A 57671-nucleotide genomic window follows, 5' to 3' on the forward strand; every position below is an offset into this window, starting at 1 on the left:
GGGACCATCCCCGCGGGTGCGGGGAGCAGGGCTTCGGCCAGCGGACGGCAATTGGTAGATCGGGACCATCCCCGCGGGTGCGGGGAGCAGGCCGCGAAAATCTTCGGCGAGGACCTGGACGGGGGACCATCCCCGCGGGTGCGGGGAGCAGGGTGAGCGGCCGTGCGAGCCGTGCCGGCTGGCGGGACCATCCCCGCGGGTGCGGGGAGCAGACTTGATGACCTGGGGCTTTACTGGGGCAGGGCTGGGCTTTTGATGACTTTCGCGGATTCCGACAAAAGGCATGGAGGGGAGATAGGGGGCATCAGCTTCTCCCGAAGCGTCGGCGTTTGGAGGCTCTGCTCCAGCCGGTTGGTGGTGCGCTCTGAGGGGTTGCGGCCGGTGTGGGGGCGTTCGGGTCGGGGCGGCGGATGAGGGTTACGCCGTCGTGGTCGGTCGGGTGCCAGGCGTGGTCGTAAGTGCGGAAGGTGAAGCCCTGCTCGTTGTTGGTGGTGTGGGCGAGCAGGGCGCGGCCTTGGCCTGCGTACTGCTGGACTTCCTCCCAGAGCAGGTCGCGTATCCGGGCTGACGGGTTGCCCACGAATACGCCGGCGGAGATCTCCAGCAGCCAGCGGGTGAGAAAGCCTCGGAGCCCTGCCGGGCAGTTGGTGAGGACGATGACGGTCACCAGAGGATGTCCTCGTAGTTGACGCCGGAGGCGACCTGGTGGTCACCGTCGCTCTGAAGTGTGACCACATCCCGGTCGGCGTCGGGGTCGGCGGCGTCGGCTGCGCCTGGGAGCAGCAGGCGTTTGATGTCGTCGACGCAGCGGTTCAGCAGGGACGTTTCGTTGATGCGGTCCCGCAGCCTGCGGCGGGTCCGGGCGCCGACGTCCTCCTCGCCCTCCGCGGCCACGTCGAAGGCGAGCGGGATGCCGATCTCCGTCTTGTACAGGTCGGCGATGTCCAGGACGAAGGAGAGTTCGTGGCCGGAGTGGACGAAGCCGAGAGCCGGGCTGCATCCCAGGGAGGTGACGACGGCATGGGCGATGCCGTACATGCACTGGGCGGCAGCGGTGATCGCCTGGTTGACGGCGTCACCGCTGGTGAAATCGCCGGGTGTGTAGCGGCGTCCTCGCCAGGGGACGCCGGTGCGGGCGGCTTCGGCGCGGTAGCAGTCCTTGACGCGGCGCCCCTCGCGGCCGAGGAGTTCTTGCCGGGTGAGGCCGGCGGGGTCCTCGGCCGGGAAGCGCAGCCGGTACATCTCCCGTGCCACGGCGATGCGGCTGCGCGCGTTGGCCCACTGCCGGGCCTGCGCCTCCGTCAGAGCCGAGGAGCGGTTCAGGGCGCGGCCGGACGCGTAGTAGCGCACGCCGTGCTCCCCGACCCAGCAGACGGCCGCGCCCGTCTCGCCCAGCACGCTCATGGCCTGGTGGGTGACGCGGGTTCCGGGGCCCAGGAGAAGGGTGCCGATGGTCGCCGACGGGATGTGGGTGGTGCCTTCCGCGTCCTGCGCCGTGATGGCGTTGGCATCGCGATGCACGGTGCAGCGTTCCAGGTAGACGAAGGAGAGGCGTTCCGCGGTGCGGGTGAGCTGCCTGGGGCTGAGTGCCGGCCGCCGGGAGACGGTGCTCATGACGCCGCCGGCCTCCGGCCGGCCCGCACGATGGGCGCCAGGGTGAGGAGGCCGCAGCCGTAGGCCCTGGCGCGGCCGATGCCCTGGGTCAGGGTCCGGCGCATGGCGTCCGGGTCGGTGATCTCCAGCCGGCCGTCGAAGGTGACCGTGACGACAGTGACCGGTTTCGCCGGGCGGCTGCCACCGTCGCGCCGGGACTTGTCGAAGGACAGCGAGCGGGCGTCGGCCACCGACAGTTCGTACCGGTCGCCGTGGTGGGGGTGGCCCCGCTGGGTGGTGCCATGGGGCAGGAGCCGTCGCTCCTGGGGCTTCTCCAGGATGCGGAAGCCGCCCCGCTTCTGGCGTTCCGGATCGAGCAGCCAGCTCATCTGGTGGACCGGTGTGACGTGCGCGGTGACCTTGCGGGGTTCACCGTCTTTGCGACGGATGGTGTGCACGGGATTTGCGGTGAGCCGGAAGGACCAGTGCTCTCCCGCGGCCAGGCGTTCCAGGAACGGCGCATAGGGCTGGGTCTGCCAGCCGGGGTTCTCGGGGTCGGCTGCTGCCGCGGCCGGCCATCCGGCCTGTTCGACGAGGTGGGTGAGGTCTGGCCGGTCGGGGCTGACGATGTACAGCATCACCTCGGCGCGTGCCCGCTGGTCCAGACGCCACAGCACTCGCGGAGCGTCCGGGGCAGGGCCGTCGGCGGGCAGCAGGCGCGGGAAGGAGGACATCACGGCCGCGTGCATGGCCTGCGGCGAGGACAGCAGGCGCCGGGCGCCGGGCCTCGCGGTGTTCAGGCGGAAGCGGGAAAGGAACATCAGGCGCTCTCCTCCTCCAGGGCACCGGTCAGCGCCTCGAACGGATCGTGCGGCGGGGTGGTTTCGCCCGCCGGGGCGGTCGGCAGCGGCACATGGGTGGTGACGACGGTGCGCAGGGCGTGGCGGCGGTGGGAGGCGGCGAAGCTGAGGGGCTGGTCCCGCAGCGTGTCTGCGGTCCCCGGTTCGCCGGCCGCCTTCTCGCGCAGGACGGTCAGCCTGTCCGGGGGACGGTGGTGATGGCGTCTGCGGTACCAGCCGGACGCCTGCCAGGGGATGGTCTCCAGAACCTCCTCCAGCCGGGCATCCTCGTACAGGCCGAGTTCGACCGGCCCGGTGGGCGGGCAGGAACGCCGGCCGAGGAACGGCGGGTAGGCCGGCTCCCGCAGGGCGGCGTACAGCCTGCAGAGCAGCGGGGTTTCGCCCTCGACGGCGGCGACGAAGACCGCGTCGGCGAGGTAGAACCGCTCGGACAGCGGCATGGATTTGCCGGTGTCGGCGTGGTGGGCGGTGTGGAAATCCCGGATGCGGGTGCCCGGCTGATCGACGCGGACGCCGAATCGCAGCGCGGCCAGGGAAGCAAGGCGGGTGTCGTCACCGCGTTCGATGCCGGCCGCGGCGGCGAGCAGGCCGATGACGCCGCTCTTGGTGGGCTGGGATTCGGTGGTGCGGCGGGTGAAACGGGAGGAGGCCCCCCAGGACTGCAGGGGGCCTGCCAGGCGGAGGGCAAGGACGCCGGTGCGGTGGTTCACGCGGGCTTCTCCAGGCGTTCCGCCACTGCCCGGCCGACGGCGGTGACGAGTTCCCGCAGGTTGGAGGCCTCGGTGCCGAGGTCCGCGAGGCCCTGGGTGCCGGTGCCGACGCGCAGTACCCAGGTGAGGGTGGTCCCGCTGTCGCCGTAGGCGCGTTCGATGTCCGGGACGTACGCGGCGAGCCGGTCGCATGCCGCCCGCAGGTGGCCGCCGCCGTCGTTGCGCACCGGGTCTTCGAAGGCGGCGACGAAGCTGGCCGGCCGGGTGGTGCGGAGCTTGACGATGACGGCATCCGGGTGGGTGTGATGGCCGAACGTGTTGATCTTGCCGGTGGGAAGCGAGGCCACAAAGCCGTGCACGAACGCCTCGACCGCTCGGCGTACGGGCTCGGTGCGCGGTTCGTCCTCGCGCAGCCCTTCACCGAGGTTGGCGGCGAGCTGGTGCACGCCGAGGGCCGCGTAGCGGTAGAGGGTGGCGGAGTTGAAGTCGACGGTGCCGATCATCCCGGCGCCCGTCTCCTCCTCGGTGTTCTCGTCATCGACGGCGGTGTAGTAGTCGGACTCGTTGTCCACCCGGTGGACGCTGAGGGCGTGGGCAACCTGCACCGCCGCGTCGACATTGATATCGGCGGCGTCGGCGACCATACGCCCGAACAGGGCGATGTCCACGGAGTGGCGGGTGTCCGCGATCTCCCGCGCGCGGTCCCTGTTCTTCTTGTCCTTCAGAAAACGGGTGATGTCGGCGGCGCCTTCGAGAGCGAGACGGGCCAGGCCGTCCAGCTGGCGCGCGCTGAGAAAGACCAGGTACTTGGTTTCCGGAACCGGAGCGGGCGCGCCGTCCTTGGTCTGGTCGGCCTTCCGCTTGGGCACCTCGGTCTTGAGACCGGCGGCCTTGACCGCCTCGTCCGCGAGGCGGAGAGCGTCCTCCCGCGTCTGTGAGGTGTCGATCCCCGTGATCCGGTCGGCGAGCAGTTCGACGACCTTCTTGGTGCGCACGCCGAGTTCACCGGGCTCCAGCAGATGCTCGTCACGGAAGCAGGTGCGGATGGCCCGCTTCCACGCCTGGCTGGAGACACGGGCCCGGGGCACTCCTCCGTACACGGCCGTCTTCGGCGCGCCCGTGTCATCCCGGTTGAGGTTGCTGGGCGGGACGGTCTGCAGAGCGTGCACGTCCAGGAAGATGCGGTTCACGAGGCGTCCTTGTCGTCCTTGTCGGTGTCCGTGGTGGGGAGCGGGGCCGCGGTGTCGCCGTCTGCGGGGCCGGGGTGCTGCCAGGTGTGGAAGGAACGGCCCCATTCCCGGCGGACGGCGGCGGGCCCGTCGGGCCATTGCCAGGCGTAGAGCTGACCGGCGAGCAGGCCGTAGTCCAGGGGGATGTCCGCCCGGCGGAGCAGGGCGACGAGATCACGCAGGCGCTGTGTCGCGGTGACCAGGTCGGGCGCGGTGCCTGCGCGCACCAGGCGCTTGCGCACGGGCTCGTCGATCCCGTTCGGGGGCATCAGGCGGCGGACGGCTGCCCCCAGTCCGGCCGGCCGCTCGCGCCCGTGCGGGCGGTGCATCGGCGCACCGCGGGACTGCTGGTGGAACGCCCAGAGGGTGACAGCCGCGTACAGGGCGTTCTCCGCCCGGACCAGCTCCTGCTCGCTCAGCGGCCGGAGTCCTTCGGCGTCGGAGTGCAGGGGGCCGGTGTCGACAAGGCCCCACAGGTCGGGCAGTTCGGCGGCGTCCCGGCCTGCGCCGCGGCGCAGGCGGGCGAGGGCGGCCACGGCGTGGGGCCGGTCGCCGAGGTAGCCGACCTGCCATGGCGTGATCCGCTCGGCGACGAGCTGGGCGACCCGGGAACGGACCGTGGACGGGGCCTGGACGGCGGTGGTCATCAGGGAATCTCCGGGTCGGTCATGACAGCAGCTTCGGACGGGACGAGCGCCGGGCGGCCGGGTTCCGGCCCGCCGGCCTGTCCGGGCAGGTGTGGGCCGCCGCCGAGGCGTCCGCCGGTGCCGGAGTCCCGGTTGCCGCCCGGATCGCCGGGGGCTCCGGCGTTCCCGGCGTCCTCGGCGTCCTCGGGCCCCTCGGGGGCACCGAGCACCCTGGTCAGCCGGGCACGGAACCATGTCTCGGCAAGACCGGAGTTCAGCCAGCGGGTGCCTTGCCTGTCGGTGACGGTTCTGCCCTGCCACGCGGCCTCGCCGGCGGTCTCGGTCAAGCGGCTGCCGAGCCGGCCGAGCAGGTGGCGCACGGACCGCTTCCAGGCACGTCGCTGCTCGAACGGGTCGCCGGCTTCGGCGAGAACGGACAGCCAGCTCCGGTAGTGCTCTCCCAGCACGTCGAATCCGGCAGCCAGGGCCGCGTTTCTGGGCCCCTCCGGATCGCCGCCGGCCGCGCGGGCCAGGTCGGCGGCGAGGTCCCCCAGGGCCCGCACCGCCTCGTCGGCGTCCTGTGCGGCATCCATGGCCTGCCGGGCACAGGTGCGGTCCTGATGGTGGAGCAGCACCAACGGCATGGTCAGGTGATCGTCGGTGATGTCGTCGATCACCGACTGCTGCGTCCCGTAGGCGGCGCCGATCACCCGGGCCCGGATGAGGAAGTCCCGCGGCAGGTGCCCTTCGGTGACCAGCCCGGCGATCCATTCCAGGACCCCAGGACGCAGGTTGCCGGCCGCATCCGCTCTCTGGGCGGCTTCCGTCCGGTCGGCCACGAGGGAGGCGATGCCACGCCAGGCCGAGCGCGCCGGGTTGTGCTCGCGGGGCAGGTAGACCGGTGACTGCCGCAGCTTCTTCTCCTGCGCGGCGCTTCGCCGCCACGCCGTCATCGGCTCCCGGCGGTGCATGTTCCGGGCGGCCAGCGGGTCCCCGTAGCCGAGGACGACTGCGTGCACGCCGTCCGCGTCGTGGTGCAGCCGCAGCCGGCGCGACTGCCAGGTGTAGAGGTCGCGCGGGCCGGTCGCGGAGCGCTCGGCGCCGCCCGGGCCGCATGGATCACGCCGCCAGGCCGGCCGGTCGTCCGCGGAGATCTCCAGCTCCGCGGTATCGGCAGCCACCAGATTGAGCAGCAGGGTCTCGCGCAGCGTGTCGCCCTCCGCGAAGACACCCCCCAGCCCGCCGGCCCACCCGGTGCCCAGCGGATAGACCTTGCCGCCCTTGACGCGGTCGTCTCCGTCGGCGCCGGTCTTGATCCCGGAGGTGTCGTAGGCGTGCGCATGAACGACCCAGCGGGCCGCCTCGGCGAAGGTCAGCCGCTCCACGGAGGGCATCCGGGCAGTGAAAAAGGGCTCGCCGTTGGGCACATCGGCCACGATCCGGTTCAGGGGGAAAACCTCGCCCTTCGCCGTGCGCAGCCCGGCGGTCTGGAAGAACGGCACCTCGGGATGGAGCAGATCGAAACGCTTCTGGTGGGCGTCCAGATAGTCCTGGACGGGCGCGAAACACGCGGGATCGCTCCACAGGTCCGCCCAGTCCTCGATGTCGCGGAGGCCCTCAAGGGCGTCGTGTGCGATGGCGAGCAGGAGGCGCAGCAGGGCGAACTCCTGGGTGGCCAGATCCCCGATGATCCGCCGCAGGCCGTCCGCCTCGGCGAACACCTGCCGCAGGGACAGCTCGTCCGGAGAGCCGTCCTTCCTGAGTACCCCGATCCAGGGACTGCCGGTGAGATCGAACGACGGGACCGGGCTCCGGTCCGTCCCGGGCGGTTCAGTCACGGTCGCGGGTCACCTCCAGGCCGTCCAACGGGCTGTAACGGAGCAGAAAGCCTGCCAGACGGGTCCGACAGTCCTCGTCGAGCGTGAGAATCAGCTGGTCGGAGAGCCACGGGCTGTCCTTGCCCTGCCAGGCGGGCAGATACGTCCGCTCCAGTTCCTCGATGGCCCGGTCCATGGTCTCGGGGTAGGAGAACTGCAGCGGAAGCCGCAGACCGCAGCTCGCCGCCGTGCGGGCCGCGAAGGGAGTCGGTGTCTGATCCCGCGGCAGGTCCAGCCCCGCGCGCCGCCTGCCCTTCCGGTCCGGGGGCAGCCACGGCAGGGTGACGAGACTCCCGTCGTCGCGCCTCTGCACGACGACGACCTCCAGACTTTCCCGGCCGTCCCGGACCTGGGCCCGGCCCGTCCGGCTGTCGTCGGCGTCGCCCACGCCCGCCGCCACCCAGCCGAACAGCGGCCTTCCCGGCCGGCCCACATCGCCGAGGCGGAACACGGCGGCACGCTCGGCCTGGTCCGCACCATGCTTCTCGAAGCGCACCCGGGCGTCCCGCAGCGCACCGGCCCACGACGCAGGCCCGGCAGGCCCGGCACCGTAAGCCCCCTGCACAAGCCCGCCGATGTCGGACGGCAGCCGCACCGGACGCTCCGCTCCCCCCTCCAGGTGAGGCAGCAGCACCGCGGCCGACCGCAGCAGCAGGTACTTCCCGTACACGGCAACCGATCCCCGCACCGGCTCGGGCACATCGTCCGACGCGCGGCCGGCCCAGTCCGCGCCGGTGAGCAGGCAGCGGGCCGTCCGAAGCCGCGCGGGCCGCTCGCTCCGGCCCGCTGCGCCGCGCTGGTGACGGTGCAGGCGGCCCATCCGCTGCAGCAGCAGGTCCACCGGGCACAGATCGCTCACCAGCAGGTCGAAGTCCACATCCAGGGACTGCTCCGCCACCTGGCTGGCCACCACGACATGCCGCCCCCGCGGCCTCCGGGTGGCCTTCTCCGGTGGGCCGAAGCGCTCCAGGAGATCGCTGTCCTTCGCCGCCCGGTCGATGTCGACGAAACACGAGTGGGCGACGGTGACGTCCTCGTCGCCGAACCTGTCGCGCAGCGCGCGGGCGGTCTCCAGCACCCGCCCGACCGTGTTGCGTACCACCAGGACACATCCGCCCCCGGCGAGTTCACTTTCCAGCCGGTCACCGAGCACGGCCGGATCGTCGTCGAGCCGCTCCACGACAATGTCCGTCGTCCGGCCCGACGCCTGCGGTGTGTACTCCCGCGCGGCGCCTCCGGGAACAACCGTGCTGATGAGCGGATACGCACTCGGCCGGGCATCGTTGCGGACGCGGACGTGGTCGGCGACCGGTGCGACGGCCCCGTCTCCGTCTCCGCCTCCCTCCGCATAGGCGCGGAGAAGCTCCTGCCGACGCGCGGCGGGCAGAGTCGCCGACAGCACGACCACCGGTACCCGGTAGGCCCCCAGCCAGGACAGCACCCGGTCCAGATACACGCTCATGTAGGTGTCGTAGGCATGCGCCTCGTCGATGACGACAACCTTCCCGGCGAGGGCGAGATGACGGAGCGCCAGGTGCCTGCTCTTGAGGCCCATGAACAGCAACTGGTCGATGGTGCCCGCCACGAACGACGCCAGCATGGCCTTCTTGCGGCCACGCAGCCAGGCATGTGCCACGAGTTCGCCACCCGCACGACGCCGTTCGTCCCGCGGTGACCGGGACGGGTCCACCGGCGCGTCCACGTCGACAGCAGCGACCCGCCCCCCACGCGCCATGAGCCCGGCGAAGTCCTCGTTGAGCGCTGCCTTGGAATGCGCCAGATGGACCGAGCGTCGCACGCCGGCCACCCCTGGCAGCCGCCCCAGCCAGTCGAGCAGACGGGGAAACATGGCGTTGCCGGTGGCCATGGTGGGCAGCGCGAAGAACACCCCGCCCGCGCCGGAACGGGCGGCGAAGATCTCGGCCACGGCAAGTGCCGCCTCGGTCTTGCCCTCCCCCATCGGCGCCTCGATGATCATCAGGCCCGGGGCTTCCATCTCCCGCGCCAGCCGTACGGCGTGCTCCTGCACCGGACGCACCTCGGCCCCGCCCGGCAACCGGAACCGGGAGACGAACACCTCCTGCGCGCTTCCCGGCGGCTCCTCGGCCTGCCAGGGCCCCGGCAGTTCCAGCGCCCGCCAGGCCGCGGCAAGACGCTCCTCGCCGCTGCGGGACGCCCCGTCCGGGAAATACGGGAAAAGGTCCGGGCTGCTGGCGATCCAGTCCGAGACGATGACGAGAGCGGTGAGCAGCACCTGCACCGGCTGCGGCAGCCTCACCGTCCGCCACGCCGCAAGCCTTTCCCCGACACCGAACCGAGCGGCGCACGCGTCGAGCAACTCGCCCTGCACCTGCCGCCAGACGCGGCTGCTCGGACCGGGAGTGCGCAGCAACTCGTCGTGTTCGTAGACAGCCTTGATCTGCCCGTGCTCGGGCGGCACCCCGTGGTGCCCGCCGACAGCAACCGTGAACTGCCCGGTCCGCGCGGGCGTCCACCCGTGCCGCTCCTCCAGCCACTCCCCCAGAAGCACCTGCCCGGCCAAGCCGTGCGGCGCGATACGGCGCTCCGCGCCCATCGCCCGGGACGAACGCATCTCCAGACCCTGCGCCCGCATCACGTCGGCGAGTTGGTCCACCTGGCAGGCGAACGCCGGAGTCGCCTTCCCGATGTCATGCACGCCGGCGAGCCAGATGACCAACGGGCGCGCGTCCGACTCTCCCCATGGGAGAACCTCGGCTACCGTCCTCCGCAGTCCTGCCGGTAGCCACTCGTCCCACAGCAAGCCGGCCACTGCGGCGCTGTCCTCCATGTGCCGCCACAACGGCAGCCAGCCCCCGCCGTCCCGGTCATGCTTGGCCCACACCGACCGAGCCGGCGCCCCCAACCGCCCCAGCAGACCACTACGTATACCTCCCCCACGGCTCATGCACAGACAGATACAGGACGAAAAACGCCCTGCGTGCTGATTCCCGAGAAAAACAAGGAAACCGGCCCCCCTTCGCACAGAGGCAGCCCTGCCTCCCCTCCGACCGCGTATACTGTCCGGCCCCCTGACGCACGGCACAGGCGCCACCACGCGACAGAAACTACCGTATGAACCAATTGCCGAATTCCGCGAAAGTCCCCAAAACCACGCTCCCCAGCGGGTAAACCCCCAGCTCACCCAGCCTGCTCCCCGCGCCCGCGGGGATGGTCCCACGAGCTGAAGCGCCTCGCCACGGTGCCGCTGCTGCTCCCCGCGCCCGCGGGGATGGTCCCCGCTCGGCCGCGACCAGCTCGGCCGGCATGAGCTGCTCCCCGCGCCCGCGGGGATGGTCCCGTCATCGGAGGCTCCTTCTCCGGTGGCGGCCGCTGCTCCCCGCGCCCGCGGGGATGGTCCCACGAGCTGAAGCGCCTCGCCACGGTGCCGCTGCTGCTCCCCGCGCCCGCGGGGATGGTCCCCGCTCGGCCGCGACCAGCTCGGCCGGCATGAGCTGCTCCCCGCGCCCGCGGGGATGGTCCCGTCATCGGAGGCTCCTTCTCCGGTGGCGGCCGCTGCTCCCCGCGCCCGCGGGGATGGTCCCACTCGGCTGTCGCTGGGGCTCACCAGCGTGCACTGCTCCCCGCGCCCGCGGGGATGGTCCAGTCTGCTGGCTGTATCCGGCGGTTCGGAGAATCTGCTCCCCGCGCCCGCGGGGATGGTCCCTCCATCTGTTCCATGGACAGGGTCGGCATGGCCTGCTCCCCGCGCCCGCGGGGATGGTCCCCTGGGGTCCACCGGCTTCCTCCGCGTGACCTCCTGCTCCCCGCGCCCGCGGGGATGGTCCCGCGCTCCCCGAGGCCGGCGAGACCTCGGCCGGCTGCTCCCCGCGCCCGCGGGGATGGTCCGCCGCCGGTGAACGCCGCGTTACGCCGCCCGCACTGCTCCCCGCGCCCGCGGGCCTGGGCGCTCGTCGCCCAGTTGGCCGCGGCCTGGACAAAGTCCGGCACCTTCCAGTCCGCCGGTGACTACCTCGAAGGGCTGGCCGTCACCGACCGCGCCCTCAGCGCCTGGGTCGGCCGGCGGCGGTGACAGCATCGAAGGCATCGTCGCGGCCGGCTCCCTGCACCTGCGCGGCGTCACCCTGGCTGCCCGCGCCCGGGACGCGGCCACCACCGAGCACCATCTTCAGCATGCGAAGCGGCTGGCCGGGCAGCTCCCGCCGGACGAGGGCGACCAGTACCGGCACAGCCTCACCTTCGGCCCCGGCAACGTCGCGCTGCACGAGATGGCCGCGCAGATCGAGCTGGAGAAGCCCCGGCGCGCGGTGGGCATGGCCGAGGTTCTGTCCGGGGAGCTGCCGACGGGCCTTGGCCCGACGCGCATCGGGCACCTGCATATCGACGCCGCCCGCGCGTACCTGGCCACCGGGGACCGGGACGAGGCGTTGCGGTCGCTGCTCCGGGCCCGGGTGCTGATGTCGCTGCGTCGGCGGTCGAAGCCGGAGCCGGCATGGTTGGCGAAGTGGGCCGGGCTGCATGAAGGGTGAGGGAGAGGCGGCCGTGCCGCACGCTGCCAACGGTGTGGCCGGCGACCGGCCCGGCCCTCTTACTTTCGCTCTTGCGTGTGAGACCACCGCTCCCGAAGGACGCCACACGCCCGGCGACAGCTTCGCGGCCTGGCTGCTGTTCCCCTCCCGAGCCGGCCGACCCCACACGCCAACAACCCCCTCCAGGCTCAGCACGACGGCTGTGCCGGCGATCCTGGGTGGGGTCGGGGCTGGAGATGCCCGGGTTCCCGGGTTGCCCGGGCATCTCCGAACGTGCTTGTCAGCCGGCGAGGTGAGGCGTCTGCCCGGGCTCGTCGGTGACGCCGCGGCTCAGCACGGCGGAGGTGGCGGTGATCTGTCCGGCCTTGGCCCAGGAGGTGTCCTCGACCATGACGCTGCGTTCGCCGAGGAACTCCAGGCTGTCCTCGTCGAAGATCCACTCGGTGCGCTGGCCGTCATGGGTGCGGGCGACGGCGATGCCCTGGCGGCCGGCCGCGTCCACCGCGTCCTCCACGACGGTGACCCCGGGAATCTTGGCTGCGGCCTGGTACAGGGCGGCGCTGACCTGCGGCGGGGCGAGCTGTTCGCGCAGCAGGTCGCCGATCGTCACAAACGCCTGCTGGTCCGGGCCGGCCCCGGCGCCCTCGGTCTCGTCGTAGATCTTCTGCAGCAGCGCATCGGGATCGGTGGTCAGGGACTCCAGGTAGCGGTACGTCGGGCTGTTCAGCGAGGGGCCCGCGTCAGCCGGGAGGTCCGACTCATCGGTGAGTTCCATCTCCTCACCGTTCTCACGCAGCAGGCCCGGGCGGCTCCCGTCGACCGACAGCCAGATCTCCCGCGGGTGGGGGTCGGCCAGGCGCCAGACCGGGTCTTCGTTGCTGCTGCTGGAGAAGGCGACCGTGCTGGCGATGTAGATGTACTGATCGTCGCGGACGGCGGGCGCTTCCTTGGCCGCGGCGGCGGTGGCGATGCGGTCCAGCAGCACCGCGGCGGATGTGGCCCCGGCCGGCGTCGCGGAGGAGCCGGAGCCCCCGGGCTCGCTGGAGGAGGGGCCCTGGTCGAGCAGCCCACCGGTGGCCAGGGCAACGGCCAGGGCACCGGCGGCCAGGGGGACGGCGGCAATCGCCCACCGGCGACGGGAGCGGGAGCGGGACGTGTCCGTGTCCGTGTCGGTGTCGGCAGTCGTGTGGTGCTGGATTTCGTGCATCAGGTGATCCTTCAGCCGCTGGTGACGGCGTCCGGGAAGGTCCCGCTCGGCGGGCACCGGCAACAGCCGGGCAAACTCCTCGCGCTCGGCCGGGGTGGGCCGGGACGGCTTGGGGCTCATCGGGTTTCCTCCTGGGTGCGCCGGACCGCAGGGATGCGGTCACCTTCTGCCTGTCCGCGGCCCGGGTGCGAGTTCCCGTTCTCTGCCGGGAGCCCGGTACCGGCGTATTTGTGAAGCTTCTTGCGGGCGCGTGAGAGGCGAGAGCGGACAGTGCCGACGGGGATGCCCAGCGCCTGCGCCGCGGTGGCGTAGTCGAGGCCGGACCAGACGCACAGCGCGACCACTTCCCGCTCCGGGCGGCGAAGCAACGACAGCGCGGCCCGCAACGCCGCGACCTGGGCGGCGTCGTCGATCCGGCTCACCAGGCCCTCGGCAAAGTCCGGCAGTGCCTCCGCGCGCGGCAGCCGGCTCACGGCCGCCTCGTGGCGCCGGGCGGCCCGGCGGGTGTTTCTGGCGGTGTTGGTGGCGATGCCCAGCAGCCACGGCCGCAGCGAACCGCCGTCCGGATCCACGGTCTCCCGCAGCCGCCAGGCCTCCAGAAAGGTCAGGGACAGCACGTCCTCGGCCGTCGACCAGTCCCCGGTCAGCCGGAAGGCATGGTTGTACACCGCCCGGGCGTAGTCATCGAAGAGAGATCCGAATGTATCGGGATCTCCCGCGCGTATCCGAGCACGCACACTCATCTCCATACACCGGGCTGTCCGGCCGGCACGGATCGGTTCCCGTGGCGTGACTCACGCCACATCGGCGGAGTCCGACCGCCACCGGGGGCGGCGTCCGGGCGGCACCCTGACCGCCGGGGAGCGCACGCACCGACGCCCGGTCCCCATGGAGTCCATCCGCCCGGCGGGGGCGGGCCGGGTTGGGCCGTGCCCGGGCGGGAAGCCGCTCGGGCGGCCCGGGCCGCCGTCTTCACCTCCGACACCGACGACATGGGCCGGCTTCTCGCGGGTCGCTCCGTGCGGATCGAGAAGGTCTGAGCGCAACGCCCGCCGGTCAGGCGGGCAGGGCGTGGCTGCAGGGCTTCGCGGTGGCGGCCGGAGACCGGATCTGCTCGCCGGTCATGGTCGTGCTCATGGTGTCCCGTTATTGTCCGATGCGTTCGGCCAGCGAGACGATGATTCCTTCGGGGCCTCGGACGTAGGCCATCCGCCACATGCCCTCGTATTCGCCGATGCCTCCGACCAGGCCGTAGCCGGCGGCTGCGGCCCGGTCGACCGCGGCGTGCAGGTCGTGCACCTCGAAGGCCACGTTGCGCAGGCCCAGCTCGTTGGCCGGTGCGGCGGGCGAGCCCGGGAGGTGGTCCGGCCGGGTGAAGCTGGAGAGCTCCAGGGTCGTGCCTCCGCCGGGCGGTCGCAGCATGACGATCTCGGTGCGCGCGTCGGTCATGCCGATCACCGTGTCGAGGAACTCGCCTTCGACGGCCATCTTCCGGTCGGCCTCCAGGCCGAGGCCGACGAAGAACGCCGTCACGGCGTCGAGGTCGGCGACGGTGATGCCGACGTGGTCGAAGCGCTTTACGAATGTCATCGGATGCCCCTTCGAGCTTCGAGGTTTCTTCAAGAGCTACGAGTACCACCTCACCGCCAAGGGCGCCGAACTCGTCGGGACACTCATGGTGACGGCCCGGTGGGGTGACCGCCGGCTCGCCGGCGAGGCCGGGCCTCCCGTCCTGGACCGGCACCATGCCTGCGGGCACATCGACCACGACAGGTGGGTGCGCGTTCCGCGGTGAAACCGGGGCCTGTCAGGATGGCCCGGGTGAAGGGCTGTCCGGGCCGGGGACGGGGTGAGGGTTGTGGTGGCGCGGAGGGTGGCCGTGGTCGGCGGGGGGATCGGCGGTCTGGCGGCGGCCGTGGCGCTGCACCGGCGCGGGTGGCGGGTCGAAGTACTGGAGCGGGCACCGGAATTCACCGAGGTCGGGGCGGGCATCTCGCTGTGGCCGAACGCGCTGCACGCGCTGGAGGCGCTCGGTCTGGCCGGGGCGGTGCGGGAGCTGGGTGCCGTGGAGCCGGCGGGCGGGCTGCGGGACCGGCGGGGGCGCTGGCTGTCGCGCACGGAGAGCGCCGAGCTGACGCGCCGCTTCGGCCGGCCACTGGTGGTCCTGGCTCGGGCGGATCTGCTGCGGGTGCTGGCCGGGGCGCTGCCCGCCGGCAGTCTGCGGCCCGGGAGTGAGGTCCGGGCCGTCCGGGAGGACGGCCACGGCGGGGTGGTGGTGCGGCACGGCAGCGGAGAGTCCCGGGCCGATGCGGTGGTCGGGGCGGACGGGCTGCGCAGCGTGGTCCGCCGGGCGCTGTGGCCGGGCGCGGACGGTCCCCGGTACGCCGGGTACACCGCCTGGCGCATGGTGACCGGGCCGGTCGGGCCGGACCTGGCAGCCGAGGGCGCGGTGTACTGGGGGCGCGGGGAGACGTTCGGGCACACGGTGATGCCGGGCGGGCGGGTGTACTGCTTCGCCACCGCCTCGCTGCCCGAGGGGACGGACTTCGGCCCGTCCGAGCATGCCGAGCTGCTGCGCCGCTTCGGCGCCTGGCCGGAGCCGGTTCCCTCGCTGCTGGCCGCCGTCCCCGCGGACGCGGTGCTCCGGCACGATCTGTACGACCTGCCGCCGCTGCCCTCCTTCGTCCGGGGCCGGGTCGCGCTGCTGGGCGACGCGGCGCATGCCATGACCCCCAATCTGGGGCAGGGCGCGTGCCAGGCGCTGGAGGACGCGGTCACCCTCGCCGACTGTCTGGACCGCACGGCGGATGTGGCCGCCGCGCTGCGCCGCTACGACCTGCTGCGCCGGCCACGGGCCCAGGCCATTGCGCGCCGCTCCGCCCGGCTCGGCGCCGTCGGGCAGCTGTCCTGGCCGCCCGCGGCGCTGCTGCGGGACACGGCCGCCCGGCTGATGCCGGCCCGGGCGGCGCTGCGGGCCATGGCACCGGTGCTGCGCCGGCCCGCGGGCGGGAGCGGGGGCCGCCGCTGACGCCGGACCGGTACCGGCCGGCCGGTGCGGCGCGCGGCGGCCCCGTCAGGTGATCACCGCGGCGGCCGGGCCGGCTTCTCTGGGGGGTGCGTCCCCGGGGGCGGGGGGCCGGGAGCGGGCGTCCCGGCGGTCCAGCCGGTTGAGCATCGGCACGGTCATCACCGTGGTCACCAGCGCCACCAGCACCAGCGCGGTGAACAGTTCCCGGCCGACGATGCCCGCCTCCAGGCCGATGTTGAGGGCGATGAGCTGCATCAGGCCGCGGGCGTTCATCAGCGCCCCGATCCGCAGCGCCACCCCTGCCGGCTCGCCGCGCAGCCGGGCCGCCGCCCAGCAGCCGCCGAACTTGCCCAGCACGGCCAGCACCACGGCCGCCGCGCCGAACGCCAGCGTCCCCGGGTCCGCGAACACGCCGAAGTCGGTGTTGAGTCCGGAGTAGACGAAGAACATCGGGACGAAAACCGTCTGGGTCATCGGCTGGGTCGCCCGCACCATCCGTTCGGACGCCGGGGCGCGCGGCATGGCCAGGCCCGTGCAGAAGGCGCCGAAGACCGCGTAGAGCTCGATGACATCGGTGAACCAGGCGGCGCTGAACAGCACTCCGACCGTGACCAGCAGCCGGGTCTCGTCGCCGAGGCCCGGCCGGGTGGCGGCCCAGGCCAGCAGGCGGCGGCCGAGCGTGAACAGGAGGAGCAGGAACAGCGCCGAGCCGCCCACCGCGGTCAGCACCGGCCGGGCCTGTCCGGAGGCCAGGCTCACCACGCCCGCCAGCAGAATCCAGGCGACCGCGTCGTCGGTGGCGCCCGAGGCCATGGCCAGCGACCCGTGCCGGGAGCCGGCCAGTCCCCGCTCGGTGATGATGCGGGCCAGCATCGGGAACGCGGTGACCGCCAGGGCGACGCCGACAAAGGCGGCAATCACCCACACCGACACATCGTCGGCGCCGGTGAAGATGCCGGATCTGCCGTGCACCGCCAGCACCAGGGCCGCGCCCAGCAGCAGCGGGGCCAGCACCCCGGCCGCGGACACGGCCGCGGTGGTGCCGGCCAGGCCGCGGCCGGCCTGCGCCGCGTGCGTCCGGAAGGCGTACCCGGCCTGGAACATCAGCGCCACCAGGCCGATCTGTCCGGCCACATAGAGCACGGGTTTGAGGTCGGGCGGGAAGACGTGCGCCGAGACGCCGGGGGCCAGCAGCCCGAACAGGGACGGGCCGAGGAGTACGCCGGTGATCATCTCGCCGACCACCGGCGGCTGTCCGAAGCGGCCCACGGCCAGCGCGACCAGCCGGCAGGCCACCAGGATCACCACGGCGGCGAGGAAGAAGGCGGGTGCCAGTTCGGCGGGGGTCATCGTTGCCCTCCCCTGTCAGTGCCGTCAGTGCCGTCAGTACGGTCAGTGCCGTACGCACCGCCCGCGCCGCCGGTGTCGTCCGCCGGGGAGGCGGCGAAGTAGTTGCGGCACAGGCCCTGGCGGCGGGCGTCCCACACCATGTAGGAGCCCAGCACGAGCTGGGTGAGACTGCGGGGCACGGCCGCCCAGCGGTCGGCGAGCCGCATGGCGGCCAGCCGGGCCCGCTGCCGGGCCGGGCCGGGCGCGGGGCCCTGGCGCGGCAGCAGCAGGCAGGGGCCGCGGCTGGGCAGCGAGCGGCTGTGCTCGGCGGAGGACGCCAGCCGGTAGCGGGCCAGCACCTCCCGGGCGGCCACCCGCATGGTCAGGACCGCGAAGCCGCGCGCCGGACAGGGGCGGTTGGCGGTGACCCCGAACGGGATGTACGCGGCCGGGCGGGTGGCCGGGGAGAGCCAGCGGTCGGGGTCGAAGGAGGTACCGGCACCGGGGCCCGGAGAGCTGCCGGGGGCGGGGCCGGAGCGGTGGTATTCGGGGTAGTTGAAGAGCAGCACGGAGCCCGCCGGGACGGGCGGGCGGTCCGGGCGGGGGATGTCACCGGTGGTGATCCGGTGCGCGACGCCGAACAGCGGGAACGACCACAGGGTCTCGTCGATGACGCGGTCCAGCAGGCCGGGGTCCGCGTCCTCGGACAGCAGCCGCTCCTGCACCGGCCGGTGGCTGGCCAGGGCCAGCAGCAGATGGGCCATGGCCTCGGACATCTGCACCACGGCGGTGTTGAAGAAGGTGCCCTGGAGGTACAGGGCCTGTTCCCGCCGGGTGAGGGTGGCGGGCAGCGGCACCGGGGGCGGGCTGTCGGCCAGCCGGGCCCGCAGCCAGGCGGTGAGCCGGTCGCGCCGGTGCATGTGGCGCAGGCCGGTGCATTTCAGGGCGTTGACCACGTCGTCGGCGTTGCCGGTGATCAGCCGGCGGACGGGGCGGGGGCACGGCTCGCGGAACACCGCCTCGTAGTACACCTCGGCCCAGACCGGCATCATCACGTCGCGCAGCCGTACCGTGCGCGCCCGGGCGCCCCCGGCCGCGTCGAGTTCGTCCAGGACCCGGCGGGTGCAGCGGCCGGTGAGTTCGGCCCACTCCTCGCGGGTGGGCCCGGCCAGGATGCGGCGGGTGGTGCGGGCCACGTCGTCGTAGCGCGGGCCGGGCTCCAGATGCTCCTGGTGCACCTCGGGGCCGGGTGAGAGCCAGTACCAGAACAGGTCCGACAGGGCCGCGCCCCGGCTGCGGCCATTGGCCGCCGGATGCCCGTACACCGCGCGGAACTCCTCGGCCGGCACCTCGCGGCCGGGGGCGGGTATCCCCTCCGCGCCGCCCACCCGGGCGAACACCCGCACCCGCAGCGCCACCACGGCCGGGGGCAGCCAGTACGGCAGGGAGGCGGCGAGCGCCACCAGCGTCATCGCGGCGAGGCCGGCCGTGAGCGGGTTCATGACCGCTCCCGGGGGCGGAACAACACGGCGGGGGTGAGGTCGTCCGGGCCGGTGACGCCGCACAGGGCGAGGGCGTCGTCGATCTCCTCGCGCAGCAGCTCCAGCATCCGCCGCACGCCCTGCTCGCCGCCCTCGGCCAGCGCCCACAGCACCGGGCGGCCGATGCCCACCGCGCTCGCGCCCAGCGCCAGGGCCTTGACCACATCGGTGCCGCGCCGCACGCCGCCGTCCAGCAGGACGGGAATCCGGCCGGCCACCGCGTCCGCGATGCCGGGCAGCAGGTCGATGGTGGCGGGCACGGTGTCGAGCTGCCGGCCGCCGTGGTTGGACAGCAGCAGCCCGTCGACGCCGCGGCGCACCGCCTCCCGGGCGTCGTCCGGATGCAGTACCCCCTTGAGCAGCACCGGCAGTGAGGTGGCCTCCCGCAGCCGGTCGATGTGCTCCCAGGTCAGCTCGGGCGACATGACGATCTGCCGGAGGCGGCCGTGCTCGCCGGCGCGCAGATCCACCATGTTCTCGCAGCGCAGTCCCGGCGGCAGATCGTGGAAGCCGTTGCGCCGGTTGCGCTCGCCGGCGCCGCGCACCGGCGAGTCCACGGTGACCACCAGGGCGCTGCATCCGGCGGCGGTGGCCCGCGCCACCAGCGCCTCGGTGATGCCCGGCTCGGGCTGCGGATAGAGCTGGAACCAGCGGGGCGCGCCGGGCGCGGCGGCGGCGATGTCGCCGACGGACACCGTGGCCGCCATGGAGACGATCATGATGACGCCGGCCGCGGCGGCGGCCCGCGCCGTGGCCCGTTCGCCCTCGGGGTCGGCCAGCTTGTGGAAGGCGGTGGGCGACAGCAGCACCGGCATGCCGCCGCGGTGCCCGAACAGGGTGCGGGCGGGCGGGCGGCGCGTGGTGTCGCGCAGCACCCGGGGCAGCAGCCGCAGCCGGGCGAAGGCCGCCTCGTTCTCCCGCAGGGTGATCTCGTCGCGGGCTCCGCCGGCGATGAAGTCGGCGTGCACCGGGTCGAGTTTCTCCCGGGCCGCCGTTTCGTAGTCGCGGAGGTTCAGCAGCACGGGGTCACACCTCCGCGCCGGTGGGCAGCAGGCCCGGCTGCCCGGCGAAGAACCTGGCCAGCGGGGCGTGGTGGGCCTCGGGGTGGTCCCACTCGTTCTCCAGGTTCTCGGCCATGTGGTGGGTGCCGAGCAGTTCGCCGCCCCGCCAGTGGCGGATCACCGGGTGGAGGTAGGAGGCGTCGAAGGCGTCCTCGGCGGAGTTCTGCGCGGTGCGGCGGACGGTGATGTCGAAGGGGTCGACCTTGTCGTGGTCCGGGCCGTACTCCAGGGTGACGGTGAGGTGGTCGCGGCCCCGGGTGACGGGGCTGAGCGGGGCGTATGCGACCGGCATCTCCTCGTGGTGGCGGAACTCGCCGCCGGGCGCCGGCACCAGCAGATCGCCGAGGACCCCGAACTGCTGCCACAGCGCGGAGGAGCGGTTGACGCGCGCCACCACGGCGTCCGCCAGCGCCCGGGGGGTGGCCGCCAGCGGACGGCCGGGCCAGGGGCGGGCGTGGTGGCGTTCGTCGAGGATGCGGGTCAGGGCGCGCACGGCGTAGCGGAAGCCGTGGATGAAGCCGCCGGTGGATTTCTTGAAGTCGCGCTGCTGCATCAGGGTGCCCGCGAAGTACAGGCCGGGGACGTTGACCGACTCATAGGCGGGGGTGAGCGCGGCGAACCGGTCGTCGATGACCAGTTCGGGGCGGCAGCCGGGGTCGAAGGGGGAGGCGTCGAAGCGGAAGCCGGTGCAGACGATCACCCGGTCGTAGCGCAGTTCCTTCACCGCCTCGTCGGCCCGGGAGAAGCTGAACCGCACCCGGTAGGTGCCGCCCTCGTCGCGCGCTATGGACCGCACATGCCCGTCCAGCAGGGCGTTCTGCGACTTGAGCTGGTAGGTGTCGAGGAAGTTGTTGTTGACCGCGCGCAGATGGCCGACGTAGTGGGTGTTCCAGGCCAGGCGGATGGCGTGCGGCCCGGCCACATGGATCACGGCGGCGGTCTCGACGAGGTTGTCGGCGGTCTCCAGTGCCGAGTTGCCCTTGCCGAGGATGAGCACGCGCTGGTCGGTGAAGTCCTCCGGGTCCACCGGGACGGTGGCGTAACTCTCGGCGGTCTCGATGCCGGGGATGTCCGGGATGTGGGGCCGCGACAGTCCGGTGGCCATGATCAGCCGCCGGGCGCGGTGTTCCGTGCCGCGCTGGTCGGTGACGGTGAAGCCGGCGTCCGGGGCGTCGCCGTCCCGGCGCAGCCGTACCGCGCGGGTGTCCAGGGCGAGGTCCAGCTTGAACGTTTCGGCGAAGTCGGCGAGATAGCGCACCAGGTCGTCGGCGTGCGGGAAGTAGCGCCTGCTGTACCGCGGGAAGCGGAGGTCCGGGTCCGGGGACAGCAGTGAGTTCCAGTCCATCCGGAGGTTGAGTTCCGGGTCGTCGGTGCCGGTGTGGACCTTGTTGATGGAGATGAGGGTGCGGTGCCGGGGGTAGGTGCGGAAAAAGGTGCCCGGGGTGGGGCCGCTTTCCAGGATGCGGTAGCGGTGGCCCGCGGTCTGTAACAGGTGGCCGAGCTGGAGACCCGCGGGGCCGCCGCCGACCACCAGGTAGTCGAGCGGTTCGTCGTGCACGGTGCCTTCCTTCCGGGGGGGGGGACGGGGTGCCCGGAGAGGCCGGGGAATCGGTGGCGAGCCTCAAGGGGCAATTGAAAGCTCAACAACCGGGATCATAGGTCGGTGGCATTTCCTCGATAACGCCCACATCCCGCCGGTGCGAAGGCGTTCCGCGCCGGCCGTGCCGCCCTCTGCGGCGCGGCCCCGTCCCACCTGCGCGGCGACCGCCGGGGGCGGCGCGCGCCGCGGCGGAATTCCCTCCCCCGCGGATCTTCGGGGGCCGCCTTGGGCACCGCCCGCATCCCGCTATGTCCCGCGAAGGCACCCACGGGCGGCCGGCGCCGCTCCGGCGGAAAACCGATGCCCTGCCCGCGCGGGCCCGGGGGCGGGGGCCGGGGCGGGGGCGGGCGGCTGCGGCGCGCCGGACAGCTCCAGTTCCGCCCAGACGGTCTTGCCGCCGGCCGGGGCGCGGTGGACGCCCCAGTGGCTGCTCAGCGCTTCGACCAGCAGCAGGCCGCGGCCGTGTTCGCCGTCCATGGTCGGCCCCTGGGGCCGCGGCGCCCGGTCGCTGTGGTCCCGGACCTCGATGAACAGGCTGCGTCCGGACACCCGCAGACGCACCGCGATGCCCGGCCGGCCGGCTGCGTTCTCCGTGCCGTCCATGCCGTCCGTTCCGTCCGTGGCCTGCGCGGCGTTCGCCGCCAGTTCGCTGACCACCAGGGTCGCGGTGTCGGTGTGCGCGCCGAGCCGCCAGTGCTCCAGCGAGCGGCGCACGAACCGGCGGGCGAGACCGGCGGCGGCGGGCTCGGCGGACAGCCGGATGCCGGCGCACAGGGGCGCGGGGCCGGGAACGGGAGCGGGAGCGGGAGCGGGGACGGTTTCTCGGTGGTTCATGATGTCCACTCCTCGGCGGGCCGGCGTCGTGCGAGGCGCCCGGTCCGGGAGTAGTCGGAAGGGGGGAGATGCGGGCCCCCGCGGGAGGGGGAGGCCACGAGGGCCCGCGCCTTGGGGGAGCTACTGCTCCAGGGCACGCTCCGCGGTGCGCAGCGCGGTGAGGAAGGTGTCGCGTTCGGCGGCGTCCAGGACGCTGTAGGCGGGGGCGACCAGGCGGTCGGTGAGTTCCTCGGCCGCCCGGCGCCGGGAGGCGAATCCGCTCAGCGGCGGGTAGGGCTCGGGATAGCGCAGTTCGCGGGCGCGTTCCGGGCCGTCCTTGCCGAGGATCGCCTGGAGCGGGGAGAGTTCATGGCCGACCACGGCGTGGATATGCAGATCGCCGCGGAGTTCGCGCAGCACCTGGAGCACCAGGGCGGCGTCGGCCCCCGGCCGGCCGGGGGCGGGCATGGCCCGCCAGCCGGTGAACAGCGGCAGCCCCATCGGGCGCACCGCGTCGGCGATCTTCCGCCCCGCCCGGGCCAGTTCCGCCATGCCGGGCAGATCGCCGAACAGGCGCTCGCCCCAGGCGGCCAGACCGGCCGCATAGACCCGGGCGAACTCCCGCGGCGGCAGCACGGCGGTCCCGTCGGTGTACTTGGAGATCACCAGGTGCGGCGGGAAGAAGGCGAAGGCCGAGGCGACGACCTCCGGCGGGCAGTCGCCCAGCACTCCGCCGCGCCCGGCGGCATAGAGGGCGAACTTGTCGGTGATGCCGGCCTTGGCGCCCTCCCGGGCCACGTCCTCGCTGAAGAACCAGGCCCCGCCGATGCGGTGGACCAGGGGGCAGGCGGCGCGGACGAATTCCAGGGTGGCGGCGTCGGTGCCGGCCGGGGAAGCGGTGGTGGTCATCGGGCACCTCCGGTGGTGTGCGCGGCGGGCTTGCCGGTGAGGTGGGCGAGGAACCAGTCCACGGCCTCGCCGACGGCCTCCTCGAAGGTCTCGTCGTACGGGGTGAAGTGGTCGCCGGGCAGCAGCACCAGCTTCTTGGGCTCCCGGGCCCGCTCATAGGCGTCCAGTTGCAGGTCGGTGAAGGCCACGTCGTCGTGTTCGGTGACGATCAGCAGCAGCGGCACCGGGCTGATCCGGGCCACGTGGCCGCCGGGCTCATAGCCGCGGGTGCGGGCCAGGGACTGCAGCGTGACATGGTTGACGAAGGTGTCCGGGCGGCTGGCCGGCCGGTCCATGAACTCCTTGGCCGCGGGGCCCGCATAGACCGGCGGCAGGCCGGAGCCGTCCTCCACCAGCGGCCTGGTCCCCGGCTTGCCGCCGGCGTAGATCGCCTCCCGGTCCTCGGTCTGGGCCCGGGCCACGGCGGCGGCCAGATGCGGCGGCACCCGGCGGCGGGCGGCCTCGGAACCGCTGATGGTGGGGACCTGGGAGACCACGCAGCGGACCCGGGGGTCGATGGCGCCCAGCACCAGGACATGGCCGCCGCTGAAGCTGGTGCCCCAGACGCCGAGCCGGTCGCCGTCCACGTCCGGGCGGGACCGGGCGTAGCTGAGGGCGTGCTGGAAGTCGCGGATCTGCACCCAGGGGTCGATGTCCTGGCGGGGCTCGCCGTCGCTGGCGCCGAAGTTGCGGTGGTCGTAGACCAGGGTGCGCAGCCCGGCGGCGGCGAAACGCTCGGCGTAGCGGTCCAGGTACTGCTCCTTGACCGCGGCGAAGCCGTGCGACATCACCACGGTGGGGGCGGGTCCGGGGTTGTTCGGCGGGTGGAACACCCATCCGCGCAGCTCGACGTCGCCGGCGGGGAAGGTGATGTCTTCTCGTGGCATGGCCGTTTCCTCGATGGGCTGGAAGGGCTGGAAGGGCTGGAAAGGTTGGCGGGGTTGGCGGGGTTGGCTGGTTGGCAGGGCCGGCGGGGGCTCAGCGGCGGGTGATGCGGCCGAGGCGGCGGTGCGCCGATTCGGCGGTGGCCGGGCGGCCGTGCCCGAACAGCAGCCGGTCCGGCCCCTGTGCCAGCACGGTGTGCAGGCTGGTGTCGAGCTGTCCGGGGTCCTGGGCGAAGAAGGGGGCGGCCGGGCGGTTGCGGCGCAGCATGCCGCCGGCCAGCAGGTCCCCGACCAGGGCGTCGCGGCCGGGCCGGTGCAGCAGGGTGACCGAGCCTGGGGTGTGTCCCGGGGTGTGCAGCACGGTCAGCGGCGCGCCGTGCTCGTCCAGGGCGGCGCCGTGCTCCAGCACGATGTCCGGGGGGAACGCCGGGAAGGTCGGGCGCATCAGGCGGCGCAGCAGATGCCCGAACGGGCGCTGCACCTGGTAGAAGTCGCTGCGGCCGGAGGCGGCCCAGTCCGCCTCCTCGGCGTGCACGGCCACCGGCACGCCCAGCCGCTGCCGGAGTTCGGCGGCGCCGCCGGCGTGGTCGGGGTGGCAGTGGGTGAGCACGATCAGGGAGATGTCGGCGGGCTGCACCCCGGCCTTGGCCAGGCGGCGCAGCAGCCGGTCCTCCTGGCCGGCCGGTCCGGTGTCCACCAGCACGGTGCGCTCGCCGCGGACGGCATAGGCGGTGGACTGCATCAGGTCGACGGTGACCAGGTTCCGCGGCTGCGGAGCGGGGCGGCGGGTCATGACCGGCCTCCGAAGGTGCTGGCGGCGGCGGTCCCGGTGGTGGTTCCGGCGCCGTCCGGGGACGGGGCGGGGGTGAGCAGCATGGCGAGGTACTCCTGGATGCGGGTGGTTTTCAGCGGGCCGGCGTAGCCCAGGTGGCGGTCGGGCCGGATCAGATAGGCGGTGGGGCCGCGCCCGTACAGCACGGCGGCGTCCCGGCCGCGGTCCAGCAGTGCGGGGAGTTCCGCCTCGGCGGCGGCGCCCGCGGTGGCCCAGTCCGTGGTGAGCAGCCGGGTGCTGATCAGGCCGGGCCAGCGGCGGCCGAGCGCGGCGGCGGTCCGGCGGGCGGCCGGCACCAGCCGGCCGGGGTCGCCGCCGCCGGTGATCAGCAGGGTGTGCCGGTCGTTCGGCAGCATGTCGTGCAGACGCACCGGGCGGTCGGTGGCGCCGTCGAACAGCAGGGGGTCGGGCAGCCGGTCGCCGGCGCGGAGGTGGCGGGCCCGGCCGCGGACCACCTGGGAGCCGCGGTAGTCGTGGGCGAGCTGCGACAGCCGGCGGGCCATGGTGCGGCGCACCGGCGGGGTGGCCTGGAGGGTCTTCATCACCGCGTCGCGCAGATGGCGGCGGGGGTCCCGGCGCAGCAGCATCGCGGTGGCGCCCAGGTGGGTGAAGGCCACCACCCGCCGGGCCACGTGGTGGCGTTCCTTCTCGTAGCTCTCCAGCAGGGCGGGGAGGGCGGTGCCCCGGATCACCGCGGCGAGTTTCCAGCCGAGGTTGACCGCGTCGGCGACGCCGAGGTTGAGGCCCTGTCCGCCGAAGGGGGTGTGCACATGGCCGGCGTCCCCGGCCAGGAAGACCCGGCCGCTGCGGTAGCCGGTGGCCTGCCGGTGGGCCAGGCCGAAGGTCCAGAACTGGTCGACCGAGCGGATGGTGCCCCGGATGCCGGTGCGCACCAGGGCCTCCTGGGCGTCGGCCAGGTCGGGCTCCAGCAGCTTGCCGGTGCGGTCCCGGCGCTGGGTGTAGGCCAGCCGGTAGCGGCGCTCGCCGGGCAGCGGGAACACCCCGTAGATGCCTTCCTTGTCCCCGCTGAAGGTCATCTCGTTGCGGGGCAGCGGCCAGTCCACGACCGCGTCGCACAGCACCCAGTCGTCGGCGTAGGCGGCGCCGGTGAAGTCCTTGCCGATCAGTGACCGCACGGTGCTCTTGACGCCGTCGCAGCCGACCAGCCAGTCGGCGGCGATGGTGGTGGTGGAGCCGTCGGCGGTGGTGACGGTGGCCAGCACGCCGTCACCGGTCTGCCGGATGCCGGTGCAGGTGGTGCTGCGCTCGACGGTCACGCCGGTGTCGGCGAGCCGGTCGATCAGGATGTGCTCGGTGCGGGCCTGCGGGATGTCCACCATGTGCGGGTAGGCCGTGTCGTGCAGGGTGCGGAAGTCCACGGCGATCCGGTCCCGGTAGCCGGTGCGCAGCACCAGATGGTCGACCCGCTGGCCCTCGGCCATGATGCGGTCGGCCACCCCGAGGTCCCGGAAGTGCTCCAGGGTGCGGGCGTGCAGGGCCGCGGACTTGGTGAGCTCCAGGACTCCGGCGTGCTTGTCGATCACGCGGCACGCGATTCCGTGGCGCCGGAGCTGCACGGCCAGGGACAGGCCGGTGGGGCCGGCCCCGACGATCAGCACCTGAGTGCGCGGCATGGCAACCGCCTCCTTCTGTCTCGTCGTCGAGCGAGGGGAAAAACCGAGCGATCGCTCTTTTTTTATGCTCGCGCGCGGCGTCCCGTCCGTCAAGAGGGAGCGTTCGCTTTCTATAAGATGGCGGGCATGCCCCGAGTCAGCGCCGAATATCTGGCCGCCCGCCGCCGCCACATCCTGGCCGCCGCCGCCCGGCGGTTCGTCCGCGACGGCTTCCACCAGACATCGATCCAGGACGTGATCGACGAGGCCGGGCTGTCGCCCGGAGCGGTCTACCGCTACTTCCGCAGCAAGGACGAGATCATCCTGGCCATCTCGCTGGAGGCGGTCGGCGCGGTGCAGGAGGTGGTCCGGGAGGCGCTGGAGACCCATCGCCCGCTCGCCGAGCTGGTGGCCGACCTGCCGCGGGCCATCGCCGGGCTGGACCACGCCGACGACCGGATGCGGCTGGCCGTGCAGGCCTGGGGCGAGGCGCTGCGCAACCCCGACCTGGCCCGGGCCATGCGGGAAGGGGTGGAGGGGGTGCGCGCGGCGCTGCGCGAACGCGTCGTGATGGGCCAGCGGGACGGCGATGTCGCCGGCCGGGTGGACCCGGACGCGGCGGCGCAGGCCCTGCTCGCCCTGGTCCAGGGCTTCATCCTGCAGCGGGCCTGGAATCCGGAACTGCCGGCCCGGTTCTACGGCAGCGGGGCCGGCGACGTGGTCGCCGGCCTGCTGTCGGTCTGACGGGCGGTGCCGTCGGCCCGGGCACGCCGCAGGAGCGTGCCCGGGCCGACGGCACCGCGGCGGGTCAGGGCGGTCGGCGCGGTCAGGTCAGGAACCCGCGGACCACCCGCAGCGTCTCCGCCGTCTGCTCCATCTGCGGGACATGCCCGGCGCCGGGCACGATCGCCACCCGGCTGTCCGCTATCCGGCGGCGGAACTCCTCCGCGTACAGCGGCGGGATCAGGGTGTCCTGCTCGCCCCAGACGATCAGGGTGGGCGCGGTGACGCGGTGCAGCCGCCGGTGCAGCCCCCGGTCCGGGACCGGCCAGCACAGCTTGGCGGTGGCGCCCAGGTTCCAGACCATCGCGGCCTGCGCGGCGGCCCGCTCCCCCGGATCCTCCGGCAGCTCCAGCAGCTTCCGGGCCGCCTCGCCGGACGGATCGTGGAACAGCATCGCCACCAGCTCCGGCGGGGCCGCGGCGACCCAGTTCGACACCGGGGCGTCGTCCAGCCAGAGCCCGACCGGGTCCAGCAGGACCAGCCGGGAGAACATCGCCGGATAGGCCGCGGCCAGCTCGGCCGCCAGCATGCCGCCGAAGGACTGGCCGATCAGCGGCACGTCCGACAGGCCGAGCGCGCGCAGCGCCTGCTCGTAGATGAGCACGGCGTCCCACACTCCGTCGATGGCGTGCACGGCATAGGGATCGCCGGGCGTGGTGCCGGGGAACTCCGGGGCGTAGACGGTCCAGTCCTCGGCGAGCCGGGCCAGGAACGGGTCCCAGACCAGACCGCCCGCCGCATGCAGATAGACCAGCGGTGGGCCGGAGCCGGCCACCCGCACCCGCAGGGTGACCTCGCCGTTCCAGGTCTCGACCAGGCGCTCGCCGGGTTCGGTGGTGGTGGTGGTGTCCGTCGTGGTCATCGCGCGTGCACCGCCTTCGCGTGAGTGGTGCCGGTGTCCTCGGCGGCGGGCCCCGGCGTGCCGCCGAGGCGCTGCGGCCACCAGTGGTGCGGCCAGTCCTGGTCCGCCCACACCCCGCGCAGCGCGGGCATCACCTGCTCGGCGAACAGGCTGATGTTGTCCCTGGCCAGTTCGGTGGGCATGGAGCCGAACTGGAGCATGGCGTGCAGATTGCCGATCCGGAAGTCGCGGGCGAACCCGGTGATCCGGTCGCGCACCGTGGCCGGGCTGCCGCAGATCACCGAGCCGGCCTCCACCAGATCGGCGAAGGACGCCTGGCGCATCTTCTCGTAGATGCCGAAGTCGCCGGGGTCGCGGAACAGGAACTCCAGGCCCTTGATGTCGATGCCGCCGGGCAGTGCCAGCCGCTGCATCGGGATGGAGCCGATCGCCTTGCGGAAGAAGTACTCGGCGTGTTCGGCGTACAGCTTCTCGGCCTTGGCGTCGGTGTCGGCCACACAGATGGTCTGCATGAAGCCCATCCGGTACGGGTTCTCGTCCTTGCCCAGCCTCCGGGCGGCGTCCCAGAAGCGGTCGAAGACCCGGCGGCCGGTGACCCGGGCGCCGAACCAGCCGAAGTAGTTGAAGCCGAAGCCGCGGCGCAGGCAGAACTCCATGGTCCGGGGGTTGCCGATGCCGGTGACGAACACCGGCGGATGCGGCTCCTGGAGCGGCCTGGGCCACAGGTTGACCAGGGGGTACTGGTGGAAGCGGCCGTTCCAGGCGAAGTTCTCCCGGGCCTGCCAGGCCTTGAGCACCAGCTCCAGGTTCTCGTCGAACCGCAGCCGGGTCTCGGCGGGCACCACACCGTTGTTGATGTTGGCGTCATAGGCCAGGCCGACCGGGAAGCCGGCGATCAGGCGTCCGCCGCTGATGGCGTCCAGCATGGCCAGCTCCTCGGCCACCCGCAGCGGCTCCCGGCTCTTGCCCAGCGAGCGGCCCATCGGGTAGATGCCCGTGGCCAGCCCTTCCACCTCGGTGGCATGGGCCGCCGCGGCCATCAGCAGGTCGGGGTTGGGCGCCATGTCGTAGGAGCTCTGGCCGTGCTCGGTGACGGCGACCGCGTCGAAACCGGAGCGGGCGGCGTGCATGATCTCGCCCAGCGCGTCGCCGAACGCCCGGTGCACCAGATCGGGCCGGGTCAGCGGATGGTAGGGGGTGGTCACCGCGGCCTCGTGGTGCTGTTCGAAGTCGGGCGGCAGATGCCGGTAGGGCACCTGCTGGAAATAGGTGATCTTCATCTGTCCTCCGGGGTTGCCGAGCACCGCCCGCGCGGGGGAGGACGCGGACGGAAGCGGACGGGATCTGTCGGACGCTGGGGCGGGCGGGCCGCTCAGTCGGCGGCGAGTGCGGTGAACGCGGGCTCGGCCAGCCCGGGCTCGGTGATCTCGTGCAGCAGGCGGGCGGGGGCGAGCCAGGGGGCCGGCGGGACCCGGCCCGGCCGGGCGGACTCCCCCGGCGCCGGGCCCAGGGTATGGAACTCGCCGGCGTGGAACAGCAGCGGATCACCGGGCCGCCGCCCGCGCCCCCGGCCGTCTCCGGACCCGTCGCCGGGCCCGTCGCCGTGGCCGGCCACCTCGCCCACCACCAGCAGATGGTCACCGCCGTGGTAGGTCGCCCAGGGCAGGCACTCCAGCCAGGCCGCCACCCCGTGCAGCCGGGGCACCGCCGCGCCGGCCGCCCAGTCCACGGCCAGGTCCTCATCCGGCCGGCCCGCGAAATGCAGGGCCAGTCCGCGCTGCCCGGCGGCCAGCACATTGACCGCGAACGGCCGGCCGGGCAGCCAGCGGGCGGCCCGGGCGGAGCGCGCCACCGACACCAGGACCAGCGGCGGGTCCATCGAGACCGAGGTGAAGGAGTTCATGGTGACCCCGCGCGGCCCGCCCTCGGCGGTGTAGGTCACCACGGTGACGCCGGTGGCGAACCGGCCCAGGGTGCCGCGCAGCCGCCGCGGGTCCAGGGGCTCCCGGGATGTCCGGCCGGCGCCGGCCCGGGGAGTCATGCGGCCTCACCGGCCGCCGCGCCCGCCGGCTGCGGCGGATTCCGCGGCCGGTCGCACCTCCGGGTGGTGCGCCGGCCGGTGAGGTGCGCGCGGGGAGTGCGCGCGGACCGGCCGAGGGCGCTGACCGCCATGCTCCGCACGCCGTGGGCGGACAGCAGGGCAGCCGCGGCGGCGCCGGCCGGGCCGGTTCCCACGACCGGGACATCGGTGCTGACCAGCGGCTCTGTCTTCGTCATCATTGACGCCTCCGCTTCCGTCCGAACTGTGCCGGTGAGGCTAACCGGGCCCTGCGCGATGCCGCCAATACCGATTCCGACCACCGGAGGGTGCCGAACGGGTATCGCCCGGGGCCGTCGGGGCGGGCTCAGCGGGCGGCGGCGGACCAGGAGTCCAGATGGCGCAGAAAGGCGCGCAGCATCGGGGACGGCTCGCCCGCCCGGTGCAGACAGCTCAGCTCCAGCAGCGGCCCGTCGGCCAGCGGCAGGTAGCGCAGCCCGGGCAGCGCGATGGTGGTGGCCGACCGCGGCACCACGGTGCACAGGCCGCCGGCCGCCACATAGGCCAGCGCGGTCACCGCGTCCTCGGCCTCCCGCACGGCCCGGACCGCGAAACCGGCCTGCTTGCAGAGCTGGCTGACCTCGTCGGCGAAGCTCGGGCGGGGCGCGGCCGGGAACAGCACCATGCGCTCGTCCCGCAGATCGGCGACCCGGACCTCGCCCTGGGCCAGCAGCGGATGCCCGGCGGGCACCGCCGCGAACAGCGGCTCGCGCTGGATGCAGCGCACCTTCAGGCCGGGCTCGTCCCGGTAGGAGCGGCTGAAACCGGCGTGCATGCGGCCGTCCCGCACCGCGTCGGCCTGCACGTCCTTCGGCGCCCGCTCCAGCGTCAGAGTGATCTCCGGATGGGCCTGGAGGAAGCCGCGCAGCAGCCGGGGCACCGCCTCGAAGATCGTGGAGCCGAAGTAGCCGACCACCAGCTGGCCGACCTGTCCGGCCTCGGCGAGCCGGGTGCGTTCCACCGCGTCCTCGGACAGCCGCACGATGCGGTAGGCGCGGTCCAGGAACACGGCCCCCGGCTCGGTCAGCTCCATCCCGGCCGGGGTGCGCCGGAACAGCCGCACCCCCACCTCCCGCTCCAGCCGGTTGATCCGCCGGGTCAGCGGCGGCTGGGTCATGTGCAGCCGCAGCGCGGCCCGGCCGACGTGGCCCTCCTCGGCCACGGCGATGAAGCATTCGAGCTGACGGATGTCGACGGCCTGCACACCGGGACGATAGCGCTTCGGATATCGCGCCGGAGCCCCGGCCGCCGGAACGGGTATCGAGCACCGCCGCATCCGGTATTGGACCCCGGGCCCCGCCGGGGAGCAGGCTGCGGGCGGGAGCCGTTCCCGTCCCCCGGCGTCCGGCACGGCGAGGCCGCCTGTCCCCCGGCCCGGACCGCCAGGGACCGCAACTCACGAAGGAGCGCTCATGGCCGCATACGACGAGCGGGTGGCCACGGTGGTGCCGGACATCCTGGACGCCGTGCAGGAACGCCTGGAGAAGCACAAGGTCACCCACGAGGAGTACCGGGCGGCCTGGCGGTGGCTGACCGGGCTGGCCGCGTCCGGCGAGGTCCCGCTGTTCCTCGACGTGTTCTTCGAGGCCGTGGTCGAAAGACTCGGCACCGAGGGCCGGCCCGGCTCGGCCGGCACCGTCCAGGGCCCCTACCACGTGCCGGACGCGGTGCTCCTCACCGGGCAGCCGTACATCCTGCCGATGCGCGAGGACGAGCCGGGCGAGCCGATGCTGTTCACCGGCCGGGTCACCGACCTGGACGGGGCACCGCTGGCCGGCGTGCTGGTCGACATGTGGCAGGCCGGGAACGACGGCACCTACTCCGGCTTCGTGGGCGACGCCCCCGAGGGCAATCTGCGGGCCCGGCTGCACACCGGCGAGGACGGCACCTTCACGGTGCGCACCATCCGCCCGGCGCCGTACCGGATCCCGGACTCCGGCCCCACCGGGGAGCTGCTGGGCATGCTCGGCCGGCACACCTGGCGGCCCGCGCACTTCCACTTCATCCTCACCGCCGACGGCCGGGAACCCCTCACCACCCAGCTCTACTTCCGGGGCGACCCGTGGCTGGACGAGGGCGATGTGGTGGGCGCGGTCAAGGACTCCCTGGTGATCGACGTCCGCGAGGGCACCGACCGGGAGGCGGCGGCCCGGGCGGGCCTGGACGGCCCGCACCTGGCCGCGGACTACGCCTTCACCCTGCGGCCGGCGGAGGGCTGAGGCCCCGGGCCCCGCCCGGGTGAGAAGAACCGACCTGAGGAGAACCGATATGTGCCACGAGCGGTGGAGCGGCGGGGCGGAGGACGCCCGGCGGTACGCCACGCCGGTCGCCCTGGCCACCGAGGACGGCCGGGAGATGCCCGGCTGGACCTTCCGCCCCTTCGGCCCCCCGGGAGACGGGTCCGGCGGCGGGTCCGGCGACGGGTCCGGAGCCGGCGGCAGAGGAACCTGCCTGGTCGTCCCCGACATCTACGGCCCGTCCCCGTTCTACGCGGAGCTGGCCCGGCTGCTGGCCGCCGAGGGCTACACGGCCACCCTGGTCGACTACTTCTTCCGGGAGGGCCCGCTCGCCGAGCGGACCCGGGAGGCCGCCTTCCGGCGCCGGGCCGGACTCGACGAGCGGCGCGCCCTGCGCGACCTGTCCGCCGCCGTCGGCCGGCTCGGCGCCGGGGCGCCGCGCACCGCGGTGATCGGGTTCTGCCTGGCCGGGCAGTTCGCCCTGGACCTTGCCGCGATGCGCCGGGACCTGGCCACGGTCTCCTTCTACGGTTTCCCGGAGGGGGTGTCCGGCGAGGTGGCGGTGGCCGCGCCGCGGCCGGTCGATCTGGCCGGGGAGATCACCGGTCCGGTGCTGGCGTGCTGGGGCACCCGGGACTACATCCCGCTGCCGGTGATCCAGCGGTTCGAGAAGGCCATGCGGGACGCCGGGACCGACTACACACAGCTTCTGCTGGACGGCGCCGGGCACGGCTTTCTGCAAGGGCTGGTGGAGGAGCGCGAGGACAGCGCCGCCGCCCGCCGCGCCTGGCTGGAGACGCTGGACTTCCTGGCCGGCGCCGGACTGACCGGGCGGGCGTCGTGAGCGGACCGCGGGTCACGGCCATCGACACCACCGTCGTCGATCTGCCCATCCGGCGCACCCACCGGTTCTCCGGCCACGGCATCGACCACCAGTCCTATCTGGTCGTCCGGCTGCGCACCGACGCCGGACACACCGGGGTCGGCGAGGGCGTCTCACCGGGCGGGCCGTGGTGGAGCGGCGAGAGCGTCGAGGGCGAGCAGCAGATGATCGAGCACTATCTGGCGCCCGCCCTGATCGGCCGGAGCTGCCTGGATCTGCACGGCGCCGCGGCGGCCATGGACAAGGTGGCCTACGGCAACGACTTCGCCAAGGCCGCCCTGGAGACGGCGCTGCTGGACGCCGCCGGCCAGGCGCTCGGGGTGCCCGCCTATGTGCTGCTCGGCGGCGCGGCGGCGCGGGAGCGGATCCCGGTGCGCTGGGCGCTGTCCGCGGTGGGGGTGGCCGAGGTCGCCCAGGAGGCGGCCGAGCGGATCGCCGAGGGCCACCGGGCGCTGAAGCTGAAGATGGGCGCGCTGCCGCTGGAGGAGGATCTGCGCCGGGTGGCCCGGCTGATCGACAAGATCGGGGACGGTGTCGACTATCTGGTGGACCCCAACGGCGCCTGGGACTTCCGCACCGCGGCGGCGGCCGTGCACGAACTGGAGGCGGCGGGGGTGGGCACCGTGGAGCAGCCGCTGGCCCGTTCCGATCTGGCGGGCATGGCCGCGCTCGGCCGCCGCGCCACCGCGCTGCGGCTGATGGCGGACGAGTCGGTGTGCCGCCCGGGGGACGCGATCGCGGCCGTGGCGGCCCGGGCCTGTGACGCGGTGTCGGTCAAGCCGGGCAAGGCCGGCGGTCCGCTGCGGGCCGTCCGGGTGGCCGCGGTCGCCGCCGCGGCCGGCCTGTCGTGCTACGGCGGCACCGCGCTGGAGACCTCGATCGGCACCGCCGCGGCGGCCCATGTGTACGCCTGTCTTCCGGAACTGCCGCTGGGCTGCGAGCTGGTCGGCCCGCTGCTGCTGGCCGGCGATCTCACCACCGAGCCGGTCCGGTACCGGGACGGCGACCTGCTGGTGCCGGCCGGTCCGGGGCTGGGTGTACAGGTGGACTGGGACCAGGTGGCCCGCTACGCCCGGCGGCCGTCATGACCGCCGCCGGGAGCCGCGGCCCGGGCAGCGGGGCGGGCACGGCGGCGGACGGGTTCGTGCATGATCTGCCGGGCGCCCGGGTGGTGTTCGCGGCCGGTGCCCGGCACCGGCTGCCCGAGGAGACCGCCCGGCTCGGCCTGCGGCGGGTGCTGTTCGTGGGCGGCGACGGCCCGCTGCGCCGGACCGCCGGCGAACTGGTCGCGGCGCTCGGCGGCACGGTGGCCGCCCGCATCGACGAGGTGGTGCAGCATGTGCCGGCCGCCGAGGCCGCCGCCGCGGTGCGCACCGCCCGCCGGTGCGGCGCGGACGGGCTGGTGGCCCTGGGCGGCGGCTCGGCCACCGGCCTGGCCAAGGCCGTCGCCCTGGAGATGGGGCTGCCGGTGCTGGCCGTGCCGACCACCTATGCCGGCTCGGAGATGACCGATATCTGGGGCCGGACCGACGACCACGCCAAGACCACCGGCCGCGATCCCCGGGTGCGGCCCCGGACGGTGATCTACGACGTGGAACTGACCCTCGGCATGCCGGCCGCGCTGACCGCGGCCAGCGGGCTGAACGCGCTGGCGCACTGCGCCGAGGCGGCCTACGACCCGGCGGCCGGCCCGGTGGTCCGGCTGCTGGCGGTGGAAGGCGCCCGGGCGCTGGCCGCCGGGCTGCCGGACGCGGTGGCCCGCGGCCGGGACCTGGCCGCCCGCGCCGAGACCCTCTACGGCGCCTGGCTGGCCGGTACCGCGCTCGGCGCCGCCCGGATGGGTGTCCATCACAGCCTGTGCCATCTGCTGGGCGGCGCCTTCGCCCTGCCGCATGCGGAGACCCACGCGGTGGTGCTGCCGCACGCCATCGCGTTCAACCGGCAGGCGGCCCGCGCCGCGCTGGCCCCGCTGGACCGGGCGCTGGGGGCGGGGCCCGGCGGCAGCGCGGCGGCGCTGTGGGATCTGGGCCGCCGGGTGGGCGTGCCGCGCTCCCTGGCCGAACTCGGCCTGAGCCGGGAGGACGCCCTGCGCACCGCCGAGGCGCTCGGTGCCCGCGCCGTGACCAATCCGCGGCCGGTCGGCCCCGGCGACGCGCGGGAGCTGGTGCTCGCCGCGTACCACGGGCTGCGGCCCGCGACCGGCTGATCCGGCCGGGCGGAACGGGCGGGAATTCGGCGGGATTTCCCGCCCGTTCCGGGGCGTGGAGAAGCGGTGAAGGTGAAACTCGTTCAGGTAAATGGCGGGTAATTGCACGGAATCCTGCGGGGGTACGGGTATACCCATCGCATCCCCGGGGGCACGAGGGGCACATGGGACCCAGTCGTCACACCAGCCCCGGAGAAACCCTCAGCCGCATCGGCTTTGACAACGGTGAACGGTCCGTTAAGCCCGGGGGGTCACCGTGCGCCCTCCGTGCGCCGGTGAGCCGGTGAAGTACATGCAATCGGCCGTACACATTTATTAACCTGCTCGTTCCACGGATCTCGCGAAGAGGTGTGCGAAAGGTAAAGAGTTCACCTGCTGAGACGACTGGGGGATCCGGCAATCCAAAGTTCATGCAAAATCCCTTCACGCGGACAAATTCTTTTCCCTAGCCTCTAAGCCTCGCCACGAGCGACGCACTGGGGAGAGTGCGTACAGGGGAAGACCCGGGGGGCTCGGCGGGTGATGCAGCCTGCCGTTGTGCGCCTTCCGGGTGCGGATGTGACGCCACGCCGAGCGTGGCGTGGCCCAGGAGGGGTTTTGCTCACCGCTGCGTTCATAGTCGTTGTTTCACTTGCGCTGTTCTGGATGGCCGCGTTCACACTGTGGTGGCAGATGCACGCGTGGCGTACGCCCGAGGTGCTGGCCGCCACCCGCTTCGGACGCCCCGACGGCGAGGCGAAACTGTCGTTCTCCCTGCTGGTGCCCGCCCGGCATGAGCAGGCCGTACTGGAGCACACCGTCTCCCGGCTGCTCCGCTCCGCCCACGGCGACTACGAGATCCTGGTGATCGTCGGGCACGACGACCCGGAGACCGCCGAGGTCGCGGAGCGGGCGGCGGCCCGGGACCCGGAGCGGGTACGGGTCATCACGGACACCCATGAGAAGAAGAACAAGCCCAAGGCGCTGAACACGGCGCTGCCGCACTGCCGCGGCGATGTGGTCGGGGTGTTCGACGCCGAGGACCAGGTGCATCCGGAACTGCTGGCGCACGTCGACCACGCGTTCCGCACCACCGGGGCGGACGTGGTGCAGGGCGGGGTGCAGCTCATCAACTTCCATTCGAGCTGGTACAGCCTGCGCAACTGCCTGGAGTACTTCTTCTGGTTCCGCAGCCGACTGCATCTGCACGCCCAGAAGGGGTTCATCCCGCTGGGCGGCAACACCGTGTTCGTGCGCACCGAGGTGCTGCGCCAGGCCGGCGGCTGGGACCCGAACTGCCTGGCCGAGGACTGCGATCTGGGCGTCCGGCTGTCCAGCGAGGGCCGCAAGGTGGTCGTCGCCTACGACTCCGAGATGGTGACCCGGGAGGAGACCCCGGGCTCCCTGCTCGCCCTGCTGAAGCAGCGCACCCGCTGGAACCAGGGCTTCCTCCAGGTCTACCGGAAGCGGGACTGGCGCCGGCTGCCCGGCTTCGGCCAGCGGATGCTGGCCCGCTACACCCTGATGACGCCGTTCCTCCAGGCCTTCACCGGGGTGATCATCCCGGTCAATGTGCTGGCCGCGCTCTTCCTCGATGTGCCGGTCGGCGTGGCCGTGTTCACCTTCCTGCCCCTGCTGACCGCCGCCGTCACCTTCGTCTTCGAGATCGTCGGCCTGCACGACTTCGGCATCCAGTACGGGCTGAAGGTCCGTTTCGTGCACTACCTCAAGCTCATCGTCGGCGGCCCCTTCTACCAGGTGCTGCTCGCGGGCGCGGCCGTGCGGGCCGTCTGGCGCGAGCAGCGGGGGCGCAACGAGTGGGAGCTGACCAGCCACGTCGGTGCTCACCTCAGCCGAGAGGACGTCCTGCGGTGACCTCGACCCTGCCCGCAGCCACCACCAACCGGACCACCACCCGGCCCCCCGCCGGGACCCCCGCCGAGACCACCACCGACAGCACGGAGACCACGCAGATGACGGCAGCGACGGCGACGGCTCCGGCCCCGGCTCAGGAAACCGGGCCGGCGGCCGGTGCGGGCACCGCCGCACCGCGGCGCCCGCGGCGGCGGGCCGCCGTCGAACGGATCTCCCTGGCGCTGCTGCCCCGGCCGCGCGCCACCCGGACCGACGTACTGCTCTGCCTCGGTCTGCTCACCGTCATCATGGTGGTCCAGGCCTGGAACATCACCCGGTTCCCCAACCTCAGCGACGACGAGGGCACCTATCTCGCCCAGGCGTGGGCAGTCCAGCAAGGCGACGGCCTGGCGCACTACACCTACTGGTACGACCACCCGCCGGTCGGCTGGCTCCAGATAGCCCTGCTGACCTGGATACCCTCGCTGATCAGCCCCGACTGGATGACCGTCGCGACCATGCGGTACGCGATGCTGCCGGTCGGCGCGGTCAGCGCGGTCCTGGTCTACGCCCTGGCGCTGCGGCTGCGGCTGCCCCGCTGGTCGGCCTTTGCGGCCATGGCCCTGTTCGGGCTCTCCCCGCTCTCCGTGGTGCTCCAGCGGGAGATCTTCCTGGACAACCTGGCGGTGCTGTGGATACTGCTGGCCTTCTGGCTGGCCGCCTCCCCCAGCCGCCATCTGTGGCACCACTTCGGCGCCGGACTGGCCGCCGCGGTCTCGGTGCTGACCAAGGAGACCATGCTGCTGGTGCTGCCCGCGCTGCTGGTCACCATGTGGCGGCACAGCCACCCGGAGACCAGGAAGTTCGCGGTCACCGGCGCCATCACCTCCTGCGTCCTGGTGGGGCTGCTCTACCCGCTGTTCGCGCTGCTGAACAGCGAACTCTTCCCCGGCGCCGGGCATGTCTCGCTGATCGACGGCATCGTCTACCAGCTCAGCCGGCCCGGCTCCGGCTCGCTCTTCGAGCCGGGCACCGGCTCGCACGCGGTGGTGCAGTCCTGGCTCTACTACGACTCGGTGATCATCTACGGCGGGCTGGCCGGTGCCGCCCTGCTGGTCGTCACCCACCGCTGGTCGGTGACGGCGCGGGCGCTGGCCGGCCCGGCGCTGGCGGTGGTGATTCTGGCCGTGGTGGTCACCCGGCCCTCCGGCTACCTGCCCGCCATGTATGTCATCCAGGCGCTGCCGTTCCTGGCCCTGGTGCTGGCCGCGGGCGCGGCCAGCGTCACCCATGCGGTGCTGCGGCGGCGGCGCCCCGGGCGGGAGGGCATCCCGCAGCGGCGCGCGGTCACCGTGGCGCGCTGGACGGCGGCCGTCGCACTGGGCGTGGCCGCGGTCGCCGTGGTGGCGCCCACCTGGTACCAGGGCAACAAGACGGCGCTGACCGAGGACGCCAACGCGTCCTACCGGGCGGCGGTGGCGTGGATGGGCCGGGAAGTGGCCGAGCCCGCCGATACCCGGGTGCTGGTGGACGACGCCGTCTGGCTGGACCTGGTGCACCAGGGCTATGAGCCGGGCACCGGCGTCATCTGGTTCTACAAGGCAGACCTCGACCCGGCCGTCACCGAGACGCTGCCGGGCGGCTATCGCGACATCGACTACGTGGTGTCCTCTCCCACGGTGCGGCGGGACGCCGTCGACCTCCCCATCGTCAAGGACGCGCTCGAAAACTCGACGCCGGTCGCCGTCTTCGGCGACGGCGAGGACCGGATCGAGATCCGGCGGATCGCAGGAGGCGACAGATGAACCCCTTCCCCGCCCAGCCCACCACCACCGGCCCCGCCACCACCGATTCCACCGGCACCGATTCCACCGGCACCGGCTCCGCCGCCACCGGGCGCGACGCGGCGCCGGCCGGCTCGGAGGACACCGCCGCGGGCTCCATACCCCCCGCCGCTCCCGGCGCCGCCGGGGCGGCCCGTACCGGGCGCCGGACAGCCGTCTGGCCGCTGGAGAACGTCCGGCCCGGCAGCGTCACCCTGATCATCCCGACCTTCAACGAGGCCGGTAACGTCCCCGAACTGCTGCGCCAGTTGAGCGCGTCGGTCCCCGCCGGCCTGGACTGCTCGGTGCTGTTCGTGGACGACAGCAAGGACGACACCCCGCAGGTCATCGCCCGCGAGGCGGTGCACTGCCCGTTCCCGGTCTCGGTACTGCACCGGGAGGTGGCCGAGGGCGGCCTGGGCGGCGCGGTGGTGGCGGGCATCAAGGCCGCGGACACCGACTGGGTCGTGGTGATGGACGCCGACCTCCAGCACCCGCCCTCGCTGGTGCCGGAGCTGGTGGCGGCCGGTGAACACTCCGGCGCCGAACTGGTGGTGGCCAGCCGCTACATCCGCGGCGGCAGCCGGGCCGGGCTGGCCGGCGGCTACCGGATCGCGGTCTCCCGGGCCTCCACCTGGCTGGCCAAGGGCCTCTTCCCGCGCCGGCTGCGCGGCGTGAGCGACCCGATGAGCGGCTTCTTCGCCATCCGCCGCGCCATCGTCACCGCCGAGACGCTGCGCCCGCTCGGCTACAAGATCCTGATGGAGCTGACGGTCCGCTGCCGCCCGGGAACGGTCACCGAGGTGCCGTTCGTGTTCCAGGACCGCTTCGCCGGCGAGTCCAAGTCCACGGCCAAGGAGGGCATCCGCTTTCTGCGCCATCTGGTGGAGCTGCGCACCGCCTCGGCCACCGCCCGGATGGCGGTCTTCGGACTGATCGGGCTGACCGGCTTCCTGCCCAATCTGCTGGCCCTGCATCTGCTGACCGCCGGCGGCCTGCACTATCTGCCGGCCGTGGTGATCGCCAACCAGTGCGGGGTCGTCTGGAACTTCCTGCTGACCGAGCTGCTGCTGTTCCGGCACCGCCGGGGGCACCGGCACTGGGCCGACCGGGCCGGGCGGTTCGCGGTGCTGGCCAACGCCGATCTGGTGCTGCGGGTGCCGCTGATCGCGGTGCTGGTGGAGCGGATGGGGGTGGCCGTGCTGCCGGCCACCGCGCTCGCCCTGCTGACCACCTTTGTGCTGCGGTTCGCCGCCACCGAGGTGCTGGTGTACCTGCCGCGCCGCAGCCGCCGGTCCCGCCGCAGGGCCGAGCGCGCCGCCGCCCGCCAGGAACAGCAGGAACAGGAACAGCAGGAACAGCGGACACAGCCGGCCCCGGCCGCCGTCGTCTGACCCGGCCCGCCCGCACCGTCGCACGGGCGCACGGGACGGCCCCGCACCCGTCCCGTGCGCCCGCCCCCGCAGGCCCGCACCACCCGCACGACAGGCACCACCGCACCACCGCACCACCGAAGGGACGACCATGCCCGCACCACCCTCCGTATCCACCGCGCCGAGAGGACGCAGACGCAGATCAGCACTGCTGACCCTCGCCCTGCTGCTGCCCGCCGTGCTGCTGAGCGCCGCGCCCCGGGCGGCGGCCGACCCCAATCTGGTCACCAACCCGGGCTTCGAGACGGCCGGCAGCGGCGACATGCCGTACTGCTGGTCCCGTTCCGGCTGGGGCGACAACGAGTTCGTGATCCAGCCCACCACCGACGCCCATGGCGGCAGCACCGCCATGGAGGTCACCCTCACCGAACGGCTGGAGGGCGACCGCAAGGCCCTGATCACCGAGAGCGCGGAGTGCGCCCCCTTTGTGGAAGAGGGCCACCAGTACGACCTGTCGCTCTGGTACAAGGCCACCACCGGCTCCAACTCGGTGACCATCTTCCGGCACGACACCACGCTCGGCTGGCAGTACTGGACCGATGTGCAGACCCTGGGCCCGGCCGCCGCATACACCTACACCGAGGTCCGCACCCCGGAGATCCCGCCGGGCACCGACCGGATCGCCTGGGGCGTCTCGCTGTACGCGGTCGGCACCCTGATCACCGACGACTACTCGATGGTGGACGCCACCGTGCCCGACCCGGGCCCGGTCTGCACCGGCACCCAGGCCGAGTGCGAGGACGGCGCCTGGGAGGTGCTGCCCACCGAGAACCCGGTCCGCTCCATGCACTCGGTGGTGCTGCACAACGGCAAGGTGCTGCTCATCGCGGGCTCCGGCAACAGCGAGGAACTGTTCGCGGCCGGCACCTTCACCTCGGCGGTCTACGACCCCGCGGACGGCAGCTACACGGTGATCCCCACCCCGGACGACATGTTCTGCGCGGGACATGTGCAGCTGGCGGACGGCCGGGTGCTGGTGATGAGCGGCAACCTGGCCTACCCGGACGCCGAGGGCACCCATGGCTACGAGGGCTACAAGGACTCGTACATCTTCGATCCGGCCACCGAGACGTACACCAAGACCAATGACATGAACGACGGGCACTGGTACCCGTCGGCGACCATCCTGGGCAATGGTGACGTGCTGTCCTTCGGCGGGCTGCGCGAGGACTCCACGGGCAGCGTCACCGCCGAACTGTGGTCGCACGAGCAGCAGCAGTGGCTGCCCACCTGGCAGGTCAACCAGACCTGGTCGTTCTGGGGCCTGTACCCGTCGATGATCCTGATGCAGGACGGGCGGCTGTTCTACAGCGGCAGCCATGTCTTCGGCAACGGCACCCCGGGCACCGGCGCCTCGATCTACGACTACGGCGCCAACACCATCACCGAGGTGCCCGGCCTGCAGAACAAGGACGAGCGCGACCAGTCGGCCAGCGTGCTGCTGCCCCCGGCCCAGGACCAGAAGGTCATCACCATGGGCGGCGGCAACATCGACACCAACCCGGACGCCAACCGGCTGACGGACATCATCGACCTGACCCAGCCCGACCCGGCGTACGAGCCGGGGCCGCTGCTGCCGCAGGGCACGGTGGACCTGGGCGACGGCCCGGTGCCGCAGACCGGCGACCAGGGCAAGATGTATGTCTCGGCGGTGCTGCTGCCGGACGGCACGGTGCTGGAGACCGGCGGCGGCCTGCACAACCGGGCCGACCCGGTCTACGAGTCGTCCATCTTCGACCCGGTGACCGAGACCTTCGACCCGGTGGCGCCGAACCCGGAGGCCTACGGCTACCACTCCTCCGCGTTCCTGCTGCCGGACGGCCGGGTGATGGCCACCGGCGACAACCCGGGCGACGGCTCGTGGAACCACAATGTCTCCATCTACAGCCCGCCGTACCTGTTCCGCGGCGACCGGCCGCAGATCACCTCGGTGGCCGCCACCGAATGGGACTACGGCTCCACCCAGCAGATCACGGTGGACTCGCCCATCGTCAAGGCGGAGCTGATCCGCCCGGCGGCGGTGACCCACTCCTCCGACCCCAACCAGCGGTTCGTGGATCTGCCGCTGACGGTCAACGGCTCCACCATCGACCTCAACGTGACCAGCAACCCCAACCTGGCCCCGCCCGGCTGGTACATGCTGTTCGCGGTGAACGCCGACGGGGTGCCGTCCATCGCCGAGTGGGTGCACCTGGGCGTGCCGGAGAGCGGCACCATGCTCTCCGCCACCACCACCGGCCACGACCACGGCGCCATGACCCTCTCCGGCACCGAGGACTCCCTCTCGACGCTCTCCACCGGGACCACCGGGACCACCGCGTCGCCGGAGGAGGATCTCGTCCCGGCCGTCCAGGACTTCGCCGGCAGCCTGACCGGCGAGGTCCGCGGCCCGGAGAAGCGGCGCGAATCGGAACCGGTGGATGTCCGGATCGCCGGCTGCGAGCGGGCCTACGGCGCCGCCGACGTCTGCGTGCCGACCGCCTTCCCGCCGAAGGTGGCGGACACCACCAGGGGCCGGTGCGCATGGCTCCGGCAGCACGACTTCGGCCGGCTGGAGCTCAACGGCACCGAGGATCCGCTGCGGCTGGACCGGAACGGCGACGGCCTGGCCTGCGGCAAGGGTGATGTGCCCAAGCGGTACCGCCTCACCTGAACCTGGACCTGAGGTCCCCGCCCGTTCGGTCCGCCCCGGACCGCCCGGACCGCCCGCGCACCTCGCGCGCGGGCGGTCCGCCGTGTCGCGGATGCCGCTGCGGATGCGGGGTGCCGAAGCCGGTGGGACGCTGGCAGGGACCTGCGCACGACGCCGTGGAGCGTGCCGCGCCACCGGGCGCACCGCAGTTCCACGCACCACCGCCGAAAGGTGGCCGAGGTGGCACCTGCCGCGAAGCATCCCCTGGACATCGAGGCGGACATCGATCCCCGGCTGAGCCGCTGGATGTGGCTGGTGAAGTGGCTGCTGGCCATTCCGCACTACATCGTCCTGGTCTTTCTCTGGATCGCCTTCTTCTTCGTCACCGTGGTGGCGTTCTTCGCCATCCTGTTCACCGCCCGCTATCCACGGGCGCTCTTCGACTTCAACGTCGGGGTGCTGCGCTGGTCCTGGCGGGTCGGCTACTACGCCTGGTACGTGCTGGGCACCGACCGGTATCCGCCGTTCACGCTCAAGGACGTGCCGGATTATCCGCTGCGGGTGCGCCTGGCGTATCCGGAACGCCTGTCGCGGGGCCTGGTCCTGGTCAAGTGGTGGCTGCTGGCCCTGCCGCAGTACCTGGTGGTGGCCGTCCTGACGGGCGCCGGGGGCGGCGGCGGCGACTGGGACACCGGCTACCGGATCGGTCTGGTACCGCTGCTCACGCTGTTCGCCGTGATCGCGCTGCTGTTCACGGCACGCTACCCGCGAGGGCTGTTCGACTTCCTGGTGGGCCTGGTCCGCTGGACGATGCGCGTGGATGTGTACGCGTCGCTGCTGACGGACACCTATCCGCCGTTCCGGCTGGACATGGGCGGCCGGGAGCCCGGGGCGAAGACCCCGCCGGCCACGCCCGCCGCACCGGGGCCGCCGCCCGGCTGATCCGGCCCCGGCGGCAGCGACGGCGACGTGGCCGCGCGCAGCCGGACGACATACCGGCAGGTCTGCGGGGAGACCGAGGTTCGCGCCGCACGGCTGGGTCGCGGTCGTCGGGCGGGGCCCGCCCGCGGGCCGCGCTCAGGGCGCGGGGGCGGCGGTGCCGGCGGGCGCGGTGCGGCCGGCCATCCGGGCGGCCAGCGCATGGCGGCAGGGGCCGCGCCCGCCGCGGTACTCCGCCCACCAGGGGCAGGTGCAGGTCATGGCGCCGGCCGCGGTGGTGCGTACCTGGTAGACCAGCTCGCCGGAGCGGACCGCGGCCAGGCCGTCGCCGAGAAAGGTCACCGCCCCGGCGGCGACCAGCTCCCTGGCCCCGACCAGGCGCGGATTGTGCTTCTCGGCGCGGCCGGCGTCATAGGGCAGTTCACGGTGGTAGTAGGCGGCCTCTGCGGTGTCGTACCCGACCCGGCCGGCGGTGCCGAGCCGGGTCAGCGCCGCCCGCACCCGTTCCCGGGACAGGCCCGACCGCGCGGCCAGCTCCGCCGGATCGATGCACGGCTCCCAGGCCAGCAGCACGCCGAGCAGCTCGGCGTCGGCCGCGCTCTCCTCCCCGGCGAGATGCTCCAGCACCGCGCCCTCGCCGGAGAAGCCGCGCGCCGGATCGGGCGAGAGCGTGAGCGTCAGCCGCATACCGGGCAGCGCCAGCTCCCAGGCGCTGGCCGACGCCGGTGCCGCGGCGGAGACCGGCGGGCCGTAGATCCGCAGGCCGGTGGCGTGCCGCAGCACCCGGTGCAGCGCGGCCAGCCGGGCCGGGCCGGGCAGGCACACCGCGCCCGGCGCGGGCCGGCCGGCGGGCCGCAGCCCGCTGCCGTGCGGCGCGGGCAGCACCCAGCGCACCCCGCCGCCGCTCCGGCCGGTGCCGCCGCGCGGCAGCGAGCGCAGGAAACGCACCGCCTCCCCGGCGGTCAGCTCGGCCCGCAGATCGAAGCCGGAGGCGATGACCTGCGTCTCGGCGAAACCGCGCAGCCAGCGGTCGGGCAGCGGCACCTTCTTCTCCACCAGCGGCCCGTCGAGGGCGGTGACGGTCAGCTCCTCCGGGCCGACCCGCAGATGCAGCGGCTCGCCGGCCCCGAGCCGGGAGAGCGCCTCGCGCAGCGGGTTGTTGATGTCGACATTGGTGGTGCCGTGGGCGACATCCGCGCCGTCCAGCCCGGCGGGGAGCACATCCAGCCGTGCGTGGACGCCGCAGCAGCCGGAGAAGGACTCGAAGCGCAGCCGGTCACCGCCCGCCGTGACCACCGGGTCCAGCGCGCCGTGGTCCGGGCGGGGCCGGTGGTAGCGGGTGGCGGCCACATCGGCGACCGACAGCAGCGCCTGCGCCGCCGCCTGCGGCTCGGCCAGAAAGCCGGTGAAGAACCGGGGATGGGCCTCGGCCCCGGCGGGGGTGAGGCCGCCGGAGGTCTCCAGCCCGAGCTCGGCCCCACCGGGCCCGCCGCGACGCATCGCGGACGCCCGGCGATACGCATACGCCTGTACTGATCGCGTCATGCAACGGAACGTAACCCACACCACTGACAACCGGGCAGCCCCCGGGGACTCGTGGGCGCCCGCCCCGCACGGCGGATCCGGCGCCCCACCGGGCCGACAGGCCGGACGGACCCGCCCGCCGGGCACCCGGGACCCACGGGCGGGCCCGAAGCGCCCGGCGCCCCGGGCCGTCTCAGCGGGCGGCGAGGGCCGCGGCGAGGCGGCGGGCCTCGGTACGGGCACGGGAGCCGCCGCGCCGGGCGGCGTACTCGGCCAGGCCGGCCGGCTCCGTCCCGGGCCGTATCCGCTCGGCGCAGTCGGCGGCCACGGCCAGCAGATCGCCCAGCACCCGGGGCGGCCGGGCCTCGGCCAGCAGCCCCGGCAGCAGCTCGGCCAGCACCGCCCACACCGTGCGGTGGGCACCGCTCTCCGCCGCCATGGCCAGGGCCGCCGCCGTCCGGACCGGCCGGTGGGCCAGGGCCGCCTCCGGACGCAGCAGCCGGGCCAGGGAGCGGGCCATCAGCCCGGCGTCGAGCCGCCGCTGCGCGGCCAGCGTCAGCAGCGCGTCCACCGCCGCCGCCCGATGGGCGTCCCCGGCCGACCCCAGCCCGCGGGCCAGGCAGTCGTGCACGGCGGCGCCCGCCGGGCCGGGGGCCTCGGCGAGCAGCGGCAGATCCTCGGGGGACCGCCCCCAGTCCGCGGCGTTCTCCCCGACGAGCAGTGCGCCGAGCTGCCCGGCCACGGCCTCCCGCTGCCCGGGCACGGCCAGCAGCCAGTGCCCGGCCGGATGGCTGCCCGGGCACCAGCCGGGGACCGCCGGGAAGGGCTCGGCCAGGGCCCGGAACTCCGGGGTGCGCACCTGGCCGGGCACGGCCAGGCCGGCCATCGCCGGATGCCCCTGGCGGCCGGGTATGACGGGCGGCGGCGGAACCGGGTGGTCGCCGGAATGCGGGGACGGCGACGGAGGCCGGGGCGGACCGGCGGCCAGGCAGGCGGCCAGCCGGTCACCCTCGGGAAGGCCCGCCGCCCCGGCCCGGGCGGCGAGTCCGGCGCGCTCCTCCGGGCCGGGGTGGCGCAGGCGGAGCAGGGCCTGGTCGAAGTCGGCGGCGGCGGGCCGCACCCCCAGCCGGGCGTACTCGGCCAGCCTGCGGATCAGCTCCCCGGGGGCCAGCAGCCCGTCCCGGCTGCCGGGGGTGGCCAGCAGCAGCGGCAGCGGGTCCCCGGTGACGATCCGGTGCGCGGCCTCCCGCAGCCGCGCGTCCAGCGCCGCCCGGAACCGGTCGGCGGCGCATCGCACCGCCGCGCCGCCGTCGCCGAGCGCGTCGGCCGGGCCCAGGGTGCCGAGCACGGCCGCGACGACCACCCCGAGCCGGCAGGTGTCCTCCCGCAGGACCTTGGCGTCCCGCAGCACGGGGTGGTGGCCGGCCAGCGGCTGCAGCGCCCCGGCCAGTGCCGTGCGGTCCCGGTGGGCCAGGCGTATCAGCCCGTCCAGGGCGCGCTCGAAGTCCAGCGCCGGCTGCGAGCCGGCCGCCGGCCGCCGTGCGGACGCGGTCTCGGCCAGCATCGCGGCCACCTCGGCGGCCAGCGTCGCCGGTTCCGCCGGCGGGGCGCCGAGCGGCTCCTGCCCCCGGTACGGCGGCAGCGCCTCGGCGGTTCCGGCCGGGGCCGCGGGCCGCGGGTCCGGCAGCAGCTCCGGCTCGCCGAGCAGTTCCGCGGCGCGGGCGCGCAGCATCGGCGTCAGCCCGGCCGCGGCCTCGGTCAGCCGCTGCCGCGCCCGCTCCTGCCCCGCCGCCCCCGGCAGCCGCCGGGCATGCCGCGCCAGCAGCCGCACGGCCCGTTCCTGGAGGGTGATGTCGGGGTGGGCGAACGCCTCGGCCACGGCCGGCAGCAGCAGCCCGGCCTGCTCCGGCCGCTGCCGCAGCGCCCGGTCCAGCAGCGAAAGCTGGGCCCGCACCACCTTCTTCTCGGTGCGGAACAGCACCGCCGGGCTGAGCTGGGCGAGCGTGGCGGCGGACAGCCGGTCCGCCTCCCACAGCCGGCGCAGCGTGCCCTGCGCCCAGGCGGCCACCGCCGAGGGGGCGTCGGCGGCCAGGACCGCCCAGTCGCCGGTGCGGAATTCCAGCTCCTGGTCGGTCGGTTCCAGCGCGGTCAGCAGGGCGAGGAAAAAGCCCGGGTCGTCGGCGCGCCCGCCGCGTACCAGGACCGAGCAGCAGCCCTCCAGCAGCGCCCGGCGGTCCAGCAGCCCCTCCCGGGCGAGCGCGGCCAGCGCACCGGGCCACTGCCGGGGGTCGCGGATCTCTTCGGGCGTGGCCCCGGCGGGGAGGCCGCCCAGTTCACCGCCCATCCGGTCGATCTCGAAGAACCGGGGGGCCAGCAGCGGGGTGTACGGGTCCTCGCGCAGCACATCGAGCCGGGTGACCGGGGCGAGGCCGGTGCGGGTGCGGCGCCGCGGGACATGGCGGGTCCGCTCGGTGACCGCCAGCGCCCACATCCGCACAAAGGGTTCGCCGAGCGGCACCGGGGCGCCGGTCTCCCGTTGCAGCGCCTCGATCATCCGGTAGTCGGGGAGCAGCAGCCCGGGGTGGTCGCCGAGGCGCTCGATCAGCTCCCCCGCCCACCGCGGGCCGCGCGGGGCCAGTACCGCCGCCAGATCGGCCGGGTTGAAGCGGTGCCGGCGCAGGTCGGACGCCATCAGCCACTGGGCGCAGCCGGCCGGGCCCCGGTGGCAGCCGGCCCCGGCCAGGCGCAGCGCGGACAGGTGCGGCCGGCGATCCCCGGGCTGCTCGTGGAAGGCGCGGCGCCGCTGCCCCAGCACCTCCAGCAGGGTGCGTCGCCCCGCGTCGCCGAGTTCCGCCAGTGGTGCGGGCACATCGGCGGGGCGTCCGGTGTCCACCGCGGCCAGGACGGCGTGGGCGGCGGGCGGGAGGACGGTGGCCCGGGGGGCGGCGGCTCGGGTCATGGGCGGATTTCCGTTCGGGTGCGTGGCTCGTGGCGCTGGTACGGGCGCGGGCGCGGGCGCGGCGGGGCTCCGCGTCACCGGGGGCCGGCCGTCCCGCATCGGAACGGCTGTCACCGAACGTAACTCACCCCTCTGACAGCAGCGTTGCCGGGCGCGCTGCGCGTGCCGCCCCGGGCCGGAGCGGCCGGTGGGCTCCGGCCCGGGGCGGACGGTCGGACAGGGCCGGCCGGACAGAGGGCCGGCCCGGCGGCCCCGGGAGCCGCTAGAGGGAGGTGCGGAACGGCCCGGTCACCTCATAGGTGATCCCGCCGCTGCTGGTGCCGCTGGTGCCGCGCTGCGAGGAGAAGTAGAGCCGGTTCCCGGCCGGGTTGAAGGCCGGGCCGCAGATCTCCGAGGAGGACTGGTTGGTGACCCGCAGGAACGGCGCCACCACATCGTCCGGGGTGATGATGCAGATCTCCATGTTGCCGCCGTCCTCGGCGACATAGAGGTCCCCGGCCTGGGCGCCGGTGATGTTGTCCACGCCGGTGAGCGGCGGGCTGGAGGTGAGGTTGTCGTCGTAGGCGATGGCCAGGGTGTTGTTGACCGCGTCGTAGGCCCACACCCGGTTGTCGCCCTTGGTGGTGAAGAAGCAGGTGCCGGAGGTGTAGTAGCAGCCCTCGCCGCCGCTGAACTTCCTGGTGCCCGGGACCTGCTTGCGGGTGCGGGTGGGCGAGCCGTCCGGGTCGGGGACGTCTGCCCAGCTCAGGCCGGAGCCGGTCTCGCGCAGCACCTGGAGGGTGCCGGAGGAGAGGTTGCCCCAGGTGTCCGGGATGAAGCGGTAGAAGGCGCCGTCGCTCTCGTCCTCGGTGAGGTAGATGACCTTGCGGTCGGGGTCGCAGGCCGCGGCCTCGTGCTTGAACCGGCCCATGGCGGCGCGGCGGACGGCCGGGTTGTTGCCGTAGGGGTCGGTCTCGTAGACATAGCCGCGGTCCACCTCCTCGCAGGACAGCCAGGTGTTCCAGGGGGTCGCGCCGCCCGCGCAGTTCCGGTTGGTGCCGGAGAGGATGTTGTAGGCCCCGGTGATGGAGGCGCTGCTGTTGAAGCGGACGGCGCTGACACCGCCGCCTCCGCTGCCCAGTTCGGCGTTGGAGACATAGATCCAGCCGCTGCCGTCGGGGAAGCAGGCGCCGCCGTCCGGGGCGCCGTGCCAGGTGTAGCCGGTGGCGGCGACGGTCTGGGTGGAGCGGGCTATCACCCGGCTGGTGAAGCCGGACGGCAGCCTGATCCCGTTGGCGTCGGCGGCCTGGAGCGAGCCGTAGGGGCTGGGCCCGGTCTGGGCGGGGTAGCCGAGGGCCTCGCGGCTCATGGTGAAGCCGAAGGCCACCGCGCCGGTGCCGATGACCGCACTGCGGAGAAGAGAACGACGGTCCACTGCTGGCTCCTTTGGGTTCCAAGGAGGCGGCGGAGGTGCCGACGGGGAGCGGCACCTCCGGAGGTCACCGGAAGATTAGGAATCGCGCACCGCTCCGACCAGGCGTTATGTCATGAACACCTCATGTCTCCCAGGCGTCGCCAAGGCGACAGCGGAGGGTAACTGCCCAGCGACATGTCCCTTACATGAACCCCCGGCGAACACTGTGAAATCACCACAAGACACTCAAACCGGATGTTCCGCTCACGGTTCCGCTCACGGTTCCGCTCACTGACCGGCCCACCGTCCCGCCCACGGATTCACCCGTCCGCATCGCCGGGCGGGATGCGGGTACCCGCCCCGCTCCCCGTCCCCGAGCGAGCGAAAGGACGGCGCGCCATGAAGGCCGTGGTCTGGCGAGGCAAGCGCGATGTCCGGGTGGAGGACGCGCCCGACCCCGTGATCCAGGAACCCACCGACGCGGTGGTACGCGTCACCTCCACCGGCCTGTGCGGCTCCGACCTGCATCTCTACGAAGTGCTCTCACCCTTTATGGCACCGGGGGACATCCTCGGCCATGAACCGATGGGCATCGTCGAGGAGACCGGCCCGGAGGTCGGGCACCTGGCCCCGGGCGACCGCGTGGTCATGCCGTTCAACATCTCCTGCGGCCACTGCTTCATGTGCGAGCGCGGCCTCCAGACCCAGTGCGAGACCACCCAGGTCCGGGACCAGAACTCCGGCGCGGCCCTGTTCGGCTACACCAAGCTGTACGGCCGGGTGCCCGGCGGCCAGGCCGAGTATCTGCGCGTGCCGCAGGCCCATTACGGACCGGTCAAGGTCCCGGAGGGCATCCCCGACGACCGCTACCTCTTCCTCTCCGACGTCCTGCCCACCGCCTGGCAGGCCGTCGACTACGCCGACGTGCCCAAGGGCGGCACCCTGGCGGTCCTCGGCCTCGGCCCGATCGGCGAGATGGCCTGCCGGATCGCCCTGCTCCAGGGCGCGGAGCAGGTGATCGGCATCGACCTGGTCCCGGAACGGCTGGCCCGCGCCCGCACCCGCGGCGTCGACGCCCTGGACCTGACCGCCCACGACGACATCGCCGCCGCCGTCCGGGAACGCACCGAAGGGCGCGGCGCGGACTCGGTGATCGACGCGGTCGGCATGGAGGCACACGGCAGCACGGCCGGCAAGCTCATCCAGAACATGGGCGGCCTGCTGCCCGGCAAGCTCGCCGAGAAGGTCATCGCCAAGGCCGGCGTGGACCGGCTCTCCGCGCTCTACCTGGCCATCGACATGGTCCGCCGCGGCGGCACCATCTCCCTCTCCGGCGTCTACGGCGGCATGACCGACCCGCTGCCGATGATGACCCTGTTCGACAAGCAGATCCAGCTCCGCATGGGCCAGGCCAACGTCAAACGCTGGGTCCCCGAGATCCTCCCCCTCCTCAGCGACGACGACCCCCTCGGCACCGAGACCTTCGCCACCCACCACCTCCCCCTGGCCGAGGCCCCCCACGCCTACGAGATCTTCCAGCAGAAACAGGACGGCGCCATCAAGATCGTCCTCAAGCCCTGACGCTGCCGGACGAAGCTCCCCGGAGGCACCCGGCCTCAGGTACGCCGAGCTGGAAGCCCCGTCTGTGCCATTTTCAGAGGTCCGCGACGGAGCCTGAACCCGCAGGCCCGCCACGGGCCTCTTCCCGCACTCCGATCCCGCGCCCCCGGTCCCCCGCGGCCGGACCGAGGCCGGCCGCCAGAGTTCCCGGCGGGCCGGCTCCGCGCGCGCTGGGACCACGACCACCCCCGGTCGGCGGCAAGGCCGTCGAGGGCGTGAAGGGTTGAGCGGGACGGGTCGGCAGCAGGGCGGGGCGGGTAGCCTTCGGGCGCACGGATGAGCGAAAGACTGGGGTGGGTGATGACGGTGACAGCGCGACGGGCGGCCGGCGCGGCCGTGGCGGCGGTGGTGCTGGGGGCCACGCTGGCCGGGTGCGCGGAGTTCGAGGAGGGGTCGGCCGAGGGCACGGCCACCCACGACAGCGGCGGCGGCAGCCAGGATGCGGGCGGTGCGGGGGACGGCGGGCCGGAGTTCTCCGGTCTGCTGCCCGGCCTGCCGACGGTCGCCGAGGGCCGGGACATGCTGGCAGCGCTTGCCGTCGCCGACGAGCGGCCGATGACCGGATACTCCCGGGAGGAGTTCCCGCACTGGAGCGAGCAGGACGGCTGCACCGCCCGGCAGGTGGTGCTGCTGCGCAGCGGCAAAGACGTGCAGACCGGCGACGACTGCCAGCCGGACAGCGGCGAGTGGTACAGCGTCTACGACGGCGAGACCCTCACCAGCGCCCGGGAGGTGGACATCGACCACATGGTTCCGCTGGCCGCCGCCTGGCGTTCGGGCGCCGACGAGTGGGACGAGGAGCGGCGCGAGGCGTTCGCCAACGACCTGGAGAATCCCCAGCTCATCGCGGTCAGCGCGGCCTCCAACCGGTCCAAGGGCGACCAGGACCCGGCCGACTGGCAGCCCGCCGAGGCGTTCTGGTGCGAATACGGCCTGGCCTGGACGGCGGTCAAGCACACCTACGGCCTGACCGTCCATGAGGACGAGCGGGACATGCTCGGCAAGATGCTGGACACCTGCGGCTGACGGGCCCGCGGCCCCCGCCACGCCATGCCGCGCCGCGCCGCGAATTGGCCGGCGATTGGTCTTGTCCTCTTGGTCTGTGCCAATTCTTCGATTGCGCGGACCGGCGGGGAAACGGAATACCGGAGGGACTCCCCCGCATCCTTCGCAGCCGGGAAGGCAGCGGCCGGTACGCGCTTACTGCCGTGGCCGGTAGTTCTCGGCCTTGTCCAGAATCGCCGTGAAGCGGGCCCATTGCTCGGCCGCTTCCCGCGTGGGACCGACGGTGAAGTCCTCCGGATCGAGGAAATGCAGCCGTTCCCGCGTGGCCGGGTCCAGATCCAGCCACGCCGCCTCATCCTGCGGTGACCGCGCCACAGTCGTTGCACACCCAGTTGCCGTTGTTGAGCTTTCGCCCGTTACCAGAACCACATGATGGACACTGCACCAGAGCCCACCCCCCCGTGGACAACCCGCTGAGCTGCTGGGGGGACCGACTGTAGCGCGCAAGGCGCCGGTTAGGCAGTCCTCGGGGGCGCGGCGCGACGGTACCCGCGAGTTTGTAACCGTCGCGACACGCGCCCCGCCCGAGAACCGCATTCCTGTTTACCCCAGACGGAGAAGTCTCGCGCCCGGCCCCGGCTCGGTGAGATCGTTTTCCAGGGCGATCGGCACTTCGACCGCTCCTGTCCCGTCCCCCACGGTGAGCGAGCCCACCACCGTGCCGGCCTCGGCCGTGCCGGGCAGTTCCCCGTCCTTTCCGGCGAGTTCGATCTCCACCTCCAGCCCGGACCAGCCGACCGCCCGGACGTCTTCGGTGACCGTCACCGGCGTCCGGCCGCCGAGGCCGTCGTCCACATGTCCGACGACGTCTCCGGCGGAGAGGATGGTCTCGCTCAGCAACTGCTGCTGGGCGAACTTCATCAGCTCGTCGCCCGCCAGCACGGCACCGGTGCGGATGGAGTTGTCGGACGGGTGCGGCGGCTGGGCCAGCACCGCGCCGACGATCAGCCGGCTCTCGCCCGCCGCCTCCTGCCGGGCGGCGAAGAGGAAGTTGCCGCCGGAGGCGGTGCGGCTGCCGGTCTTGATGCCGACCACGCCGCCGACCGGCACCAGGAAATTCCCGTTCCGGTGCACATTGCCGTACTGGTCGGTGTATTCGGAAAGGGTGACGATCTGCCGCAGGACCGGGTTCTCCATGGCCGCCCGGCCCAGCTTGACCAGGTCCTCGGCGGTGGAGACGGAGCCCAGGTCGAAACCGCTGGGGTCGGTGAAGGTGGTGTTCGTCATGCCCAGTTCGGCGGCGGCGTCGTTCATCTTCCGCACAAACGCCTCCTGCGAGCCGGAGTCCCAGCGGGCCAGCAGCCAGGCGATGTTGTTGCCGGAGGCGATCATCAGCGCCTGAAGCGCCTCCCGCTGGGTGAGGGTGTCGCCGGCCTGGACCGGCACCACCGAATCGCCCCGGGTCTCGCCCAGGCCGAAGTCCTCCTCGGCCTGTTCGTCGACCGGAATTTGGGCACCGTCCTCATCGGTCTTCATCGGATGATCGCGCAGGATGACATACGCGGTCATGGTCTTGGTGACGCTGGCGATCGGGACCGGCACCTGCTCGCCGAAGGTGCCGAACGAGCCGATGCCGTCCACATCCAGCGCGGCCTGGCCGGTTTCGGGCCACGGCACGGCCGGGGTCTCGCCCTCGAAGGTGAAGGATTCCTCGGCGGTCAGGGTCAGGGCCGGCTCGGGCAGCGGACGCACCCACTGGACCACGGTGAGCGCGATCAGCAGCAGCAGGACGAGCGGGGTCCAGATCTTGATGCGCCGGGCGAGGGTGCGCAGCGGGCCGGGCCTGGGCGCCGGACGGTTGGTCAGCTCGGCGAGCAGCGCGAGCGGGTTGTCGACCGGCTTCAGTTCCGGCTTGTAGTCCGGCCGGGGCCGGGACTCCGGCTGCGGCTCCGGTTGCGGCTCCGGCCGCGGCAGGGGCTGCGGCCGGGGCGGTTCGGTCGCGGGGGCCGGCTTCCGCTCCGGTGCGGGCGGCGCGGCGGACGGCTTGGGCGGCGGCACCGCCAGACGGGGGTCCTGGACCGGCCGGGACGGCGGGGCCGGAGGGGCTTCCTCCGTCTTTCCGCGGCCCTGTGGCGGCCCCGTGGGGTTTTCCCGCTTCGGCGGCGCCGCGGGGCGCTCAGGAGCCCGCTGCGGCGTTTCGGCGGGCAGCCGCAGGGCGGTGGTCGCCCGGTCGCCCCTCTCCCTCGGCTCCTCCGGCGTCTCCGGCTCCTCCGGTACCTCGGGTTCCGCCGGCTCCTCCGGTCCCTCGGGCGCGGCGGGCAGCCGCAGCACGGCGGTGCCCTGGTCGGGGCCGTGCTCCGGCGGTCCGGCCGGTGCGTCCGGCTCGCCCGGGGCGCCGTCCTCGGGGCTCCCGGAAGGCTCGGGGGCGGCCGGGGGTCCGGACGAGGCCGGTTCGGCATCCTCCCGGATCCGCAGAGCGGTGGTACCGGTGTCCCCGGACATCAGCGGGATGGCGAGCACCGACTCCCCGTCCGTCTCGTCCACACCACGTGTCGCCCGGCCGGCCGCGGCGGGCGCGACGGCGACGGGCTCGTCGCCGGGGTCCGCGGGTTCCGGCCGGTCACTCTCCGCTGCCGCGGGCAGGGCCGGGGCTTCCTCGGTGATCTCGTCCCCGTTCCCGTCCCCGTTCCCGTCCCCCTCACCGTGCTCGTCCCCGTGCTCGTCCCCGTGCGTGTCCCCGTCCCGGCTCTCGCCGGTGCCTGCCCCGGATTCCGGGGCGGGTGCCGCCTCCCCTGCCTCCCTTGCGGCCTTTGCCGCCTTTGTTGCGCCCACGAGATCGGAGAGCCGCATCATCGTCGTCGAATCGTTACCCGGCCCGCCGTCGTCATTTCCGGCCGGCCCGGCCGCCGCGCCGGCGGCGGCCTCGGACCGCCGCAGCGTCGTTGTCTCCTGGTCAGGCGTATTGCCGGCGCTCATTTCCGCGCTCGTCTCCCCCGCATCGTCCCCGTGTACGGCCACGCCCGAGGGAACCATCTCCCGCCCTTCGGACGTCTTCTCCGGTGACTGCCTTTGCTCCCGATCGCGTTCCGAAGTGTCCGGGGACCGGCCCGCCACTCCTGCCTCCCTCATTGCTGGTCCAAGGGCATTGCGCCGCTATCAGTGTGCCGGGTTCACGGCACCCGGCCGCGCAGGCCCCAAGCGGGTGGGAAACCCGCCATCCAGAGAGACAGGACGACAACGACATATCTACGGGTTCCATTACGAAACGAACACGCGCTCTCGACAGATGTCTGTGAGAGGCGTCACCCTGTCTTTCATCCACGCGGGGAGGCATGGATGGGCAGGAGTCGTAGAACCATTCCGGAGGAGCTGCTGCTGCTCGCTCTGGACCCGGCCACGGGTACCACTGCACAGCCGCAGTCCCTTGATCTCGGTCTTGCCGGGGCACAGCTCGTGGAGCTCGCTCTGGCGGGACGAATAGCCCCTGACGGCGATCGCATCGTGGTGGTACTGCCACGGCCGACAGGGGATCCGACACTCGACTGTGCGCTGGAGCTGCTGCGCAGGCGCGGCGCTCCGGTACGCGCGGTCAACTGGATCGGCGGTCCACGGCTCGGACTGCGCCAGACCTATCTGGCGCACCTGGAGCGCTGCGGCATGGTGCACGCCGTGGAGAGCCAGATGTGCGGCGTGCTGCCGACGACCCGGTACCAGGCGACGGACACCGAGGTCAGCAGGCAGATCAAGGCGCGTCTGGACACCGCGATCCGCACCGGTACCCCACCGGACGCACGCACCGCGGCGCTGGCCGCCCTGGCCCACGCGGTCGGGCTGGGCAAGCATCTCTACCCGGGCAACGAGGGCCGCTCGTCCCGGTCCCGGCTGCGGGATCTGATCCGGCACGACCCGATGGGCGGCCTCGTGGCGCATGCCGTGATGGATGTCCAGAACGGTGTGGCGGGCCAGGCCCGGCGTCCGGCGGCGGCAGCGGCACCCGGCGGCGGCAACGGGGCGCGGTCCCGCAGGCCGGCCGCGCCCGCTCCGGCGGCGGCGGTGGCGCCTTCGGGCGCCGGGCACCGGGTGCGCAAGCCGCAGCCGGTGCCGGACCCGCGGCGGCGGCTGGAGGTGGCGCGGGCCTCGGCCCGGTCGTCCTCCGGGCTGACCTCCGGGCTGACCGGGCTGCGGGGCTGACACCGCGATCCACGGCAGACCACCGGCGGCGATCGCCGCCCGGGCCGGCCGCTCCGGCACGGGCGGGCGGTGGCCGCCGGACGGGTCGCGCTTGCGGAGCGCATGTCTGCGGAGCAGGGCAACGGCCGGGCAGAATATGGCCGTTGCCCTACCCCGCGCTTGCGCCCGGGCACCCTCTGTTGTCATTCTCCAGCGCAGAGCGGCTGTTGATGGCAGGCTTGCTGCTTGCGGCAGTCACACGGTTCTGGGCAGTGAATCGACGGAGGTGCACGGTCCGTGGCGGCAAACGTCAATCCCACGGTGCGGCGGCGGAGGCTGGGCCAGGAGCTGCGCAGGCTCCGGGAAGAGCGGCAGATGACGGCCGAGGAGGTCGCCGAGCGGCTGCTGGTCTCGCAGTCCAAGATCAGCCGGCTGGAGAACGGCAGACGCAGCATAAGTCCGCGTGATGTGCGCGATCTGTGCGGCGTCTACGACGTCAAGGACCGCAAGCTGGTGGAGTCCTTGATGCAGATGGCCAAGGAGTCGCGGCAGCAGGGCTGGTGGCACGCGTTCGCCGAGCTCTCCCCCACCTACAGCGTCTACATAGGACTGGAGACCGAGGCGGCCTCGCTGCGGATCTATGAGCCGCAGGTGGTGCCGGGTCTGCTCCAGACCGAGGACTACGCGCGGGCGGTGATCCGGGGCGCGCTGCCGGAGATCGCCGAGGAGGACGCGGACCGCAGGGTCCAGGTGCGGATGCGGCGGCAGCAGCGGGTGCACGAGACCCGCAATCCGCTGCGGCTGTGGGCGGTGGTGGACGAGGCGGCGCTGCGCCGCATGGTCGGCGGTGCCGCGGTGATGTCCGCCCAGTTGAAACATCTGGTGGAGGTCTCCCGGCTGCCGCATGTCACGCTCCAGGTGATGCCGTTCTCCTGCGGCGCGCATCCCGGGCTGAACGGCCAGTACGCGATTCTGGAGTTCCCGGACTCGGCGGATTCCTCGGTCATCTATC

46 protein-coding genes and 1 CRISPR repeat array (1 of these 47 cut by a window edge) are annotated in these 57671 nt (G+C 73.4%); of the genes, 16 read left to right on the plus strand and 30 right to left on the minus strand.

Annotated features, from left to right (window positions below; translation table 11 throughout):
- Positions 1–304: 304 nt before the first annotated feature.
- Genes cas2e through BM242_RS05765 form a run of 8 tightly spaced genes read right to left on the minus strand, consistent with a single transcriptional unit; the run spans position 305 to position 9821 of the window.
- Positions 305–667 carry a type I-E CRISPR-associated endoribonuclease Cas2e gene (gene cas2e / locus BM242_RS05730; protein ID WP_093837555.1) on the minus strand — a complete coding sequence of 121 codons (363 nt, stop codon included), beginning with the start codon at positions 665–667 and terminating at the stop codon, positions 305–307.
- Positions 664–1614 (minus strand): type I-E CRISPR-associated endonuclease Cas1e, encoded by a 951-nt coding sequence (cas1e, locus tag BM242_RS05735; RefSeq protein WP_093837556.1) that lies wholly within the window; start codon positions 1612–1614, stop codon positions 664–666. Before cas1e ends, cas2e begins: the two co-directional genes overlap by 4 nt.
- Positions 1611–2414 (minus strand): type I-E CRISPR-associated protein Cas6/Cse3/CasE, encoded by an 804-nt coding sequence (cas6e, locus tag BM242_RS05740; RefSeq protein WP_093837557.1) that lies wholly within the window; start codon positions 2412–2414, stop codon positions 1611–1613. The genes cas1e and cas6e overlap by 4 nt, the downstream gene beginning before the upstream one ends.
- Positions 2414–3163: a type I-E CRISPR-associated protein Cas5/CasD gene (gene cas5e, locus BM242_RS05745; protein WP_093837558.1), complete on the minus strand. Its 750-nt coding sequence runs from the start codon at positions 3161–3163 to the stop codon at positions 2414–2416. Before cas5e ends, cas6e begins: the two co-directional genes overlap by 1 nt.
- Positions 3160–4353 (minus strand): type I-E CRISPR-associated protein Cas7/Cse4/CasC, encoded by a 1194-nt coding sequence (gene cas7e, locus BM242_RS05750; protein WP_093837559.1) that lies wholly within the window; start codon positions 4351–4353, stop codon positions 3160–3162. Before cas7e ends, cas5e begins: the two co-directional genes overlap by 4 nt.
- Complete coding sequence (casB, locus tag BM242_RS05755; RefSeq protein WP_093837560.1) at positions 4350–5039, minus strand: type I-E CRISPR-associated protein Cse2/CasB; 690 nt, start codon at positions 5037–5039, stop codon at positions 4350–4352. The genes cas7e and casB overlap by 4 nt, the downstream gene beginning before the upstream one ends.
- Positions 5039–6856 (minus strand): type I-E CRISPR-associated protein Cse1/CasA, encoded by a 1818-nt coding sequence (casA, locus tag BM242_RS05760; protein WP_245833852.1) that lies wholly within the window; start codon positions 6854–6856, stop codon positions 5039–5041. Before casA ends, casB begins: the two co-directional genes overlap by 1 nt.
- Positions 6849–9821 (minus strand): CRISPR-associated helicase/endonuclease Cas3, encoded by a 2973-nt coding sequence (locus BM242_RS05765; RefSeq protein ID WP_093837561.1) that lies wholly within the window; start codon positions 9819–9821, stop codon positions 6849–6851. The genes casA and BM242_RS05765 overlap by 8 nt, the downstream gene beginning before the upstream one ends.
- Positions 9822–10062: 241 nt before the next feature.
- A CRISPR array of direct repeats spans positions 10063–10824; the repeat unit is 30 nt; unit sequence GCTGCTCCCCGCGCCCGCGGGGATGGTCCC.
- 54 nt (positions 10825–10878) lie between these two features.
- Between BM242_RS05765 and BM242_RS05770 the strand changes: the two genes are divergently transcribed.
- Positions 10879–11403 carry a hypothetical protein gene (locus BM242_RS05770; protein ID WP_093837562.1) on the plus strand — a complete coding sequence of 175 codons (525 nt, stop codon included), beginning with the start codon at positions 10879–10881 and terminating at the stop codon, positions 11401–11403.
- 280 nt (positions 11404–11683) lie between these two features.
- Here BM242_RS05770 and BM242_RS05775 read toward each other — a convergent pair whose 3' ends face one another.
- From BM242_RS05775 to BM242_RS05790, 3 genes are all read right to left on the minus strand, one after another.
- A complete protein-coding gene (locus BM242_RS05775) occupies positions 11684–12730 on the minus strand; it encodes a CU044_5270 family protein (RefSeq protein WP_093837563.1) in 1047 nt (348 codons plus the stop codon).
- On the minus strand, positions 12727–13359 hold the full coding sequence (locus tag BM242_RS05780) for an RNA polymerase sigma factor (protein ID WP_093837564.1): 633 nt from the start codon (positions 13357–13359) through the stop codon (positions 12727–12729). Before BM242_RS05780 ends, BM242_RS05775 begins: the two co-directional genes overlap by 4 nt.
- Positions 13360–13756: 397 nt before the next feature.
- Positions 13757–14200 (minus strand): VOC family protein, encoded by a 444-nt coding sequence (locus BM242_RS05790; RefSeq protein WP_093837565.1) that lies wholly within the window; start codon positions 14198–14200, stop codon positions 13757–13759.
- Positions 14201–14471: 271 nt separating this feature from the next.
- On the opposite strand from BM242_RS05790, the gene BM242_RS05800 reads away from it, so the two are divergent.
- Entirely contained in the window at positions 14472–15638 is a 1167-nt protein-coding gene (locus BM242_RS05800; RefSeq protein ID WP_175541283.1) for an FAD-dependent oxidoreductase, read from the plus strand.
- 45 nt (positions 15639–15683) lie between these two features.
- Here the strand turns inward: BM242_RS05800 and BM242_RS05805 are convergent, their stop codons facing one another.
- The 9 genes from BM242_RS05805 to BM242_RS30740 all read right to left on the minus strand — a co-directional run bounded on the left by BM242_RS05805 (position 15684) and on the right by BM242_RS30740 (position 26280).
- Entirely contained in the window at positions 15684–16988 is a 1305-nt protein-coding gene (locus BM242_RS05805) for a cation:proton antiporter (RefSeq protein ID WP_093837568.1), read from the minus strand.
- Positions 16985–18469 carry a cytochrome P450 gene (locus BM242_RS05810; RefSeq protein WP_107365088.1) on the minus strand — a complete coding sequence of 495 codons (1485 nt, stop codon included), beginning with the start codon at positions 18467–18469 and terminating at the stop codon, positions 16985–16987. Before BM242_RS05810 ends, BM242_RS05805 begins: the two co-directional genes overlap by 4 nt.
- Positions 18466–19524, minus strand: a complete 1059-nt coding sequence (locus BM242_RS05815) for an alpha-hydroxy acid oxidase (protein WP_425443816.1) — start codon at positions 19522–19524, stop codon at positions 18466–18468. Before BM242_RS05815 ends, BM242_RS05810 begins: the two co-directional genes overlap by 4 nt.
- A 10-nt stretch (positions 19525–19534) precedes the next feature.
- Positions 19535–21127, minus strand: coding sequence for an NAD(P)-binding domain-containing protein (locus tag BM242_RS05820; protein ID WP_093837570.1), 1593 nt, complete (start codon positions 21125–21127; stop codon positions 19535–19537).
- Positions 21128–21415: 288 nt separating this feature from the next.
- On the minus strand, positions 21416–22003 hold the full coding sequence (locus BM242_RS05825; RefSeq protein WP_093837571.1) for an ATP-binding protein: 588 nt from the start codon (positions 22001–22003) through the stop codon (positions 21416–21418).
- Positions 22004–22123: 120 nt separating this feature from the next.
- The gene (locus BM242_RS05830; RefSeq protein ID WP_093837572.1) at positions 22124–22891 is read right to left on the minus strand and encodes an SCO6745 family protein; all 768 of its coding nucleotides are present in this window, start codon (positions 22889–22891) and stop codon (positions 22124–22126) included.
- Complete coding sequence (locus BM242_RS05835; RefSeq protein ID WP_093837573.1) at positions 22888–23817, minus strand: alpha/beta hydrolase; 930 nt, start codon at positions 23815–23817, stop codon at positions 22888–22890. Before BM242_RS05835 ends, BM242_RS05830 begins: the two co-directional genes overlap by 4 nt.
- Positions 23818–23908: 91 nt before the next feature.
- On the minus strand, positions 23909–24607 hold the full coding sequence (locus tag BM242_RS05840) for an MBL fold metallo-hydrolase (RefSeq protein ID WP_093837574.1): 699 nt from the start codon (positions 24605–24607) through the stop codon (positions 23909–23911).
- Positions 24604–26280: an FAD-dependent monooxygenase gene (locus BM242_RS30740; RefSeq protein WP_093837575.1), complete on the minus strand. Its 1677-nt coding sequence runs from the start codon at positions 26278–26280 to the stop codon at positions 24604–24606. The genes BM242_RS05840 and BM242_RS30740 overlap by 4 nt, the downstream gene beginning before the upstream one ends.
- 126 nt (positions 26281–26406) lie before the next feature.
- Between BM242_RS30740 and BM242_RS05850 the strand changes: the two genes are divergently transcribed.
- Positions 26407–27003: a TetR/AcrR family transcriptional regulator gene (locus BM242_RS05850; protein WP_093837834.1), complete on the plus strand. Its 597-nt coding sequence runs from the start codon at positions 26407–26409 to the stop codon at positions 27001–27003.
- 82 nt (positions 27004–27085) lie between these two features.
- Here BM242_RS05850 and BM242_RS05855 read toward each other — a convergent pair whose 3' ends face one another.
- From BM242_RS05855 to BM242_RS05875, 5 genes are all read right to left on the minus strand, one after another.
- Positions 27086–27904 (minus strand): alpha/beta fold hydrolase, encoded by an 819-nt coding sequence (locus tag BM242_RS05855; protein ID WP_093837576.1) that lies wholly within the window; start codon positions 27902–27904, stop codon positions 27086–27088.
- Positions 27901–29184 carry an LLM class flavin-dependent oxidoreductase gene (locus tag BM242_RS05860; protein WP_093837577.1) on the minus strand — a complete coding sequence of 428 codons (1284 nt, stop codon included), beginning with the start codon at positions 29182–29184 and terminating at the stop codon, positions 27901–27903. Before BM242_RS05860 ends, BM242_RS05855 begins: the two co-directional genes overlap by 4 nt.
- A gap of 92 nt (positions 29185–29276) precedes the next feature.
- On the minus strand, positions 29277–29945 hold the full coding sequence (locus BM242_RS05865) for a flavin reductase family protein (protein ID WP_093837578.1): 669 nt from the start codon (positions 29943–29945) through the stop codon (positions 29277–29279).
- On the minus strand, positions 29942–30184 hold the full coding sequence (locus BM242_RS05870) for an FAD-dependent monooxygenase (protein WP_093837579.1): 243 nt from the start codon (positions 30182–30184) through the stop codon (positions 29942–29944). The genes BM242_RS05865 and BM242_RS05870 overlap by 4 nt, the downstream gene beginning before the upstream one ends.
- Positions 30185–30309: 125 nt before the next feature.
- Positions 30310–31206 (minus strand): LysR family transcriptional regulator, encoded by an 897-nt coding sequence (locus tag BM242_RS05875; protein ID WP_175541284.1) that lies wholly within the window; start codon positions 31204–31206, stop codon positions 30310–30312.
- A 208-nt stretch (positions 31207–31414) separates the two neighbouring features.
- Between BM242_RS05875 and BM242_RS05880 the strand changes: the two genes are divergently transcribed.
- The 9 genes from BM242_RS05880 to BM242_RS05920 all read left to right on the plus strand — a co-directional run bounded on the left by BM242_RS05880 (position 31415) and on the right by BM242_RS05920 (position 43991).
- On the plus strand, positions 31415–32221 hold the full coding sequence (locus BM242_RS05880; protein WP_093837581.1) for a dioxygenase family protein: 807 nt from the start codon (positions 31415–31417) through the stop codon (positions 32219–32221).
- 49 nt (positions 32222–32270) lie between these two features.
- Positions 32271–33083, plus strand: coding sequence for a dienelactone hydrolase family protein (locus tag BM242_RS05885; protein WP_093837582.1), 813 nt, complete (start codon positions 32271–32273; stop codon positions 33081–33083).
- Positions 33080–34210, plus strand: a complete 1131-nt coding sequence (locus tag BM242_RS05890; protein ID WP_175541285.1) for a muconate/chloromuconate family cycloisomerase — start codon at positions 33080–33082, stop codon at positions 34208–34210. Before BM242_RS05885 ends, BM242_RS05890 begins: the two co-directional genes overlap by 4 nt.
- Positions 34211–34266: 56 nt before the next feature.
- Positions 34267–35328 carry a maleylacetate reductase gene (locus tag BM242_RS05895; RefSeq protein ID WP_245833853.1) on the plus strand — a complete coding sequence of 354 codons (1062 nt, stop codon included), beginning with the start codon at positions 34267–34269 and terminating at the stop codon, positions 35326–35328.
- Between the two features lie 645 nt (positions 35329–35973).
- Positions 35974–37182, plus strand: coding sequence for a glycosyltransferase (locus tag BM242_RS05900; RefSeq protein ID WP_245833854.1), 1209 nt, complete (start codon positions 35974–35976; stop codon positions 37180–37182).
- A gap of 98 nt (positions 37183–37280) precedes the next feature.
- Positions 37281–38966 carry an ArnT family glycosyltransferase gene (locus BM242_RS05905; RefSeq protein WP_107365094.1) on the plus strand — a complete coding sequence of 562 codons (1686 nt, stop codon included), beginning with the start codon at positions 37281–37283 and terminating at the stop codon, positions 38964–38966.
- A complete protein-coding gene (locus tag BM242_RS05910; protein ID WP_245833855.1) occupies positions 38963–40378 on the plus strand; it encodes a glycosyltransferase in 1416 nt (471 codons plus the stop codon). The genes BM242_RS05905 and BM242_RS05910 overlap by 4 nt, the downstream gene beginning before the upstream one ends.
- A gap of 130 nt (positions 40379–40508) precedes the next feature.
- Positions 40509–43070, plus strand: a complete 2562-nt coding sequence (locus BM242_RS05915) for a galactose oxidase early set domain-containing protein (RefSeq protein ID WP_093837585.1) — start codon at positions 40509–40511, stop codon at positions 43068–43070.
- Between the two features lie 219 nt (positions 43071–43289).
- On the plus strand, positions 43290–43991 hold the full coding sequence (locus BM242_RS05920; RefSeq protein ID WP_245833856.1) for a DUF4389 domain-containing protein: 702 nt from the start codon (positions 43290–43292) through the stop codon (positions 43989–43991).
- Between the two features lie 135 nt (positions 43992–44126).
- Here the strand turns inward: BM242_RS05920 and BM242_RS05925 are convergent, their stop codons facing one another.
- The 3 genes from BM242_RS05925 to BM242_RS05935 all read right to left on the minus strand — a co-directional run bounded on the left by BM242_RS05925 (position 44127) and on the right by BM242_RS05935 (position 49885).
- Entirely contained in the window at positions 44127–45533 is a 1407-nt protein-coding gene (locus BM242_RS05925; RefSeq protein WP_093837586.1) for an SWIM zinc finger family protein, read from the minus strand.
- Positions 45534–45705: 172 nt separating this feature from the next.
- Positions 45706–48471: a DUF7824 domain-containing protein gene (locus BM242_RS05930; protein WP_093837587.1), complete on the minus strand. Its 2766-nt coding sequence runs from the start codon at positions 48469–48471 to the stop codon at positions 45706–45708.
- A gap of 262 nt (positions 48472–48733) precedes the next feature.
- Positions 48734–49885 carry an alkaline phosphatase PhoX gene (locus BM242_RS05935; RefSeq protein WP_093837588.1) on the minus strand — a complete coding sequence of 384 codons (1152 nt, stop codon included), beginning with the start codon at positions 49883–49885 and terminating at the stop codon, positions 48734–48736.
- A 378-nt stretch (positions 49886–50263) separates the two neighbouring features.
- On the opposite strand from BM242_RS05935, the gene BM242_RS05940 reads away from it, so the two are divergent.
- Together BM242_RS05940 and BM242_RS05945 are read left to right on the plus strand one after the other, a co-directional pair.
- Positions 50264–51445 carry a zinc-dependent alcohol dehydrogenase gene (locus BM242_RS05940; RefSeq protein ID WP_093837589.1) on the plus strand — a complete coding sequence of 394 codons (1182 nt, stop codon included), beginning with the start codon at positions 50264–50266 and terminating at the stop codon, positions 51443–51445.
- Between the two features lie 339 nt (positions 51446–51784).
- Complete coding sequence (locus BM242_RS05945) at positions 51785–52510, plus strand: HNH endonuclease family protein (RefSeq protein WP_093837590.1); 726 nt, start codon at positions 51785–51787, stop codon at positions 52508–52510.
- A gap of 174 nt (positions 52511–52684) precedes the next feature.
- Here the strand turns inward: BM242_RS05945 and BM242_RS05950 are convergent, their stop codons facing one another.
- Both BM242_RS05950 and BM242_RS05955 read right to left on the minus strand, forming a co-directional pair.
- Complete coding sequence (locus BM242_RS05950; RefSeq protein ID WP_093837591.1) at positions 52685–52864, minus strand: hypothetical protein; 180 nt, start codon at positions 52862–52864, stop codon at positions 52685–52687.
- 228 nt (positions 52865–53092) lie between these two features.
- Positions 53093–55465, minus strand: a complete 2373-nt coding sequence (locus BM242_RS05955) for a D-alanyl-D-alanine carboxypeptidase (protein WP_175541287.1) — start codon at positions 55463–55465, stop codon at positions 53093–53095.
- Between the two features lie 360 nt (positions 55466–55825).
- On the opposite strand from BM242_RS05955, the gene BM242_RS05960 reads away from it, so the two are divergent.
- The gene (locus tag BM242_RS05960) at positions 55826–56680 is read left to right on the plus strand and encodes a GOLPH3/VPS74 family protein (protein WP_093837593.1); all 855 of its coding nucleotides are present in this window, start codon (positions 55826–55828) and stop codon (positions 56678–56680) included.
- 276 nt (positions 56681–56956) lie between these two features.
- Positions 56957–57671: the 5' portion of a helix-turn-helix domain-containing protein gene (locus BM242_RS05965; RefSeq protein ID WP_093837594.1), read on the plus strand. The gene runs 152 nt beyond the window's last position; 715 of the gene's 867 nt are visible here — the first part of the coding sequence; its start codon is at positions 56957–56959; its stop codon lies off the right edge, out of view.

Origin of the sequence: Streptomyces aidingensis, from assembly GCF_900112355.1 — a bacterium.
In the GTDB taxonomy this organism is placed as follows: Bacteria; Actinomycetota; Actinomycetes; order Streptomycetales; family Streptomycetaceae; genus Streptomyces; species Streptomyces aidingensis.

What these genes read in the sequence shown, in the direction of transcription:
- BM242_RS05870 (WP_093837579.1), bottom strand. Translation starts at nt 30,184, where the DNA reads ATGATGACGAAGACAGAGCCGCTGGTCAGCACCGATGTCCCGGTCGTG.
- BM242_RS05860 (WP_093837577.1), bottom strand. Translation starts at nt 29,184, where the DNA reads ATGAAGATCACCTATTTCCAGCAGGTGCCCTACCGGCATCTGCCGCCC.
- cas1e (WP_093837556.1), bottom strand. Translation starts at nt 1,614, where the DNA reads ATGAGCACCGTCTCCCGGCGGCCGGCACTCAGCCCCAGGCAGCTCACC.
- BM242_RS05790 (WP_093837565.1), bottom strand. Translation starts at nt 14,200, where the DNA reads ATGACATTCGTAAAGCGCTTCGACCACGTCGGCATCACCGTCGCCGAC.
- BM242_RS05865 (WP_093837578.1), bottom strand. Translation starts at nt 29,945, where the DNA reads ATGACTCCCCGGGCCGGCGCCGGCCGGACATCCCGGGAGCCCCTGGAC.
- BM242_RS05855 (WP_093837576.1), bottom strand. Translation starts at nt 27,904, where the DNA reads ATGACCACGACGGACACCACCACCACCACCGAACCCGGCGAGCGCCTG.
- BM242_RS05905 (WP_107365094.1), top strand. Translation starts at nt 37,281, where the DNA reads ATGACGGCAGCGACGGCGACGGCTCCGGCCCCGGCTCAGGAAACCGGG.
- BM242_RS05900 (WP_245833854.1), top strand. Translation starts at nt 35,974, where the DNA reads ATGGCCGCGTTCACACTGTGGTGGCAGATGCACGCGTGGCGTACGCCC.
- BM242_RS05805 (WP_093837568.1), bottom strand. Translation starts at nt 16,988, where the DNA reads ATGACCCCCGCCGAACTGGCACCCGCCTTCTTCCTCGCCGCCGTGGTG.
- BM242_RS05830 (WP_093837572.1), bottom strand. Translation starts at nt 22,891, where the DNA reads ATGACCACCACCGCTTCCCCGGCCGGCACCGACGCCGCCACCCTGGAA.
- BM242_RS05915 (WP_093837585.1), top strand. Translation starts at nt 40,509, where the DNA reads ATGCCCGCACCACCCTCCGTATCCACCGCGCCGAGAGGACGCAGACGC.
- BM242_RS05835 (WP_093837573.1), bottom strand. Translation starts at nt 23,817, where the DNA reads ATGCCACGAGAAGACATCACCTTCCCCGCCGGCGACGTCGAGCTGCGC.
- BM242_RS05780 (WP_093837564.1), bottom strand. Translation starts at nt 13,359, where the DNA reads ATGGAGATGAGTGTGCGTGCTCGGATACGCGCGGGAGATCCCGATACA.
- BM242_RS05960 (WP_093837593.1), top strand. Translation starts at nt 55,826, where the DNA reads ATGGGCAGGAGTCGTAGAACCATTCCGGAGGAGCTGCTGCTGCTCGCT.
- casB (WP_093837560.1), bottom strand. Translation starts at nt 5,039, where the DNA reads ATGACCACCGCCGTCCAGGCCCCGTCCACGGTCCGTTCCCGGGTCGCC.
- BM242_RS05955 (WP_175541287.1), bottom strand. Translation starts at nt 55,465, where the DNA reads ATGAGCGCCGGCAATACGCCTGACCAGGAGACAACGACGCTGCGGCGG.
- BM242_RS05880 (WP_093837581.1), top strand. Translation starts at nt 31,415, where the DNA reads ATGGCCGCATACGACGAGCGGGTGGCCACGGTGGTGCCGGACATCCTG.
- BM242_RS05840 (WP_093837574.1), bottom strand. Translation starts at nt 24,607, where the DNA reads ATGACCCGCCGCCCCGCTCCGCAGCCGCGGAACCTGGTCACCGTCGAC.
- BM242_RS05885 (WP_093837582.1), top strand. Translation starts at nt 32,271, where the DNA reads ATGTGCCACGAGCGGTGGAGCGGCGGGGCGGAGGACGCCCGGCGGTAC.
- BM242_RS05765 (WP_093837561.1), bottom strand. Translation starts at nt 9,821, where the DNA reads ATGAGCCGTGGGGGAGGTATACGTAGTGGTCTGCTGGGGCGGTTGGGG.
- BM242_RS30740 (WP_093837575.1), bottom strand. Translation starts at nt 26,280, where the DNA reads ATGCCGCGCACTCAGGTGCTGATCGTCGGGGCCGGCCCCACCGGCCTG.
- BM242_RS05925 (WP_093837586.1), bottom strand. Translation starts at nt 45,533, where the DNA reads ATGACGCGATCAGTACAGGCGTATGCGTATCGCCGGGCGTCCGCGATG.
- BM242_RS05810 (WP_107365088.1), bottom strand. Translation starts at nt 18,469, where the DNA reads ATGAACCCGCTCACGGCCGGCCTCGCCGCGATGACGCTGGTGGCGCTC.
- BM242_RS05775 (WP_093837563.1), bottom strand. Translation starts at nt 12,730, where the DNA reads ATGAGCCCCAAGCCGTCCCGGCCCACCCCGGCCGAGCGCGAGGAGTTT.
- BM242_RS05825 (WP_093837571.1), bottom strand. Translation starts at nt 22,003, where the DNA reads ATGAACCACCGAGAAACCGTCCCCGCTCCCGCTCCCGCTCCCGTTCCC.
- BM242_RS05940 (WP_093837589.1), top strand. Translation starts at nt 50,264, where the DNA reads ATGAAGGCCGTGGTCTGGCGAGGCAAGCGCGATGTCCGGGTGGAGGAC.
- BM242_RS05850 (WP_093837834.1), top strand. Translation starts at nt 26,407, where the DNA reads ATGCCCCGAGTCAGCGCCGAATATCTGGCCGCCCGCCGCCGCCACATC.
- BM242_RS05945 (WP_093837590.1), top strand. Translation starts at nt 51,785, where the DNA reads ATGACGGTGACAGCGCGACGGGCGGCCGGCGCGGCCGTGGCGGCGGTG.
- cas6e (WP_093837557.1), bottom strand. Translation starts at nt 2,414, where the DNA reads ATGTTCCTTTCCCGCTTCCGCCTGAACACCGCGAGGCCCGGCGCCCGG.
- BM242_RS05910 (WP_245833855.1), top strand. Translation starts at nt 38,963, where the DNA reads ATGAACCCCTTCCCCGCCCAGCCCACCACCACCGGCCCCGCCACCACC.
- BM242_RS05930 (WP_093837587.1), bottom strand. Translation starts at nt 48,471, where the DNA reads ATGACCCGAGCCGCCGCCCCCCGGGCCACCGTCCTCCCGCCCGCCGCC.